The 57,671-nt window shown below is 45.1% G+C and carries 51 protein-coding genes (1 of these 51 running past the window's edge); 36 read left to right on the top strand and 15 right to left on the bottom strand.

Annotated elements, in window-relative coordinates:
• The 5 genes from hslU to A3739_RS15370 all read right to left on the bottom strand — a co-directional run.
• Positions 1-1,227, bottom strand: the 5' portion of a protein-coding gene (hslU, locus tag A3739_RS15390; RefSeq protein ID WP_068475338.1) for an ATP-dependent protease ATPase subunit HslU. Its footprint begins 111 nt before the window's first position; 1,227 of the gene's 1,338 nt are visible here — the first part of the coding sequence; the start codon lies at positions 1,225-1,227; the stop codon falls past the left edge of the window.
• A 12-nt stretch (positions 1,228-1,239) separates the two neighbouring features.
• Positions 1,240-1,761 carry an ATP-dependent protease subunit HslV gene (gene hslV / locus A3739_RS15385; protein WP_068501731.1) on the bottom strand — a complete coding sequence of 174 codons (522 nt, stop codon included), beginning with the start codon at positions 1,759-1,761 and terminating at the stop codon, positions 1,240-1,242.
• Positions 1,762-1,934: 173 nt separating this feature from the next.
• On the bottom strand, positions 1,935-2,561 hold the full coding sequence (locus A3739_RS15380) for an SPOR domain-containing protein (RefSeq protein ID WP_068475342.1): 627 nt from the start codon (positions 2,559-2,561) through the stop codon (positions 1,935-1,937).
• A gap of 20 nt (positions 2,562-2,581) precedes the next feature.
• On the bottom strand, positions 2,582-4,339 hold the full coding sequence (argS, locus tag A3739_RS15375; RefSeq protein ID WP_068475344.1) for an arginine--tRNA ligase: 1,758 nt from the start codon (positions 4,337-4,339) through the stop codon (positions 2,582-2,584).
• A gap of 118 nt (positions 4,340-4,457) precedes the next feature.
• Positions 4,458-6,668 (bottom strand): primosomal protein N', encoded by a 2,211-nt coding sequence (locus tag A3739_RS15370; protein ID WP_068475387.1) that lies wholly within the window; start codon positions 6,666-6,668, stop codon positions 4,458-4,460.
• A 259-nt stretch (positions 6,669-6,927) separates the two neighbouring features.
• On the opposite strand from A3739_RS15370, the gene rpmE reads away from it, so the two are divergent.
• Positions 6,928-7,140: a 50S ribosomal protein L31 gene (gene rpmE / locus A3739_RS15365; RefSeq protein WP_068475347.1), complete on the top strand. Its 213-nt coding sequence runs from the start codon at positions 6,928-6,930 to the stop codon at positions 7,138-7,140.
• 149 nt (positions 7,141-7,289) lie between these two features.
• Positions 7,290-8,555 carry a malic enzyme-like NAD(P)-binding protein gene (locus A3739_RS15360; protein ID WP_068475349.1) on the top strand — a complete coding sequence of 422 codons (1,266 nt, stop codon included), beginning with the start codon at positions 7,290-7,292 and terminating at the stop codon, positions 8,553-8,555.
• Between the two features lie 105 nt (positions 8,556-8,660).
• Here A3739_RS15360 and A3739_RS15355 read toward each other — a convergent pair whose 3' ends face one another.
• Complete coding sequence (locus A3739_RS15355) at positions 8,661-11,174, bottom strand: penicillin-binding protein 1A (RefSeq protein ID WP_068475351.1); 2,514 nt, start codon at positions 11,172-11,174, stop codon at positions 8,661-8,663.
• Between the two features lie 181 nt (positions 11,175-11,355).
• On the opposite strand from A3739_RS15355, the gene A3739_RS15350 reads away from it, so the two are divergent.
• From A3739_RS15350 to radA, 13 genes are all read left to right on the top strand, one after another.
• Entirely contained in the window at positions 11,356-12,420 is a 1,065-nt protein-coding gene (locus tag A3739_RS15350) for a pilus assembly protein PilM (RefSeq protein ID WP_068501971.1), read from the top strand.
• Positions 12,420-12,983 carry a PilN domain-containing protein gene (locus A3739_RS15345; RefSeq protein WP_068475355.1) on the top strand — a complete coding sequence of 188 codons (564 nt, stop codon included), beginning with the start codon at positions 12,420-12,422 and terminating at the stop codon, positions 12,981-12,983. Before A3739_RS15350 ends, A3739_RS15345 begins: the two co-directional genes overlap by 1 nt.
• A 2-nt stretch (positions 12,984-12,985) precedes the next feature.
• Positions 12,986-13,633, top strand: coding sequence for a type 4a pilus biogenesis protein PilO (locus A3739_RS15340; RefSeq protein ID WP_068475357.1), 648 nt, complete (start codon positions 12,986-12,988; stop codon positions 13,631-13,633).
• Positions 13,630-14,172, top strand: coding sequence for a pilus assembly protein PilP (locus tag A3739_RS15335; RefSeq protein ID WP_068475359.1), 543 nt, complete (start codon positions 13,630-13,632; stop codon positions 14,170-14,172). Before A3739_RS15340 ends, A3739_RS15335 begins: the two co-directional genes overlap by 4 nt.
• A gap of 20 nt (positions 14,173-14,192) precedes the next feature.
• Complete coding sequence (locus tag A3739_RS15330; RefSeq protein ID WP_231876585.1) at positions 14,193-16,298, top strand: type IV pilus secretin PilQ; 2,106 nt, start codon at positions 14,193-14,195, stop codon at positions 16,296-16,298.
• A 111-nt stretch (positions 16,299-16,409) separates the two neighbouring features.
• The gene (gene aroK, locus A3739_RS15325; protein WP_082878442.1) at positions 16,410-16,964 is read left to right on the top strand and encodes a shikimate kinase AroK; all 555 of its coding nucleotides are present in this window, start codon (positions 16,410-16,412) and stop codon (positions 16,962-16,964) included.
• Positions 16,965-18,047 (top strand): 3-dehydroquinate synthase, encoded by a 1,083-nt coding sequence (aroB, locus tag A3739_RS15320; protein WP_068475361.1) that lies wholly within the window; start codon positions 16,965-16,967, stop codon positions 18,045-18,047.
• Between the two features lie 22 nt (positions 18,048-18,069).
• Complete coding sequence (locus A3739_RS15315) at positions 18,070-19,650, top strand: AAA family ATPase (protein ID WP_068475363.1); 1,581 nt, start codon at positions 18,070-18,072, stop codon at positions 19,648-19,650.
• A 203-nt stretch (positions 19,651-19,853) separates the two neighbouring features.
• Positions 19,854-24,302 (top strand): glutamate synthase large subunit, encoded by a 4,449-nt coding sequence (gene gltB / locus A3739_RS15310; protein ID WP_068475365.1) that lies wholly within the window; start codon positions 19,854-19,856, stop codon positions 24,300-24,302.
• Positions 24,303-24,340: 38 nt separating this feature from the next.
• Positions 24,341-25,759 (top strand): FAD-dependent oxidoreductase, encoded by a 1,419-nt coding sequence (locus A3739_RS15305; RefSeq protein ID WP_068475367.1) that lies wholly within the window; start codon positions 24,341-24,343, stop codon positions 25,757-25,759.
• A gap of 79 nt (positions 25,760-25,838) precedes the next feature.
• The gene (gene hemE / locus A3739_RS15300) at positions 25,839-26,903 is read left to right on the top strand and encodes a uroporphyrinogen decarboxylase (RefSeq protein WP_068475369.1); all 1,065 of its coding nucleotides are present in this window, start codon (positions 25,839-25,841) and stop codon (positions 26,901-26,903) included.
• A gap of 105 nt (positions 26,904-27,008) precedes the next feature.
• Entirely contained in the window at positions 27,009-28,352 is a 1,344-nt protein-coding gene (locus tag A3739_RS15295) for a hypothetical protein (RefSeq protein WP_068501968.1), read from the top strand.
• A gap of 1 nt (position 28,353) precedes the next feature.
• The gene (gene radA, locus A3739_RS15290; protein ID WP_068475373.1) at positions 28,354-29,721 is read left to right on the top strand and encodes a DNA repair protein RadA; all 1,368 of its coding nucleotides are present in this window, start codon (positions 28,354-28,356) and stop codon (positions 29,719-29,721) included.
• An 8-nt stretch (positions 29,722-29,729) separates the two neighbouring features.
• Here radA and A3739_RS15285 read toward each other — a convergent pair whose 3' ends face one another.
• Both A3739_RS15285 and ettA read right to left on the bottom strand, forming a co-directional pair.
• A complete protein-coding gene (locus A3739_RS15285) occupies positions 29,730-30,110 on the bottom strand; it encodes a PilZ domain-containing protein (RefSeq protein WP_068475376.1) in 381 nt (126 codons plus the stop codon).
• Positions 30,111-30,192: 82 nt separating this feature from the next.
• Positions 30,193-31,854 carry an energy-dependent translational throttle protein EttA gene (ettA, locus tag A3739_RS15280; protein ID WP_068501965.1) on the bottom strand — a complete coding sequence of 554 codons (1,662 nt, stop codon included), beginning with the start codon at positions 31,852-31,854 and terminating at the stop codon, positions 30,193-30,195.
• A 266-nt stretch (positions 31,855-32,120) separates the two neighbouring features.
• Between ettA and glyA the strand changes: the two genes are divergently transcribed.
• Genes glyA through A3739_RS15230 form a run of 9 tightly spaced genes read left to right on the top strand, consistent with a single transcriptional unit; the run spans position 32,121 to position 39,273 of the window.
• Positions 32,121-33,386, top strand: coding sequence for a serine hydroxymethyltransferase (gene glyA, locus A3739_RS15270; protein WP_068478619.1), 1,266 nt, complete (start codon positions 32,121-32,123; stop codon positions 33,384-33,386).
• Positions 33,387-33,405: 19 nt separating this feature from the next.
• Entirely contained in the window at positions 33,406-33,879 is a 474-nt protein-coding gene (gene nrdR / locus A3739_RS15265) for a transcriptional regulator NrdR (protein ID WP_068478615.1), read from the top strand.
• Positions 33,880-33,900: 21 nt separating this feature from the next.
• Positions 33,901-35,016 (top strand): bifunctional diaminohydroxyphosphoribosylaminopyrimidine deaminase/5-amino-6-(5-phosphoribosylamino)uracil reductase RibD, encoded by a 1,116-nt coding sequence (gene ribD, locus A3739_RS15260; protein WP_068478614.1) that lies wholly within the window; start codon positions 33,901-33,903, stop codon positions 35,014-35,016.
• Positions 35,017-35,018: 2 nt separating this feature from the next.
• Entirely contained in the window at positions 35,019-35,678 is a 660-nt protein-coding gene (locus A3739_RS15255) for a riboflavin synthase (RefSeq protein WP_068478611.1), read from the top strand.
• A gap of 40 nt (positions 35,679-35,718) precedes the next feature.
• The gene (gene ribBA / locus A3739_RS15250) at positions 35,719-36,822 is read left to right on the top strand and encodes a bifunctional 3,4-dihydroxy-2-butanone-4-phosphate synthase/GTP cyclohydrolase II (protein ID WP_068478609.1); all 1,104 of its coding nucleotides are present in this window, start codon (positions 35,719-35,721) and stop codon (positions 36,820-36,822) included.
• 25 nt (positions 36,823-36,847) lie between these two features.
• Entirely contained in the window at positions 36,848-37,324 is a 477-nt protein-coding gene (gene ribE / locus A3739_RS15245) for a 6,7-dimethyl-8-ribityllumazine synthase (protein WP_068478606.1), read from the top strand.
• A complete protein-coding gene (nusB, locus tag A3739_RS15240; protein WP_068478603.1) occupies positions 37,324-37,791 on the top strand; it encodes a transcription antitermination factor NusB in 468 nt (155 codons plus the stop codon). Before ribE ends, nusB begins: the two co-directional genes overlap by 1 nt.
• A gap of 35 nt (positions 37,792-37,826) precedes the next feature.
• Positions 37,827-38,792, top strand: coding sequence for a thiamine-phosphate kinase (thiL, locus tag A3739_RS15235; RefSeq protein ID WP_068478599.1), 966 nt, complete (start codon positions 37,827-37,829; stop codon positions 38,790-38,792).
• Positions 38,785-39,273, top strand: coding sequence for a phosphatidylglycerophosphatase A (locus A3739_RS15230; protein ID WP_231876602.1), 489 nt, complete (start codon positions 38,785-38,787; stop codon positions 39,271-39,273). The genes thiL and A3739_RS15230 overlap by 8 nt, the downstream gene beginning before the upstream one ends.
• Here the strand turns inward: A3739_RS15230 and A3739_RS30905 are convergent.
• Positions 39,260-39,457, bottom strand: a complete 198-nt coding sequence (locus A3739_RS30905; protein ID WP_082868871.1) for a DUF6316 family protein — start codon at positions 39,455-39,457, stop codon at positions 39,260-39,262. The two genes, A3739_RS15230 and A3739_RS30905, sit on opposite strands and share 14 nt — an antisense overlap.
• 194 nt (positions 39,458-39,651) lie before the next feature.
• On the opposite strand from A3739_RS30905, the gene A3739_RS15225 reads away from it, so the two are divergent.
• Positions 39,652-40,302 (top strand): DUF2057 family protein, encoded by a 651-nt coding sequence (locus tag A3739_RS15225; RefSeq protein ID WP_068478596.1) that lies wholly within the window; start codon positions 39,652-39,654, stop codon positions 40,300-40,302.
• 3 nt (positions 40,303-40,305) lie between these two features.
• Here A3739_RS15225 and A3739_RS15220 read toward each other — a convergent pair whose 3' ends face one another.
• Together A3739_RS15220 and A3739_RS15215 are read right to left on the bottom strand one after the other, a co-directional pair.
• On the bottom strand, positions 40,306-41,829 hold the full coding sequence (locus A3739_RS15220) for a wax ester/triacylglycerol synthase domain-containing protein (protein ID WP_068478593.1): 1,524 nt from the start codon (positions 41,827-41,829) through the stop codon (positions 40,306-40,308).
• 31 nt (positions 41,830-41,860) lie between these two features.
• A complete protein-coding gene (locus A3739_RS15215; RefSeq protein ID WP_068478590.1) occupies positions 41,861-42,829 on the bottom strand; it encodes a polyprenyl synthetase family protein in 969 nt (322 codons plus the stop codon).
• 292 nt (positions 42,830-43,121) lie between these two features.
• On the opposite strand from A3739_RS15215, the gene rplU reads away from it, so the two are divergent.
• The 4 genes from rplU (at position 43,122) to proB (ending at position 46,210) form a co-directional block, all read left to right on the top strand.
• Entirely contained in the window at positions 43,122-43,433 is a 312-nt protein-coding gene (gene rplU / locus A3739_RS15210) for a 50S ribosomal protein L21 (protein ID WP_068458279.1), read from the top strand.
• Positions 43,434-43,482: 49 nt separating this feature from the next.
• Positions 43,483-43,743 carry a 50S ribosomal protein L27 gene (gene rpmA, locus A3739_RS15205; RefSeq protein ID WP_068478588.1) on the top strand — a complete coding sequence of 87 codons (261 nt, stop codon included), beginning with the start codon at positions 43,483-43,485 and terminating at the stop codon, positions 43,741-43,743.
• Positions 43,744-43,858: 115 nt separating this feature from the next.
• The gene (gene cgtA / locus A3739_RS15200) at positions 43,859-45,055 is read left to right on the top strand and encodes an Obg family GTPase CgtA (protein WP_068478586.1); all 1,197 of its coding nucleotides are present in this window, start codon (positions 43,859-43,861) and stop codon (positions 45,053-45,055) included.
• Between the two features lie 9 nt (positions 45,056-45,064).
• Positions 45,065-46,210, top strand: a complete 1,146-nt coding sequence (proB, locus tag A3739_RS15195) for a glutamate 5-kinase (RefSeq protein WP_231876601.1) — start codon at positions 45,065-45,067, stop codon at positions 46,208-46,210.
• Between the two features lie 68 nt (positions 46,211-46,278).
• On the opposite strand, the gene rpsT is transcribed toward proB, so the two are convergent.
• The 4 genes from rpsT to A3739_RS15175 form a co-directional block, all read right to left on the bottom strand.
• Positions 46,279-46,545, bottom strand: a complete 267-nt coding sequence (gene rpsT, locus A3739_RS15190; protein ID WP_068474025.1) for a 30S ribosomal protein S20 — start codon at positions 46,543-46,545, stop codon at positions 46,279-46,281.
• A 215-nt stretch (positions 46,546-46,760) separates the two neighbouring features.
• Positions 46,761-47,969, bottom strand: coding sequence for an iron-containing alcohol dehydrogenase (locus tag A3739_RS15185; protein WP_068478584.1), 1,209 nt, complete (start codon positions 47,967-47,969; stop codon positions 46,761-46,763).
• 385 nt (positions 47,970-48,354) lie between these two features.
• Entirely contained in the window at positions 48,355-49,275 is a 921-nt protein-coding gene (locus tag A3739_RS15180; protein WP_068478582.1) for a haloalkane dehalogenase, read from the bottom strand.
• 90 nt (positions 49,276-49,365) lie between these two features.
• Positions 49,366-49,686, bottom strand: a complete 321-nt coding sequence (locus A3739_RS15175; RefSeq protein ID WP_068478580.1) for a hypothetical protein — start codon at positions 49,684-49,686, stop codon at positions 49,366-49,368.
• Between the two features lie 102 nt (positions 49,687-49,788).
• Here A3739_RS15175 and murJ point away from each other — a divergent pair, with 102 nt between their 5' ends.
• The 7 genes from murJ to ispH form a co-directional block, all read left to right on the top strand.
• A complete protein-coding gene (murJ, locus tag A3739_RS15170) occupies positions 49,789-51,357 on the top strand; it encodes a murein biosynthesis integral membrane protein MurJ (RefSeq protein ID WP_082878440.1) in 1,569 nt (522 codons plus the stop codon).
• A gap of 174 nt (positions 51,358-51,531) precedes the next feature.
• Positions 51,532-51,840 (top strand): hypothetical protein, encoded by a 309-nt coding sequence (locus tag A3739_RS15165; protein WP_068478578.1) that lies wholly within the window; start codon positions 51,532-51,534, stop codon positions 51,838-51,840.
• A 118-nt stretch (positions 51,841-51,958) separates the two neighbouring features.
• Positions 51,959-52,933 (top strand): bifunctional riboflavin kinase/FAD synthetase, encoded by a 975-nt coding sequence (ribF, locus tag A3739_RS15160; RefSeq protein ID WP_068478576.1) that lies wholly within the window; start codon positions 51,959-51,961, stop codon positions 52,931-52,933.
• Positions 52,930-55,770 (top strand): isoleucine--tRNA ligase, encoded by a 2,841-nt coding sequence (ileS, locus tag A3739_RS15155; RefSeq protein WP_068478574.1) that lies wholly within the window; start codon positions 52,930-52,932, stop codon positions 55,768-55,770. The genes ribF and ileS overlap by 4 nt, the downstream gene beginning before the upstream one ends.
• Positions 55,771-55,804: 34 nt before the next feature.
• Positions 55,805-56,308: a signal peptidase II gene (gene lspA / locus A3739_RS15150; RefSeq protein WP_068478572.1), complete on the top strand. Its 504-nt coding sequence runs from the start codon at positions 55,805-55,807 to the stop codon at positions 56,306-56,308.
• 65 nt (positions 56,309-56,373) lie between these two features.
• A complete protein-coding gene (locus tag A3739_RS15145; RefSeq protein WP_068478570.1) occupies positions 56,374-56,811 on the top strand; it encodes a peptidylprolyl isomerase in 438 nt (145 codons plus the stop codon).
• Between the two features lie 17 nt (positions 56,812-56,828).
• Positions 56,829-57,671 (top strand): 4-hydroxy-3-methylbut-2-enyl diphosphate reductase (gene ispH / locus A3739_RS15140; RefSeq protein WP_068501962.1); only part of this gene is annotated, 843 nt, incomplete at its 3' end.

Raw genomic sequence — 57,671 nt, 5'->3', positions numbered from 1 at the left:
AGATATTTGCTCAAGAAGGCGCTCTAATACTGTGTGCAATCGTCGTGCTCCGATGTTCTCGGTGCTTTCGTTCACTTTCCAAGCAATGTGCGCGATACGTTCGATCGCATCATCATTGAAACTTAGTTTGACGCCTTCGGTTGCCATCAGAGCGACATATTGATCAATTAATGATGCATTTGGCTCAGTTAGGATGCGTTTAAAATCATCTGTGCTCAGTGCTTTAAGCTCGACACGAATCGGCAGGCGCCCTTGCAGTTCGGGGATAAGATCTGAAGGCTTCGATAGGTGGAAGGCGCCTGAAGCAATAAACAGAATGTGGTCTGTTTTGACTGGGCCTAGTTTAGTCGTGACAGTATTCCCCTCAATAAGCGGAAGTAGATCGCGCTGTACGCCCTCGCGTGAAACTTCGCCAGATCCACCACTGTCTGCGCGCTTAGCGACTTTGTCGATTTCGTCGAGAAATACAATGCCATTTTGTTCAACGGCTTTTATGGCTGTAGCTTTAATTTCTTCTTCATTAATTAGCTTGGCCGCTTCTTCTTGTTGCACAATTTTGAGAGCGTCCGACACTTTCATTTTTTTGCTCTTACGTTTGTCTCCGGCCATATTAGAGAACAAACTCTGTAGTTGATTGGTCATGTCTTCCATTCCTGGAGGAGCCATAATCTCAACACCAACTGTAGTAGAGCTCACTTCGATATCGATTTCTTTGTCATTTAGCTCGCCTTCACGGAGCTTTTTACGAAAGATTTGACGAGTGCTTGATTCTTCAGCGCTAGGCTCTTCTGAAAAAGAATTAGTGCTACGAGCAGGACGAAGTAGTGCGTCCAAAATTCGATCTTCTGCTAGATCAGCTGCACGCATTTCAACGCGTTTAATTTCTTTTTCACGGAAAAGTTTAAGCGCGTTTTCGGCAAGGTCGCGGATGATTGAATCAACATCTCTGCCTACATAGCCCACTTCAGTAAATTTGGTCGCTTCAATCTTAACAAAAGGTGCGTCTGCGAGTTTAGCGAGTCGTCGAGCGATTTCTGTTTTACCAACGCCTGTCGGGCCAATCATTAGGATATTCTTTGGCGAAACTTCGTCGCGTAGATCCTCGTTTAGTTGCATTCGGCGCCAGCGATTACGAAGAGCGATAGCAACGGCACGTTTTGCGTCGTCTTGGCCAATAATGTGTTGGTTGAGTTCATGTACGATCTCGCGCGGGGTCATGTTCGCCATAGTGCTAGCCTTTTACTTCAGTTCTTCGATAGTGCGGTTGTCGTTGGTAAATACGCAAATGCTTGCTGCAATGTCTAAGCCTTTCTCAACAATATCGCGTGCACCGAGCTCGGTGTTATCAAGTAGGGCGCGCGCACTTGCTTGCGCGAAAGGACCGCCTGAGCCAATGGCGATTAGACTGTCTTCAGGTTCAATGACATCGCCGTTGCCCGTAATAATGAGTGACGAGTCTTTGTCGGCAACAGCAAGTAATGCTTCGAGTTTTCGAAGATCTCTGTCAGTTCGCCAATCTTTTGCTAATTCTACGGCCGCTCGAACGAGGTGCCCTTGATGTTTTTCTAGCTGAGCTTCAAAGCGTTCAAATAGCGTGAAAGCATCTGCAGTGCCTCCAGCAAAGCCCGCGATGACTTGTCCATTGTAGAGACGGCGCACTTTCTTCGCATTGCCTTTCATGATGGTGTTGCCAAGAGAGACTTGGCCATCGCCGCCTAGTGCAACTTCGCCTTCTCTGCGGACAGATAAGATAGTGGTCATCGTTGAGCTCCTACTCGATGAATTTTTTTGTCTCGAACGAATATGGATGCGGAACTCAGAAATTCAAGGTTTCTGCGCGTAAAATAATGCGTACGCGCACGATGATGACTATGAGTGTCCAGGCTTTAAAAGAAGGGGAGAGTTAAGCGAAGCGAACAAGCGCCACTTTGAGCTTACTTTTTGCTTTTCTTCACGAGCGGCTGAATATTGATCGCATAGAGTTTATCTAAGGCCGCATTCATCTCACTACGAGAAGCAAAGGGGCCAGTTTGAACTCGGAACCATGTGCTGCCTTGGTCGTTGCTGGTCGCTTTGATTGAAGCTTTAAGTCCCTGAAATGCGATCGTAGCTTTCTGGCGTTCTGCGTCTTTGCGTTGACGGAAGGAGCCAGTTTGAAGCATGTACTGATATTCCTCCTGCACTCCTTTTTCTTTAAAGGTGTAAGCGGTTACTGCATCAGTTTCGACTTCGCTATTAGGAAGCATGTCATAAAACTGGAAGCGAGCTTCGGGCTTTTCAGTTTTTGTCGGCTCGACCTGCTTTGCTTGGCTTGGTTTTGTTGGTGTTGTAGGGTCTAGCGTGCGATCCGCCGGAAGTTGCGCAAGTTTGTACAGACCATAGACAAAACCGCCAAGAATGGCGGTAATGAGTGCGATGTGGAAAAACTTACTCTTGCCCGAGTTTGAGGGGGCTGGAGGCGCTGCTTTTGGAGCAGCAGCGCTCTTTTTTGCCGTTTTCTTTTTCGGTTTGCTTTTCGAGCTTGTTTTTGTTGTTGATGGTTTAGCGTAATCGCGTGTCATTCCATGAATCTCGTGTCTACTTACATACTGTCTGGCGCGCTAACACCTAGCAGATTCAGACCATTGCTCAGAACCTGTTGCACAGCAAGGCTCAAGGTGATGCGCGCATCACGTACATTATGATCTTCAACAAGCATCTTGTTCGCGTTGTAGTAAGTGTGGAATTCACTAGCTAGGTCACGTAGATAATGCGTCATAGTATGCGGCTCAAACTGCTCAGCAGAATTAATAAGCGTTTGCGGATATTGCGCCAAACGTTTTGCCAATTCAGTTTCAGCTTCGATGGCATTGCTAGTTAGTTGACTTAAACCATTTGCTTGATCAACGAGTGCGCCTTCTTCTTCCAGTTTGCGCAGCATACTTGCAATACGTGCATGTGCGTATTGGATGTAATACACCGGATTGTCTTTGCTTTGTGATTTCGCAAGATCGAGATCGAAGTCCATGTGCTGCTCAGCCTTACGCGTCACGTAGAAGAAACGTGCTGCATCGTTGCCAACTTCTTCGCGTAACTCACGTAGCGTCACAAATGAGCCGCTTCTTGTCGACATTTGAACGCGTTCGCCACCGCGATAAAGAATTGCGAATTGAACTAGTTTTACAGTGAGCTTTTCAGGGTCAATGCCCAGGGCTTGTAAGGACGCTTTTACGCGTGTGATGTAGCCGTGGTGGTCGGCGCCCCAAACATTGATAACGCGTTCAAAGCCGCGTTCGAATTTGTCGTAATGGTAGGCAATGTCCGATGCGAAGTATGTTGTTTCGCCATTGTCGCGCTTCACTACACGGTCTTTGTCATCGCCAAAGTCTGTTGAACGGAACCATGTAGCGCCATTTTTCTCGTATAGGAAACCATTCTCTTGAAGTTTTGCAAGCGCGACTTCAATGCTGTCTTTTAATGATGCCTCAGAGAACCAGCGTTGATAGTTCACACCGAACTCGCCTAAGTCCTCGCGTATTTCATCAACGATTGAATCAGCGCCGAGGTCGTAGACCGTTTTGAATCCGTCGCCAAGTAGTTCTCTAGCGCGAACGATGACCGCATCGATATACAGCTCTTTATCACCGCCTTCATCTTCATCTTTTGGAAGATCTTTATATACATCTTCGGCGTTTTGAGAGAACGCGTCGCCATGCTTGCTTTGCAGGTCTTTTGCGATATCAAAAATGTATTCGCCTTTGTAACCGTTCACTGGGAATTTAATGTCTTGGCCTAGCAGTTCTAAATAGCGCAGCCAAACACTCGCAGCGAGAATGTTCATTTGGCGGCCAGCGTCGTTAACGTAGTACTCTCGCTGCACTTGATAGCCTGCAGCTTCTAAGAAATCTGAAACAGTCGCACCATATGCAGCGCCGCGACCATGACCTACGTGAAGTGGGCCGGTTGGATTGGCTGAAACAAACTCAACTTGGATCGATGGTTTGCTGTTTGCGTCTGCGCGCCCGAAGTTCTCGCCTCGTGCGAAGATATCTTCGAGTACAGCGAATTGGCTGGCTGAGCTCACAAAAAAGTTAATGAAACCAGGGCCGGCTATTTCAAGTTTTTCAATTTGAGCATTGTTGCTGTTTTCGATTTTTGCGCAGATGTTTTCTGCTAAAGCTCGCGGTGCTGTGCCAGCTTGTTTGGCGAGCATTAATGCAATGTTGGTTGCGAAGTCGCCATGACTCTTATCTTTTGTAGTATCTACCATGACCCGAAACTTAAGATCACCGGGCAAGGTATTGTCTTGTTGAAGTTCCTGAATGGCTGATTCGATGAGTTGTGCAATGACGTCTTTCATGATGCTCCGAGAGATAGATGTTCGATAACACGAAATTTGGGGCGCGTATTATCTATAATTCTAGGCTCTAGTGAAAGAAGCTGCACACCGAAACTCGGCTTATTTTTCAAGATATTGCTTAGCTTGTTTCGATAGGGTCGATATCGATGCTTAGTCGGAGTTTGTGTTGTTTAACGCTCTGAATAAAATGCAGAGCATATTGTTGGGCGATATAGCGTTGTTTGTTGTCTTTGCCAAAGCAATGTAAGTAGTGTCGAAAGCTGTTTTGCTTGCGACTAATGCTTGCAGCTAAAGGGCCGGCAATGAATAAGTCAGCGAGTTCTTCTTGGTCGAGTAAATATTGTTTGAGGTGTGTGAGGTGCTGTTCGCCCGATACAGGATCCGGCGTTTCCGAGCGAATCGTCATAAGTTTACTAAATGGTGGCAGTGCGCAGAGCTGTCTTTCTCGCAACTCATTTTCCATAAAGCTGTGATAATCGTGTTGTTTTAAGGTCTCGAAGAGTGAGTGCTCGGGTTGGCGTGTTTGTATCGCTACATGCCCTGCTTTTTCTCCGCGGCCAGCCCTGCCCGCAACTTGCAATAATTGTTGAGCACCTTTTTCCATTGCCCGGAAGTCTGAGCTAAAAAATAGGCCGTCCGCATCGACGACAACAACGAGTGTGACGTCTGGAAAATCATGTCCTTTTGCAAGCATCTGTGTGCCTACAATTAAGCAAGGGGAGCCATCTCGAATCTCTGTGATGCATTCGTCCAATTGTGTTTGGTTTTTAATGTTGTCGCGATCGAGGCGCAGCGTTCGGGTATGCGGGAAATAATAATTAAGTATTTGTTCTATACGTTCTGTGCCTGCACCAACTGCATTCACATTTGTACCTTGGCACTCTGGACATTGGTGGCTGATCTGATGTTTGTGGTCGCAATGATGACAATGTAGATGCGCAGGAGTGTTGTGCACGGTCATTCGCGCGTCACAGTTAGGGCAGTGGCATATCCAGCCACAATCAAAGCACATTAAACTCGGCGCGAGACCTCGGCGGTTATGGAAAATAATGACCTGATTGTTTTGATCAATTTCTGATTTGATGCGTGCCAATGTTCGTGGGCTAAGAATGTCCTTAGACTTTAGCGCTCTCATATCTTCAAGGCTGACGCTGGGCAATACGCTTTTCTTGGCACGATGTTTCAGTGTTAAGTGTTTGAATCGTCCTTCCAAAATGTTGAGAGAGCTGTCTGATGAAGGGGTGGCGCTGCCAAGAATAACAGGGCATTGGTTGAGCTGCGCCCGTTTAACAGCGATGTCTCTAGCAGAATATTTAAACCCTTCGGTCTGTTTGTATGAGTTGTCGTGTTCTTCATCGATAGTTATCAGGCCTAGGTCTTGATATTCGAGAAATATTGCGGATCTTGTTCCGATGAGAACTTTGGCTTGCCCGCTGCTGCATAGTTGATGGGTGATCAGCTTTTCTTTATTGCTCATTTCTGAGTGGTAGACGGCCACGGGGATGCCAAGTTGGCTTTGGAAGCGTTTAAATGTTTGAGGTGTCAGGTTGATCTCTGGCACCAGAATCAGTGCTTGTTTATTTAAACTCAGGCAATGTTTTACGGCTGCAATGTATACTTCAGTTTTACCACTGCCGGTAATGCCCTCAAGCATGAACGGGGTGAATTGATCGAAGTTTCGAATGATGCCATCAACCGCTATTTGTTGCTCTTGATTAAGTCCGTATGAAATCGTGTCTTCGTGGACTTGCATTGCTTGGCTTTGCTGTTGGGATAATTGTTTCTCAATATATCCTTGTTGTTCGAGTGATTTAAATTGCGCGCCGGTAAAGCCAAGCATGCGCAGCGCATCTGCCCAAATTCCTGTTGGAGATTCTTCTAGCTGTTTAAGAAGTGCGATCTGCTTATGCGCGTTTCTTTTGCCAGAAAAAGGCTTGTTTGTTCGAATCCAAAGCGTGTTTTGATATATCGCCTGTGGTTTTGTGTTGCGCAGTGCGGTGGGCAGTGCGCTATATATCACTTCGCCGATCGGATGGCTGTAATAGGTAGAGGCCCATTTAAGAAGTTCTAGTGATTGCGCCTTGAGTATTGGGGCTGAATCAATACATCGCTCGATGTCTTTCAGTTTGCTGGGCTCTAGCAGTGTTTCCGATTTGATATCTGTAATAATTCCACAAATGACTCGATTGCCAAATGGCACAGCAACGCGCATTCCAGGTTGCAATGATCTGTTTTGCATCGTGATGGGTATGCAGTAGTCGAACTCTTTGTGCAAGGGAACAGGAAGTGCAATAGATGCAAAACGAAGGGGGGATGAAATAGCGCTCATGCTTTTTAGTTTACTTCGAGTCACTTTCTGGGTCATGTAATATTGTTTTGAAAGTTGAAGGATGAGCATGTTTGTATTTGCATTAGTCAAAATATAATCAATTCACGCTTGCACTCCGCAATTGTTTTGGTAATATTCTCGCCCCAATTTCGGCCCTTGCGCCCTTTCTTGGTGTAAATGGCTCGATGCCTTCCTTGCGGTGCCCAACGCTAGAGTGAATGACGATGGGTGGCGGCAAACAATGAAATAGGTAGTTAAGATGAAAAAAGATATCCATCCTCGTTACGAGGAAATCGAAGCAAAATGTAGCTGTGGTAACGTTATCAAAACGCGTTCTACGCTAGCTAAAGACATTCTTTTGGACGTGTGTTCAGCGTGTCACCCATTCTACACTGGTAAGCAGAAAGTGATGGATACAGGTGGTCGTATCGACAAGTTCAAGAAGCGTTTCGGCAGTCGTATTGCGAGCTAATCCGATACAAGAATTTAAAAAGAGCGCCATGCGCTCTTTTTTTGCACTTATGTCAGCAAATTGCTGAGTGTGAGTAAGCTCATAAGCGTTTCGCTTTTGAGAGAAACATAAAAAGGGCATTGCCCAAATTTTTAAAACGGTACACTGTAATGGCAGACGATTTAAAACAAGCAGCACTCGATTATCACGCGCAACCACGTGCAGGTAAGATCAGTGTTGAAATCACTAAACCAACACTAACTTCACGTGACCTTTCTTTAGCATACAGCCCAGGTGTTGCTGAGCCGGTACGTGCTATTGCTGAAAATCCAGAAAACGCATACAAGTACACAGCAAAGGGTAACCTTGTTGCTGTTATTTCTGACGGTTCTGCGATTCTTGGTTTAGGTAACCTTGGTCCATTGGCTTCTAAGCCTGTAATGGAAGGTAAAGGTGTATTGTTTAAGCGCTTCGCAGGTATTGATGTATTTGATATCGAAGTAGATTCAGAAAGCCCTCAAGCGTTTATTGATACAACAAAACGTATCGCAAACACTTTTGGTGGCATCAACCTGGAAGATATCAAAGCACCAGAGTGTTTTGAAATTGAGCGTATCCTTCAAGAGCAGTGCGAAATTCCAATTTTCCACGATGATCAGCACGGTACTGCAATCGTAACCGCTGCAGGTATGATCAACGCACTTGAGCTTCAAGGTAAGAACATTGAAGATGCTAAAGTTGTATGTCTAGGTGCGGGCGCTGCAGCAATCGCATGTATGAAAATTTTGATTTCTTGTGGTATGAAGCAAGAGAACATCTTCATGCTTGACCGTAAAGGTGTGATTCACACTGGTCGTGATGATTTGAACCAATACAAAGCGATGTTCGCAAACGATACTGACAAGCGTACGCTTTCAGATGCTTGTGATGGTGCTGACGTGTTCGTTGGTCTTTCTGGTCCAGACCTTCTTTCTGTTGAAGATTTGAATCGCATGGCTCCAAACCCAGTTATCTTTGCATGTTCAAACCCTGATCCAGAGATCCAGCCTGAAACAGCGCTTGCTGCACGTGATGATCTAATCATGGCGACTGGTCGTTCTGATTACCCGAACCAGGTGAACAATGTTCTTGGTTTCCCATTCATCTTCCGTGGAGCGTTAGACGTTCGTGCTAAAGCGATCAACGAAGAGATGAAAGTGGCAGCGGTTCACGCAATCAAAGATCTTGCTAAAGAGCCAGTTCCTCAAGACGTTATCGATGCTTACGGTGGTGAGGCGCTTGAGTACGGTAAGGACTACATCATTCCTAAGCCGCTTGACTCCCGTTTGCTTGGCGCTGTATCAGCAGCCGTAGCGAAAGCAGCTGTTGATTCTGGTGTTGCGCGTTTTGGTTACCCAGAGCACTATCCATTGAGCACTGTTGATGACATCAAGTAATCAATAGTCGTTTCAAAAAAGCCGCATCTAAGTATGCGGCTTTTTTTTGTTCAAGAATTGAGGACGAAGCCATGATGAGTAATTCGATCAGCTAAATCGAGGTGCTTAGAAAATATCCTCAGGGCGAGCAGTACTTTCGCTCGGAGTGGTGACGAACTGATCTAAGCTCGGCGGAGTTGCCCGCTCTTCTTCAGGTTTGTTTTCGTTTCTAAAGTATTCAAACAGTGTTTGTTCTGCATATGATGTCCGAAGGCCTGTCTTGGCGTTGATCTTAACGCTAATAATGCCTTCCGGTTGTGCTAAGTGTGCAGCAGGAGTGTCAGCCAATGCGTCTTTCATAAAATCCATCCAAATTGGTAGCGCGGCTCTAGAGCCGTACTCTCTGCGGCCAAGTGTCTCTGGATTGTCAAAACCTACCCATACACTCGTTGCGACCTCAGTGTTAAAGCCCGAGAACCAAGCATCTTTTTGATCGTTGGTCGTTCCTGTTTTGCCGCCAATGTCGGATCTTTTGAGCGCAGAAGCGCGTCGACCAGTACCTTTTTTAATTACGTCTTTCATCATTGAGTGAAGAATAAATACCGCGCGTGCATCTGCAATGCGAGGAGCGGGCTTGAAGCTTTCTTTAGTCAGCCCGTCTTCAGTGCTTGCGTCATTTTCTTCTTCCGCTGCGTTTTTCTCTACCATACAAATTTTATCGCAAACAACATAGGGATCAGATTTGTAAAGTGTTTCACCTTTGCTGTTCTCAATATGAGTAACCAAATATGGCTCGATATAATGACCGCCATTGGCGATCATTGCGTATCCGGCGGCTACATCGATAGGTGTAATACCTGCGCTACCTAGAGCGAGTGAGAGGTCTTTAGGCAGGTCTCGCTCGTTGAAGCCAAATTTTGTGATGTGCTTGAGTGTCGGCTTGATTCCCATGCTTTTGAGTAAGCGAATCGATACAAGGTTTCGAGAGCGATAAAACGCTTCTCTTAGTCTTGTGGGGCCGTAAAATTTGCCACTCGAGTTTTCTGGTCGCCACGATGTCTCTAAGTTTTTGTCATTAAAAACTAAGGGTGCATCATTGATGAGTGTTGCGGCTGTATTCCCTTCTTCAAGCGCGGCTAAATAGATAAATGCCTTAAAGTTTGAGCCAGGCTGACGTTTTGCTTGAATCGCACGGTTGTATTTGCTCATTCTAAAGTTGTAGCCACCACTGAGCGCGAGAATTGCACCATCTTCTGGGCGCAGAGATATAAGCGCAGATTGTGCTTCAGGGCTTTGCTCGAGTATATAAGGTAAGCGCGGAGCTTCAGCTATCTCACCTGAAACGTCAGCGTTTGCTTCTGTAGGGGTATCTTCTGATGGTGTTGCTTCAGCGCTAAGGGCGCTGACCTCGATAATGTCTCCAATTTTGAAGTGCTCGCTTAAGTCAGTTGGAGCTTTACCCACTCTATTAATGTTGATGAATGGCGCTGCACGCGATGCATTTGCTATATCGATAACACCTTCTTCGCCAGATAGCGTGAATAGTTCAATAGATTCTGGCTCTATTCCTGTAATGACTGCTGGAGTAAAGCGCGTTTTAGCAATGTAATTGCGTAGTATCTGTTTCTTTGTAACATCATTTTCTTCGCCTGTTAGTTCTACATGGTCCAGTGGCTCACGGTATCCATGACGTTTGTCGTAGTCATCAAGCCCTTTAACTACAGCATTTTGGGCGCTTGCTTGTAATTCGCTGTCTGTCGTGACGTAAACATTGAGCCCTAGTGTGTAAGCTTCAGAACCAAAGAGTTCAACTGCTTTTTGGCGTGCCATTTCTGCAACATATGGTGCGGCCAAATCAGGTTGAATGCCATGGTAGCCAGCGGTTAGTTCTGAGTTTTTTGCTTCTGAATAATCTAGGCTAGAGATCATTTTAAGCTCTAGCATGCGGCTTAAGATCCAATCTCGACGAATTTTGGCGCGATCTGGATTCACGATAGGATTGAATCGAGAAGGTGCTTTTGGCAAGCCTGCAATCATTGCACTTTCTGCCAAGCTAAGTTCATCGAGGTTTTTCCCGTAATACACTTGCGCAGCTGCTTTTACGCCGTAAGCGCGATTACCTAAATATATTTTATTGAGGTAGAGCTCTAGTATTTCGGGTTTTGTTAAAGCTTGTTCTATCTGAATCGCTAGGAATATTTCGTTGAATTTTCGAACAAAGGTGCGCTCGCGTGTTAGGAAGAAGTTTTTGGCAACCTGCATTGTGATTGTGCTGCCGCCAGTTTTAATTCGACCAGATTGAATTAGTTGAGCTGCCGCACGCCCTAAGCCAATAATATCGATGCCTCCGTGCTCATAAAATCGATTATCTTCAGCAGCAATAAATGCGGAGGTTAATGTGGTCGGAATTTCAGAAATATCGACCGGACTTCTTCGCTTTTCTCCGAATTCAGCAATCTTTTTATTGTCGCTGGTATACACCCGCATAGGGGTTTGTAATTGAGTGTGTTTTAGTTGTGCTGCATCAGGTAGCTGAGGCGCGAGATACAAATAAAACGCACTCAACAAAATTCCAGCGCCGCAAATCGCTGCGGCAGTACACCACGCAAAAAAGGTGGAAAGTCTCACAAAACGAGCCATGTTTTTCCTAGCAGTTTATGAATATAGGTCTATTATCTTAGAAATAGCTTTAATTTTAGGCGGTAACTATTATACGTCTATTTTGAGTGCTTTTAGTAAAGAATTGTACTGTGTGTGCTTGGTCAAGACTCTCCTATAACAAGTCGGCCACACTCATGTCGATTTAGATGGTAGGATTTCTGTGTTTGGATTATTCGGGAAAAAGAACGACATCGTTTTAGGTGTCGACATTAGCTCTTCTTCCGTTAAGCTTTTAGAGCTGTCAAAGAGCGGCGACAAGCTTAGGGTCGAGAGTTATGCTGTGGAGCCTTTGCCGGCAAATAGCGTCGTTGAGAAAACGATCAATGATGTTGAGCAGGTTGGTGAAACGGTTAAAAAGGTGCTCGCGAAGTCGCGTAGTAATGTGAAGTTTGGTGCTGTAGCGGTAGCAGGCTCTGCTGTTATTACAAAGACGATTCAAATGAGTGCAGAACTTAATGACCAAGAACTTGAGGATCAGATTTCGGTCGAAGCTGATCAATATGTTCCTTATCCGCTCGATGAAGTTTCGATTGATTTTGAAGTGATTGGCCCTTCCGAAGACAATGCAGATCAAGTCGATGTCTTGCTCGCTGCTTGCCGTAAAGAAAACGTTGAATTACGTGAAGATGCCCTCGAAATTGGTGGGCTTATCAGTCGAGTCGTTGATATTGAAGCGCATGCAGTTGAGCGTGCCTTCGGTCTTATCGCTTCCCAAATGGAAGATTCTCCAGAAGAGCAAACTGTGGCAGTTGTTGATGTTGGTTCAACCATGACAACGCTAAGTGTGCTCGCCGAAAATACTACCGTTTATACCCGTGAACAATTGTTTGGTGGACGTCAGCTGACGGAAGAAATTCAGCGTCGTTACGGTTTGTCGTATGAAGAAGCTGGCCTGACGAAAAAGCAAGGCGGTTTGCCGGATGACTACGAACGTGAGGTGCTTGAGCCGTTCAAAGAAGCTGTTGTTCAACAAGTGGCTCGCTCTTTGCAATTCTTCTTTGGGTCTAGTCAATACAACGAAGTTGATTATGTAGTACTTGCTGGCGGTGTTGCTTCCGTTCCAGATCTTGCTGAAATGATTCAAGAGAAGGTTGGGATCAAGACAGTCGTAGCAAATCCATTTTCAGATATGACGTTGAACTCAAAAGTAAATGCCTCAGCTCTGAGTAATGATGCGCCGGCATTAATGATTGCTTGCGGTTTAGCGATGAGGAGTTTTGACTGATGCCAAGTATTAACCTACGTCCGTGGCGCGAAGAACTCCGAGCCAAACGACAAAAAGAATTTATCGCAATGCTTGTTGCTGTGGCTGTTGCAGCTGGTGGCCTTTTCTTTCTTTGGAATACGCAAGTTAGTGGCATGATTGCAGAGCAAAAAGCACGCAATTCCTACATCAAAACATCGATGGCTGTGCTTGATAAGAAGACCAAAGAAATTGCGGAACTTAAGGAGAAACGTGAGCAGCTTCTAGCGCGTATGAAGGTCATTCAAGACTTACAAGGTACGCGTCCTGTTATAGTGCGCGTTTTTGACGAGTTAGTTAAAACTCTCCCAGAAGGGCTTTATTACACAAGTCTTGATCGCAAGTCTGCACAAGTAGATATTCAAGGTGTAGCTGAATCGAATAATCGAATTTCGGGCCTTATGCGAAACCTTGAAGGTTCTGAGTGGTTCTCTAATCCAAATCTAAGAGATGTGAAAGCGGCTAAAGGCGGAGCCCAAAGCGCCTTCGATATGACAGTTGCGCAGGTTACACCTGTCTCTGAGCAAGACGATAAAGGAGAGTAGTTGTGAGTTTTGCAGAACAGATGGAAAGCCTGAAAAATTTCGATATTAATGATCTCGACTTTAATAATGCAGGTTCTTGGCCGATACCAGTAAAAGCGATTGTATTGGCACTCGTATTTCTCCTTATTCTAGGTGGTGGATATTGGTTCATGATTAAAGACCAATATGCAGCATTGGAGCGTGTTGAGAATGAGGAAGTCACGCTTAAACAACAATATGAAAGCAAAGCTTTTAAAGTTGCTAATCTCGATGCATATCGTCAGCAGATGACCGAAATGGAAGAGTCTTTTGGTGCTTTGCTTAAGCAATTACCTGCAGACACTGAAGTTCCTGGCTTGCTTGAGGATATTACGAATACTGGTTTAGGTACTGGTCTAGAAATCAATAGTATTGGCTTAAAGCCGGAGGTTTCTAGAGAGTTTTATGTTGAGCTTCCGATCGATATTTCTGTGCGAGGCACTTACCACGATATGGCTGCGTTTGTCAGTGGTGTGGCTGCTTTGCCGCGAATTGTGACGCTACATGATTTTGATATTAAGCCAGCTGGAAAAGGTGGTGCGGGTGATTTGACGATGAACATTTCTGCTAAGACGTATCGTTACAACCCAGATCAAGGCGGTAAAAAGAATAAGAAGAGGAAGAAAAAATGAGTAGGGTATTAGTTTCTTCTATCTTGCTGGCAAGCGCTTCGTTACTCACTGCATGTGGCGGAAACGAAGGTTATGCAGATTTAGACTCTTTCATGAAGTCGGCTGATGAGAAGCCGGCTGGGCGTATTGACCCATTACCTGAAATGATTATTTATGAGTCATTCAAATATTCAGAAGCGGGCAGCCGTTCTCCTTTTGCGGCTCCCGTTGAAGAGGTTGATGTTGGTGTCGAAATCGCAGAAGACCAAAGCAACATCAAGCCAAATTTTGATCGTCCTAAAGAAATGTTGGAGTCATTCCAGCTTACTCAGTTGAGAATGGTTGGTACTTTGCAAAAGCAGGACTCAGCCACACTTTGGGCTCTGATTTCTGATAATTCTGGCGGAGTTCATCGGGTTCAGGAAGGTCAATATATGGGCAAAAACCATGGCCGTGTGGTAGCAATTCAAGAGGCTGGAATTAGTCTGATTGAGATTGTGCCGAACGGGAATGGTGGTTGGATTGAGCGTCCACGCTCTGTAACGCTGGAAGATATATAGTGATTGGGAGCGTGCGAATAGTGAAACAAATAAATGAAAAAGTTAAAACATCTAGAGTTTTTGGGGCAATGAAAATGTTTGGTCAGCCGAAATTAGCGTTATCTTTGTTCATGGCAATGTTCATGTCCGCGGCCAATGCGGCAGTATTACAGGATGTGAAATTTGCATCGATGCCGGGTGATACAGTTGAGATTGTTCTGAGCTTTGATGAGCCTCCTGCAGAACCAAAGATCTTTACGATTGGTCAGACTGCAGACATCTCAATTACAGTTGATGGCGCAACAAATGGTTTGGATAAGCGTTATCACGAGCTTGGTCTCGGCAACGCTCACCGTATGACGGTGATCGAAGCAAAAAATAATGCGGGCCAAGCTGTTACACGCTTTGTTGTTGATCTAAATTCCATGGCACCTTACACCAGTTCTGTTGAGGGTAATGATCTGATTTTGAAGATTGGCTCAGCCGCAGCTGAAAATTCATCAGCTGAAAGCGATGCGTCAGTTAGTCAGTCTGCTTCAGGGAATGGTATTACAGCGATTGATTTTCGTCGCGGTGAGAAAGGCGATGGTCAAGTCATTATTGGTCTAGCGAATCCATCTGCTGATATCGACATGAGTGAAGTAGGTGGCAACATCCAGCTGTTGATCTCTGATGCAGAGCTTCCGGAAAGCCTTCGTCAGCGTTTAGATGTTGTTGACTTCGCAACACCTGTTTCACGTATTGAGTCTTACATTGAAGATGGTAAGGCCAAAATCGTGATCAAGCCTACCGGCAATTATGATTACTTGGCGTATCAAGCTGACGATCAGTTTGTTGTAAGCGTTGAGAAAATTACTGAAGACGAAGTAGAAGAGCGTCGCAAAGAAAAATTTCCTTTCACAGGCGAAAAGCTCTCTCTTAACTTCCAGAACATTGAAGTTCGTGCAGTATTGCAGTTGATTGCTGACTTTACTGGGTTGAACTTGGTAGCGAGTGACACTGTTGGCGGTAGCATTACTTTGCGTCTGCAAAACGTGCCTTGGGATCAAGCGCTTGAGTTAGTGCTAAAAACTAAGGGTTTAGATAAGCGCATGACAGGTAATGTTATGCTTGTTGCGCCAGCTGAAGAGATTTCAGCGCGTGAAAAACTTGAAATTGAGACGAATAAGCAAGTTGCAGAGTTAGCTCCGGTTCGTTTGGAAATTATTCAAGTCAATTATGCAAAAGCATCAGATCTCGTTTCATTGTTGCAGCAGGATGAAGAGTTGATTTCTGGTCGAGGTTATATTTCATCAGATGAGCGTACTAACACGATTAGTGTGCGAGAAACTGCGGATAAATTGAATCAGATCCGTACTTTGATTGATACCTGGGATATTCCAGTGCGCCAAGTGCTGATCGAAGCACGTATCGTTCGTGCACGTTCAAATATTACTGAAGAAATGGGTATTACTTGGGGTGGCGGTGGCCGTGACCAAGATGGCGATACCTTCTGGCGTTTTGGTGGTTCTCAAAATACTCTTGGCGAGTTAACAACTACCAATACTGTTACATTCCCAGACGCATTGGCGGTTGATCTAGGTGTGACACGTACGAATGCTTCATCTATCGCCATTGGTATTGGCAATGGCGATTACTTGCTTGATTTAGAATTGTCGGCATTCGAGGCCGATGGCAAAGGCGAAATCGTTGCTCAACCAAAAATTGTAACGGCGGATCGCCAAACGGCAACGATTAAGTCTGGTGAAGAGATTCCTTACCAAGAAGCAACTTCTTCTGGGGCTGCCTCTATTGCATTTAAAGAGGCTGTATTGTCTCTTGAAGTAACGCCGCAAATTACTCCTGACGATAAAATCATTATGGATCTGAAAGTAAATCAGGATGATCGTGGCCAAGAGACTGCTGGTGTGCCAAGTATCGCGACTAATGAACTAATTACTCAGGTACTTGTTGGCAATGGTGAAACTATTGTCCTAGGCGGTATCTTCCAGTCGGAGGAATCTACGACAGTAACTAAGACACCGTTCCTGGGTGATATTCCTTACCTAGGTAACCTGTTTAAAAAGACGCAAAACATTAATGAGCGTAGTGAGTTGCTAGTGTTTATTACACCTAAATTGATCAAAGATGGTTTGATTGATCAATAATCGTGGCACACTGAAAAAGCCGAGCTAAATAGCTCGGCTTTTTTTTGTCTGAATGTATCGTTCCTTGTTATCAAACGGTGTTAAACTCAAACTTTTTAAGCAGTTTTTTCAATGGCATACAGAACAAAGAAGCCCTTAGTTGTATTGGTTGGGCCAATGGGGGCGGGAAAGACAACAATAGGTAAATTGTTAGCGACAGAGCTTTCCTACGAGTTTATTGATTCCGATAAAGAGATTGAGCAGCGATCTGGTGCAGATATTCCTTGGATCTTTGATGTTGAAGGAGAGGAAGGTTTCCGCAATCGGGAAGTGGCTGTTATTAAAGATTTAGCTCTAGAAAGTCAGGTGGTATTAGCAACAGGTGGTGGCGCGGTAATGCGTCAGGAGAATTGCGATCATTTGACCCGCAATGGTTTTATTGTGTACCTCAATACCTCTGTTGAGCAGCAGTTTTCGAGAACCCATAAGGATAAAAACCGACCTTTATTGCAAGGAGGAGAGGACCCTAAGCAAGTCTTAACGGACTTGATGGCTCTTCGTGATCCAATTTATCGTGAGGTAGCGGATTTTGTCGTGGAAACAAACAAAAAGTCGCTGCGTTTAATTGTTAAAAGTATTGTGCGTGCATTAGAGCAAAGTGACGGCATCGCAGCAGAGGAAGAATAAGTGTCAGATACGGTAGATATTTTAAACGTTGATCTTGGTGAAAGAAGTTACCCTATCTATGTTGGCGCGAACTTATTGAGTGACGCTTCGTATTTTACAAAGCATATACGTAGCAAGAAAGTCATGATCGTTAGTAATACGACAGTGGCTCCATTATATGAAGATAAGCTTCGTGCAGCTCTGACCGATTTTGATGTGGATAGCGTGATCTTGCCGGATGGAGAGCAGTATAAAAATTGGGATACCTTAAATCTAATCTTTGATGCATTACTTGAGAAGAAGCATTCCCGTAACACAACGTTAATTGCTTTGGGTGGCGGTGTTATCGGAGATATGACAGGTTTTGCAGCCGCGAGTTATCAGCGTGGAGTTGATTTTATTCAAGTTCCGACAACCTTATTGTCTCAGGTCGATTCATCGGTCGGGGGAAAGACGGCTATTAATCACCCGCTCGGTAAAAACATGATAGGTGCGTTTTATCAGCCAAAAGCCGTTGTAATCGATACTGCTAGTCTGTCCACCTTACCTGAGCGAGAAGTGTCTGCAGGCTTGGCAGAAGTAGTTAAATACGGATTGATTCGTGATTTGCCATTCTTTGAGTGGTTAGAAAAGCATGTGTCCGATATTCGAGCGCTTGATGAAGCAAGTCTGCGTTACGCTATTTTGACCTCCTGTGCATGCAAGGCGATTGTTGTTGAGGAAGATGAAACAGAAGGCGGTGTTCGTGCAATTTTGAATCTTGGGCATACCTTCGGCCATGCTATTGAGACGTTTTCAGGTTATGGAAATTGGTTGCACGGTGAGGCTGTTGGTGCAGGTATTGCAATGGCCGCGCATATGTCTAAGTTGCTGGGGTGCCTATCAGAAAGCGATGAAGAGCGGATTCTGAAAGTCTTGAATGATTGTGCTTTACCGATTCGAGGCCCAGAAGTCATGTCAGCTCAGGATTATCTCGAACTGATGTCTGTTGATAAGAAAGTGTTAGATGGTACTTTGCGTCTAGTGCTCATGGACCGCTTAGGGTTTGCGCGAGTGACAGATGATTTTGAGCATAGTACGTTGTTGAAAGTTCTTCCAAATTAGCCTTGTAGAAAAGGGATAATCAATGAGTCAGGCGCATTTTTTATCGATTGCCAAACGTCTCTGTGTAGATGATGCCGCCCTGTCGGCGCAATTGTCGGAAGGGCAAGGTTTTTTCTTTAAAGGTGCTCAACGCCAACATCAACTAGAAAGTGTTCGTCATTTAGCTTGCTTTGGTGACTTACTGCTTTGGCTTCATGCTCCTAAAGGTTCGGGTAAGACGCATTTGATTGATCAAATCCATGCTGAACTAAAATCTGAACTGAATTTGATTTCTATTTCCGCTGAGGCTGATATGACTCCGGCGGATATTGTTCAAGCTATTGCTGATCAAAGTGCCATTTTTGCCTCACCTTCTGAAAATGTTGAATCGTTGTTGGTTCGCTGTCGCGAGAGTTACAAGCAGCTTTATCGAGAGAAAGGTAATCGTACATTGATTACGATTGATGATGCTGAACATCTTTCTCAAGCCTTATTGAAAAGTTGTATTGACACATTGGAGTTGCCTCAATCAGATACCTCTGTTGTGCTGTTGTTGGCGTCTACTTCAGAACTTGCTTGGTTGTCCGCTAATTATGGTGATGAGTCGGTTCATGCATTTGGCTTGCCCCTTTTATCTGTTGAAGAGGTAAAAGCATTCATCGAGCAAGGTTTGTCTAGCGTAGGTTTTAGCTCGACTCTTTCTATTCCTGAAGCATCGGTAGAGCGTTTGCATATAAAAACCCAAGGTCTAGTTTCTGAGGTTCAAAGGCATATGGGGGCAGTGTTATTTAACTCGACTGATGACGCAGTCGTGGTTGAGTCACAACGTTCCCAGCCGAGACTACCTGCGTTTGCACTAGTTACTATTGTGTTGATCTTGATGGCTTCATTTTTATTTGTCGCGCAGCAGCACAATTTATTCTCGGGTATGGCGCAGCAAGAGTTTGCTAGTGAAAGCGTTGTGATAGATGAAGAAGCTCAGCGTGAGCGTTTAGCTCGATTGGATGAAGCGTTGCGACAAAGTGAGAAGTTTGATGTGGTGCAAGAAGCGGTAGTTGTTGAGAATGAATCTTCGCTAGCTGTTAATGAGACCTTGGCGGCTGAAAATGTAGCGAGTGATGATTTGCTAGAGACAAAAGAGTCTGCCAAAGAGGACTCTGATTTAGTCGGGTCGAAAGGTGCGCAGTCTGACGATCCAGTCCTAGCGAATGAAAAGAATAACGATGCAGCTGATACTGATTCAGGCGTCACTGCATTAGAGTCGAGCGTGAAGCCTGAGTCTGAGGTTGTTCGGACAAGCACGGAAAATCTTGGTACTGATATGCCTGAAGATAAAGTCATAAAGGTATCGGTGAAAAAAAGCCAAGAAGATTCTTCAGTATTTGGTGGCGCTAATTACACGCTTCAGGTATTGGGTTCTTATAATGAGTCAACAGCGCAGCGTTTTGTAGAGTCGAACCAACTTCCAGATTTATATTATGTGCGGTCGACATACAAAGGTAAGGCGTGGTTTGTGGTGCTTTATGGTCGTTTTGAATCTGCTTTCGATGCGCGATCGGCAGATTTGCCAGATGTTGTAGCGTCACAAAAACCTTGGGTTCGCAGTGTAGACGGGCTGCGCTAATCTTTTTGAGTTCTATAAGCTTCTGTTTGCTTGTATAAATATTGAGCAGTTAGCTTCCTTTCTTCGAAAATCTCTTGTTATAAAATTTGTTAAGACGCATTGCTGTGTGTAAAATGTCCGACCCCAATTTTCTTAGTCGTACATTTTAGGCAGAGTTGTTGGTCTAAGTGTATGAAATTACTAGATGTTTTAGAGAGAATGCTATGGCAGCAGGTTTGTTCCGCCCAGAAGAGTTTCGTGATAACTGTGGTTTTGGGCTCATTGCGCACACAGAAGGTGCGCCTAGCCATGCTTTGTTGGAAACAGCAATTGAGTCGCTCACATGTATGACCCACCGCGGTGGTATCGCGGCAGATGGCAAAACAGGTGACGGTTGTGGTTTGTTATTACAAAAGCCAGATTCATTTTTACGCAAAGTCGCACAAGAAGAATTGTCACTGACTTTAGGTGATCAATACGGCGTAGGCATGATTTTCTTGCAGCTAGATGATGAGCGTGCAGCGCAGGCGCGAGCGACATTTGAAGCTGCCTGTGCAGACGAAGGTTTAAACGTTAAAGCATGGCGTGTTGTGCCAACTGATAATGCTTGTTTAGGTCGAATGGCTCTAGATTGCTTGCCACAGATAGAGCAAGTTTTTGTTGAAGCGAACGATGATATTGATGAGCAAGCGTTTGGCTTAAAGTTATTTGTCGCCCGTAAAAAGATTGAGCGTGCGTTAAGTCAGGAAGAAGACTTTTACGTTTGTAGTTTGTCAGATCAGGTTATTTCGTACAAAGGCTTGATGATGCCTGTCGATTTGCCGAACTTTTACCTTGATCTTGGTAACGAAGCGTTAGAGACGGCGATTTGTGTTTTCCACCAACGCTTCTCTACCAACACAATGCCAAAGTGGCCATTGGCTCAGCCTTTCAGATTTTTAGCGCATAACGGTGAGATCAATACAATTGAAGGTAACCGTAATTGGGCTCTAGCACGTACGAGTAAGTTCGAAAGCGACAGACTTCCTGACTTAGCTTCTATTGCGCCGTTGGTTAACCGCACAGGTTCTGACTCATCAAGCATGGACAACATGCTCGAGCTATTACTGACGGGTGGCATGGATCTTTTCCGTGCGATTCGAATGATGATTCCACCGGCTTGGCAAAATGTCGACACGATGGATGCAGATCTGCGTGCTTTCTATGAATTTAACTCCATGCACATGGAGCCGTGGGATGGCCCTGCAGGCCTAGTTACGACAGACGGTCGTTATGCTGTGTGTTTGCTAGATCGTAACGGTCTACGTCCGAGTCGTTGGGTTGTTACTAAAGATGGTTTTATTACAGTAGCATCGGAAATCGGTACCTATGCTTATAAGCCTGAAGATGTTGTTGCGAAGGGTCGAATTGGTCCTGGACAAATCTTAGCGATCGATACGAAGACCGGCGATGTATTGCATACAGACGACATTGATCAGCGTCTTAAAGAAGCCAAGCCTTACAAGAAGTGGTTGCGTGAAAACGCTCAGCGTCTTGAAACGCGCTTGAAGAGCTCTTCGCCTGCGTTTGAACCAATGCCTTCGGATGAGTTGAAAACGCAAATGAAGATGTTCCAAGTGAGCTTCGAAGAGCGTGATCAAGTTTTACGTCCACTAGGTGAGGCGGGACAAGAAGCAGTAGGTTCGATGGGTGATGATACGCCAATGGCTGTTTTGTCACAGCGCGTTCGCTCCGTTGCCGATTATTTCCGTCAAAAATTTGCACAGGTTACGAATCCTCCAATCGATCCTTTGCGTGAAGCGATTGTTATGTCGCTTGAAACCTGCATCGGTTCGGAACGAAATGTATTTGAAGAGTCTCCTGAGCACGCTAAGCGTATTATTTTAACTACGCCTGTTTTGAGTCCAGCTAAGTTTGCTGCGATTTTAGACAATTCTTTAGGTTTTGGTTCAGCGACTGTTTCATTGCAATTTGATCCTGAACAAGGCCTGAAAGCAGCGATTCAAGATGTGTGTGAAAAAGCGGCACAAGCTGTTCGTGATGGCTCAGTGATTGTTGTCTTGTCGGATCGAGACATTGAAAAAGGTAAGTTGCCAATCAATGCATTCATGGCTACAGGTGCAGTGCACCACTACCTGGTTGAGAATGGCTTGCGTTGTGATGCCAACATCGTTGTTGAAACTGGTTTTGCACGCGATTCACACCACTTCGCGGTATTGTTTGGCTTTGGTGCAACCGCGGTGTATCCATACCTTTCTTATCAAGTGTTGAATGACTTGATCGAGAGCGGCGAGATGTTGATGGATCCAATCGAGGCGAAAAACAACTATCGTAAAGGGATTGGTAAAGGCCTTCTTAAGATTCTTTCTAAAATGGGAATCTCAACGATTGCGTCTTACCGTGGTGCTCAATTGTTTGAAGCAGTTGGTCTTTCTGACGATGTGGTTGATCTTTGTTTCAAAGGTGTGGCGAGCCGAATTCAAGGTGCGAGTTTTGCGAATTTACAAGCTGAGCAGTCATTGCTTGCGAATGAGGCTTGGAAAGCGCGTAAATCAATCGAGCCGGGTGGTCTTCTCAAATATGTACATGGCCAAGAGTATCATGCCTTCAATCCTGATGTTGTAAACACGGTTCAGCGTGCGGTTGAGAGCGGCGATTATGGTGTTTACAAAGAATACGCAGACTTAGTGAATAATCGTCCTGCTGCTACATTGCGTGATATGTTTGGTTTGAAGCAAGGTATTTCTCCTATCTCCTTGGACGAGGTAGAGCCAGTTGAAAATATCTTCCCGCGTTTTGACTCTGCAGCGATGTCTTTGGGGGCGTTGTCTCCTGAAGCACACGAAGCATTAGCTGTTGCGATGAACACTCTAGGTGGCCGTTCTAACTCTGGTGAGGGTGGCGAAGATGTCGCGCGTTATGGAACTGTTAAACGTTCTAAGATCAAGCAGGTTGCTTCGGGTCGTTTTGGTGTTACACCGCATTATCTAAGCAGTGCTGAAGTTATTCAGATTAAAGTTGCTCAGGGTGCAAAACCTGGTGAAGGTGGTCAGTTGCCTGGCGGTAAAGTCAACGACTTGATCGCAGAGCTTCGTTATTCTGTACCTGGTGTGACGTTGATTTCTCCTCCGCCTCATCATGATATTTATTCTATCGAGGATCTGGCTCAATTGATCTTCGACTTGAAGCAGGTTAATCCCGATGCGCTTGTCTCTGTGAAACTTGTTTCTGAGCCAGGTGTCGGGACGATTGCTGCTGGTGTTGCAAAAGCTTACGCTGACTTAATCACTATTTCGGGTTACGACGGTGGTACTGCTGCTAGTCCATTGACCTCTATTCGTTATGCAGGCTCTCCTTGGGAGCTAGGCTTGAGCGAAGCACATCAAACGCTTCGCGGTAACGACTTACGTGGTAGCGTTCGTTTACAAACAGATGGTGGTCTTAAAACGGGACTTGATGTTGTAAAAGCTGCGATGTTGGGTGCTGAGAGCTACGGTTTCGGTACAACGCCGATGGTGGCTCTAGGTTGTAAATACCTCCGTATTTGTCACTTGAATAACTGTGCAACAGGTGTTGCTACGCAGAACGAAAAACTGCGAGAAGAGCACTTTAAAGGCACTGTCGAAATGGCGATGAATTTCTTCCGCTTTGTGGCTGAAGAAACGCGTGAATGGATGGCTAAGTTAGGTGTTCGTAGTCTTGAAGAGCTCGTAGGCCGCACAGATCTTCTCGAAGCATTAGAAGGCTCGACTGACAAGCAGAAGCAACTCGATCTTAGCGCTATTTTATCGGATGGTGGGGTAGCAGAAGATAAGCCGCACACCTGCGAAGTCGTGCGTAATGAGCCTTTCGATCAAGGCTTGTTAGCGGAGCGTATGGTTGAGGAATTGCTTCCAAGTATTGAAGGTAAAAAGGGCGGTGAATTTAGTTTCAACGTGACTAACTGTGACCGTTCAGTTGGTGCTCGTCTGTCTGGCGAAATCGCTAAACGTCACGGTAACCAAGGTATGAGCGAACAAGCAATTACGCTCAAGCTTAATGGTACTGCAGGCCAGAGTTTTGGTGTGTGGAATGCTGGCGGCCTGAACATGGATCTAGAAGGTGATGCAAACGATTATGTCGGTAAAGGCATGACCGGCGGTCGTCTTGTGATTCGTCCGCCAGTAGGAAGTGTATTTAAGACTCAAGAAACGTCTATTGTCGGTAACACCTGTTTATACGGTGCAACCGGTGGTGAGATGTTTGCTGCAGGTACTGCTGGTGAGCGATTTGGTGTACGTAACTCCGGTGCTGTAGCAGTAGTCGAAGGTGCTGGTGACCACTGCTGTGAATATATGACTGGCGGTCAAATTACCGTGTTGGGTAATACTGGCTACAACTTTGGTGCTGGTATGACGGGCGGTTTTGCGTACGTTCTAGATCAGGACAATAGTTTCGTTGATAAGTACAACCGCGAGTTGGTTGAGATCCAGCGAGTTTCATCTGAAACAATGGAGCCTTATCGCAATCACTTGCGTGGCGTCATTCAGGAACATGTTGCTGCAACAAACAGCGCATGGGGTCAGGAAATTTTAGATAACTTCGATGATTTTATTACGCGTTTCTGGTTAGTAAAACCAAAAGCAGCAAGCTTGCAAACGCTTCTAAATAACGTCAGAACACGCCCTGAGTAAGGGCGTATCGTCGAAGATTATGCTTAAAGAGGTAAGAAATGGCTAAGCGTTTAGATAATAACTTCCAATTTATTGAAGTTGGCCGTTGTGACCCCAAGAAGGTTCCAATGGTTGATCGAACGGAAGGTTTTGGCGAAATTTACGAGACATTCCAGTCAGAAGAAGCTGCTGAGCAATCACATCGTTGTTTGTCATGTGGTAACCCATACTGTGAATGGAAATGTCCGGTACACAACTTTATTCCAAACTGGTTGAAGTTGGTGTCAGAAGGCAACATTTTAGAAGCGGCTGAATTGAGTCATCAAACGAACTCACTTCCTGAAGTATGTGGTCGCGTATGTCCTCAAGATCGTCTTTGTGAAGGTGCTTGTACTCTGAATGATGGCTTTGGTGCCGTCACGATTGGTTCCGCGGAAAAATACATCACAGACACTGCATTTGCGATGGGATGGCGTCCTGACATGTCTAAAGTTGTCTGGACTGACAAAAAGGTCGCGATTATTGGTGCCGGTCCAGCGGGTTTGGGCTGTGCTGATATTCTAGTGCGTAATGGTGTTAAGCCTGTTGTGTTTGATCGTAACCCAGAAATTGGCGGCTTGCTGACGTTTGGTATTCCTGAGTTCAAACTAGAAAAGAACGTGATGTCTTTGCGTCGCGAAGTGTTCACTGAGATGGGCGTAGAGTTCCGTTTGAACGTAAGTGTTGGCGAAGACGTGACTATCGATGAGCTGTTAGCTGAATACGATGCGGTATTTATGGGAATGGGCACCTATTCATATATGAAAGGTGGTTTCCCTGGTGAAGATTTGCCAGGTGTTCATGATGCCCTTCCGTTTTTGATCTCGAACGTAAATCGTCGCCTTGGTTTTGAGAAAGCGCCAGAAGATTTCATTGATATGAAAGGCAAGCGTGTTGTCGTCTTAGGTGGTGGTGATACCGCAATGGATTGTAACCGTACCTCTATTCGTCAACAAGCTGAGAACGTAACGTGTGCGTATCGTCGTGACGAAGAAAATATGCCTGGCTCTCGTAAAGAAGTTCAAAATGCGAAAGAAGAGGGTGTGCAGTTCTTATTTAATCGTCAGCCAGTCGCTATTGTGGGCGAAGATAAGGTTGAAGGTGTTAAGGTTGTTGAAACCAAACTAGGTGAGCCTGATGAAAATGGTCGCCGTCGCCCTGTGGTAATTGAGGGTAGTGAAGAAATTTTGCCTGCAGATGCTGTTTTGATTGCATTTGGCTTCCGCCCAAGTCCTCCAGACTGGTTGAAGGGTGTTAGTGTTGACGTGAATAGCTGGGGTGGTGTTGAGGCGCCGGAAGCCGGTGAATTTGCGTTCCAAACAACTAATCCTAAGATCTTTGCTGGCGGTGACATGGTGCGCGGATCAGACTTAGTTGTAACAGCGATTGCTGAAGGTCGAAAAGCGGCAGAAGGTATCTTGGACTACTTGGACGTCTGATATCCGTTGCTGGTTGAAAAGGCACGGCATTTTGCTGTGCCTTTTTTGTTTAGAATCAATTTAGAGAACTATCAAAAAGATGACGCAACTTAAGAACGATCGATTTTTAAAAGCCCTTTTAAGAGAGCCTGTTGATGCAACGCCAGTGTGGATGATGCGTCAAGCTGGTCGTTATTTGCCTGAATATCGTGAGACGCGCGCACAAGCGGGTGATTTTTTGAGTTTGTGCAAGAACAAAGAGCTAGCGTGCGAGGTGACTATTCAGCCTCTAGAGCGCTATGACTTAGATGCGGCAATCTTGTTTTCAGACATTTTGACGATTCCTGATGCGATGGGCTTGGGACTATATTTTGAAACTGGCGAAGGGCCGCGGTTTAAGAAAGTCATTCGTACAGAGCAAGACGTGGCATCGCTTAAGGTTGTTAATACCGCTTCAGACTTGTCGTATGTCACCGATGCAGTGACTGAAATTCACGGTGCGTTATCTGGGCGTGTTCCTTTGATCGGCTTTTCCGGATCGCCTTGGACCTTGGCGACCTATATGGTTGAGGGTGGTTCTTCGAAAGATTTCCGACATATTAAAGCGATGATGTATCGCGAACCTGAAACTCTTCATGTTCTATTAGATGTGCTTGCAGACTCTGTCATTGACTATTTGAATGCGCAAATCGATGCAGGTGCTCAAGCTGTTCAGATTTTCGATACATGGGGCGGGAATTTAAGTGATCAAGCCTACCTCGATTTCTCTCTTGCTTACATGCAAAAGATTGTGGCGGGTTTGAAGGCGGAAGCGCGTGGTTTGCGTGTACCATCGATCGTATTTACGAAGGGTGGTGGTCTGTGGTTGGATCAAATCGCTGACTGCGGTGCGAATGCGCTAGGGCTTGATTGGACGATGAATATTGGGCGAGCTCGCGCTATGGTGGGTGATCGCGTCGCGTTACAAGGTAATATGGATCCTAGTGTTTTATATGCTAAGCCAGAGCAAATTAAGGCTGAAGTTGCCCGGATATTAGGGGACTTTGGTGCGGGCAATGGACATGTGTTTAACCTCGGACACGGTATTCATCAGTTTGTAGACCCCGCGGCGCCGAAAGTCTTTGTTGATGCGGTGCATGAATTGAGTGCGCAGTACCACGTTTAAGCGTCTTGAGCGTTTGCTGCGTCACAAATGTGGTGGCGCAGCGTTTATCCTACCTCACGCATATCTTACAATTTTGTCTCACATTAAGAATAACTAGGAAAGTTCATGAGTCGTCTTGCACGAGCCTTTTTATATTCTTTGACTGTTCTCGTTGTAGGATGCGGGGAGTTTATCGTTGATGATCAGGATTTTAGCGATAATCGAAGAACGCTCGACATAACCAATGATAATGCAGAAGCTTACCTGTGGTCTTCTTACCAAATTATCTTTTCACCACTTTATTTTGCGCGTTTACATGAAATGCTTGATGCGCGTGACTTCAATGATGTTCAGTCTGGCTCTGTTGCATGCCCAGGAGGAGGAAGTGCAGTTGTTAATTTCCCTAATGCTTCTGGGGGGCGATATGAAGAGAGCGATGATTTCTCGATAAACTACACCGCTTGCTTTAATGCGACTGGTGCACAGTTGAATGGTGAGGTTTCAGGAAAGTATAAAGAAACCGAAGGCTACAATAAAACGTTCGCGACCGACCTGACTGTTGCTCAATGCATTACTAACTTAGAACTAGATGAAAAAATCGATGCTGATCGATATGAGTTAATTGATGATCAAGCATCTGGCTTAATTTTTGATAAGCAAGGCGCACGTTTATTTGTGCGTTACATGGAACAAGACCCTCAAGACGATCAGTTAGCAATCGAGAAGAGAGTTGAAGAGCTCTCACTTGATCAGATTGCAGTAGTGGTTAATCGTTCAGCGACAGATTTTGATTCTAGTTTTGAAGAAGACGGTGCACGAGTTTTTGTTGTCGAAGATGGTGTTCAAGAGCAAATTGATTGTGCTTATTTTAATCGCTTTGTCGACATTACACTTAAAGACTTGACTGTTGATGCACAAGGGATTACCCATAGCTTGTCGGGCAAATTAGAGCTCTCAAATTCTATGGGGGTCAAAGGCAATATCAATGATGAAAGGCCTGAATTAACGACGCGAGATGACCTTTTTTACGCTCTTAAAGGTGATATTTCTAGCGAGATTGATTTAGTAAATCTTAATGAGAGTTATTCAATCGACGGCTTGGACTGGGGGATGAGATTCGGCTCAGCTGATGATTCTTCGTGGTCTGCAACATTTAATACTGAAGTTGTTAGTTTGATTGATGGAGCGATCTTTGAGGTTGCAGTTACAACTAGGTCGCCTTTTGGCGGAGTGTTAGGTCAAGATAATCCGACTGAGCAAGGTGGCATTATTACTCTAGAGGGAGTTGATGATGAAGCAGCTGCTATTCGTATTTTAGGAGCTTCTGCAATTTCGGTCGTTATTGAGGCAGAGGGAGATCAGAATGGTGATGGTCGTTCTGATCAGACATCGCCAATTTTCAACGTTACATGGAATGACTTTTTAGATCGTAACTTCGTGCGTCCTCCTGTGGAAAATATTATTCGTTAGTATGCCTAAATCTAAAACGGCTTATGTTTGTACTGAGTGTGGTGCAGACTTTTCAAAGTGGCAGGGACAATGCCCAGAATGTGGTGAATGGAATACCGTTCAAGAAATTAAGCTCTCATCAGCCAAAACTTCCCGCTCTTCAGCTAAAAGTGTGGGGTATGCAGGCGCTGCTGCAGAAATTAAATCTCTCAGTGCGATTGATCTGAAAGAGCAGCCTAGATTTAGCTCGGGTATCGGAGAGTTTGATCGTGTTTTGGGTGGTGGTTTAGTTCCGGGTTCTGCAATTTTAGTTGGTGGTCATCCTGGTGCAGGGAAGAGCACGTTACTTCTGCAGACGATGTGTTATCTAGCAAATCGTTTACCCGCACTATATATCACCGGTGAAGAATCTCTTCAGCAAGTTGCGATGCGTGCTAAGCGCTTGGAGCTGCAGGCAGATGATCTCAAAATGTTTTCAGAAACAAGCATTGAGAGTATTGAAGCGACGGTACAAAGCGTTCAGCCTAAGGTCTTAGTGGTTGATAGTATTCAGGTGATGTTTAGTGAATCACTGGATTCTGCTCCGGGAAGCGTCTCTCAAGTCCGCGAATGTGCTGCGCGTCTAACACGTTTAGCTAAGCAAACGGGTATGGTGCTTTTTTTAGTTGGTCACGTCACCAAAGAGGGAGCGATTGCTGGTCCAAAAGTATTGGAGCATATGATCGATTGTTCGATCATGTTGGAAGGCTCGAGTGATACACGCTACAGGACTTTGCGCGGAATTAAGAATCGTTTTGGTGCAGTGAATGAATTAGGCGTGTTTGCCATGCAGGAAAAAGGCTTGGCTGAAGTTAAAAATCCAAGTGCCATTTTTCTAAATAGGGGTGAAGAAGCGTCCCCTGGTAGTGCTGTTACGGTTCTTTGGGAAGGTACGCGTCCTCTGCTTGTAGAATTGCAGGCCTTGGTTGATGAGAGTCAAGGTTCTTACCCGAAACGCGTTGCTCTGGGCTTGGATCAAAATAGGGTCTCCATGTTATTAGCGGTGTTGCATCGCCATGGCGGTCTTCATTGTGGTGATCAAGATGTTTTTGTCAGTCTCGTAGGCGGCGTGAAAACATCTGAAACGAGCACTGATTTAGCATCGCTCGCATCTATCGTCTCAAGTTTTCGTGGTGTGAATTTAGCGCGTGATGTCATCATGTTTGGCGAGGTAGGGCTTTCTGGAGAAGTACGCCCTGTCGCAAGTGGCCAAGAGCGTATCCATGAGGCGGCGAAACATGGCTTTAAATTAGCTTATGTTCCGTGGGGTAATCGCCCCAGAGAGGATGTGCCTGGAATGAAGGTCGTACCTGTCAAAACGCTTGATGAGTTTCTTAAAAACGTCTTTTAGTTTGCTCGTTAGTGCGTTTCGCTTAACGCGCTCAGTTCGCGGTGCAGAAGATCTTCGTCTGCTAAGTTGAGCTCTACGAGTCTTTTTAAATGCGTCATGCTGTCGATATCGATATGGTCGCAGGCAAAACCTAAGGCGTTGTCGTGCTCATTTGAAAACGAAAGTATCATGTTAATGCACTGCTCGTTTCCAGCGAGTTTGATGCTAGCTTCAAAGGTATTGTCTTTGTTCATCAAAAAACCCTCTGGCTTTCGAATCAATACGCCCTTCAGTGAAATGTCTTGCACACCGCTCGTCCATTCCAAACCTTCTTGACTCAAGGTGCATTCGGCATTGAATAAAATTCGGCTGAATTGACGACGTTCTTGCTGTTCTTGTAATTGTGACATGCCTTTTCCTAGGATGAGTGCGAGGACTAATGCGCACTTACTTTAGATTTAAGTTTAAATCCTAGCAAGTGCGCAGCACTTATTATGCGAGTTTCTTATAGTTGAGGCGTGTCGGCGTTTTCGCAAGCTCACCTTTTCTATCTTTGAAGTCTGCTTCGTATTCTGTGTAATTGCCTTCAAACCAGACAACCTCACTATCACCTTCATATGCAAGAATGTGTGTTGCAATACGATCTAGGAACCAGCGATCGTGCGATATGACAATCGCACAACCTGGGAAGGCCAGCACAGCTTCCTCTAGTGCGCGCAAGGTCTCAACATCTAAGTCGTTGGTAGGTTCGTCAAGCAAAAGAACATTCGCGCCTTGCTTTAAGGTGTTTGCCAAGTGTAGTCGATTGCGTTCACCGCCAGATAATTCACTCACGCGTTTTTGCTGGTCATTGCCGCGGAAATTAAAACGGCTGATGTAGGCGCGTGATGGCGTTTGGTAGTTGCCGATCGTGATCATATCGTTGCCGTCGCTTACTTCTTCCCAAACAGTTTTGTTATTGTTTAGGTCGCGAGTCTGCTCGACATATCCGAGTTCAACTGTTTCACCAAGACGAATCGATCCTTCATCTGGCTCTTCAATGCCGGAAAGTAGTTTGAATAGTGAAGACTTACCCGCGCCGTTGCCGCCAACGACACCTACGATACTGCCGGGAGGAACTGAGAAGCTTAGATCTTTAAATAATAGTTTGTCGCGATATTGCTTGCAGACACCATCAAGTTCGATAACAACGTCGCCCAAGCGTGGCCCAGGTGGAATATATATTTCCATGGTCTCGTTGCGTTTTTGTGAGTCTTGCGAATTAAGCTCTTCAAAGCGCTGAAGACGAGCTTTGCTTTTTGCATGGCGGCCTTTTGCGTTGCTTCTAACCCATTCGAGTTCAGACTTAATGCTGCGTTGGCGAGCGTCTTCTTGTTTCTGCTCAATTTCGAGACGTTTCTCTTTTGCTTCAAGCCATTGTGAATAGTTGCCTTCAAATGGAATGCCGTGGCCGCGGTCTAATTCAAGAATCCAGCCTGCGACGTTATCAAGGAAGTAACGGTCGTGAGTGATGGCGACGACGGTGCCAGGGTAATCGTGTAAGAATCGTTCAAGCCAAGCCACACTTTCGGCATCAAGGTGGTTAGTTGGTTCATCAAGCAGCAGCATGTCTGGTTTCGAGAGAAGAAGGCGGCAAAGCGCTACACGACGTTTTTCACCCCCAGAAAGCGTTGCAACATCCGCATCCCATGGCGGTAAACGCAAAGCATCCGCAGCAACTTCTAAGGTGCGTTCGAGATTATGGCCATCTCCTGTTTCGATAATAGCTTCAAGCTTGGCCTGCTCCGCTGCCAGTGCGTCGAAATCAGCATCTGGTTCGGCATACTCGGCATAGACTTGGTCGAGACGCTCTAGAGCATCTTTTATTTCACGTAAACCGTCTTCTACATTTCCGCGTACATCTTTTGATTCGTCAAGTTGCGGTTCCTGCGGTAGATAGCCAACGTTGATGCCAGGTTGAGGACGAGCTTCCCCCGTGTAGTCTTGATCGACACCTGCCATGATTTTAAGGAGCGTTGATTTACCTGCGCCATTCAGGCCAAGAACACCGATTTTTGCGCCGGGAAAGAATGAAAGAGAAATGTCTTTTAGGATCTCTCGTTTAGGAGGGACAACTTTCCCTACTCGGTTCATGGTAAACACATATTGTGCCATGCAATTGCTCCTAGATTTTGTTCAGTATCGTGGGCTGGGCTGCCTCGAAGAATATGACGCGCACACTAGCGAAAAACCTGAAATAACGCAACGAAAGTGCATTTTTGACATCGAGATACGACCGCGGCCTATTTTAGACGCTTTCAAGCGATTAGGTCTCATAAATATCGTGATGTTGCAGGGAAAATCATTTAAACTGCGCGCTTTTTAAACTAACCCGAATTTGTTCAGGGTTTGCCGTAGTTAAGAAGACCAAGAGGCATAGTATGTTCAAGCAAGAAATGACCATCGCTGGATTTGATGATGAACTGTTGTCGGCAATGGATGCAGAAGCAAAAAGACAGGAAGATCATATTGAATTGATTGCTTCAGAAAATTACACCAGCCCTCGTGTAATGGAAGCGCAAGGATCTTACCTTACTAATAAATACGCCGAAGGCTACCCAAGTAAACGTTACTACGGTGGTTGTGAGCATGTTGACGTAGTCGAGCAGCTAGCAATCGATCGTGCAAAGGCATTGTTTGGTGCGAAGTACGCGAACGTTCAGCCTCATTCAGGTTCACAAGCAAACGCAGCGGTATTTATGGCTCTTTGTCAGCCAGGTGACACAATCCTTGGTATGAGCTTGGCGCATGGTGGTCACTTAACGCATGGCGCGGCGGTTAGTTTTTCAGGCCGAATCTACAATGCAGTTCAATATGGCTTAAACGAAGCAACTGGTGAGATTGATTACGATCAAGTTGAGGCTCTTGCGCGTGAGCACAAGCCTAAAATGATTATCGCTGGTTTTTCAGCCTATTCTCTTGTTGTTGACTGGAAGCGTTTCAGAGCAATTGCAGACGAAGTGGGTGCGTACTTGTTTGTTGATATGGCGCATATAGCGGGTCTTGTTGCTGGCGGTGTTTACCCAAGTCCTGTTGGTATTGCAGATGTCGTGACTACAACGACGCATAAAACGCTACGAGGCCCTCGTGGTGGTTTGATTTTGGCAAATGATGACGAAGAGCTGAACAAAAAGCTGAACTTTGCCGTCTTCCCTGAAAGTCAGGGTGGACCATTGATGCACGTGATTGCTGCGAAAGCAGTGTGCTTCAAAGAAGCGATGTCAGAAGAGTTTAAAACATATCAGCAGCAAGTCGTTAAAAATGCACAAGCGATGGTTTCTGTATTTTTAGAGCGTGGCTACAAAATTGTGTCTGGCGGTACTGATGACCACCTCTTCTTGCTTGATTTGATTGATAAAGATGTAACGGGCAAAGACGCTGACGCAGCATTAGGTCGTGCTCACATTACAGTAAACAAGAACTCGGTTCCAAACGATCCTCGTTCTCCATTTGTAACGAGTGGATTGCGTATTGGTACGCCAGCTATTACAAGTCGAGGTTTTCAGTCGAAAGATTGTTCTGAATTAGCTTCATGGATTTGTGATGTGATTGACGCGTTAGTTGCCAATCCAGAGGACGACTCTGTCATCAACGCAACACGCGAAAAAGTGCAAGCAATTTGCTCGCGTTTGCCAGTTTACGCATAACTGTCAGGGTTGATTCCTCATGCATTGTCCGTTTTGTAAGGCGACTGACACGAAGGTTTACGACTCTCGTTTGGTTTCTGACGGCAATCAAGTACGTCGTCGACGCGAGTGCTTGACCTGCCAAGAACGCTTTACCACATTTGAAACGGCTGAGCTTGTGATGCCGCGGGTTGTTAAACAAGACGGCTCGCGCCAACCCTTCGATGAAGAAAAGCTGAATCGTGGTGTTCAGCGAGCTTTAGAAAAGCGTCCTGTGAGTATTGAGTCTATTGAACAAGCGATAGACAACATCAAGTATCGTCTGCGAGCGACTGGTGAGCGAGAACTATCTTCATTGCAAGTGGGTGAAGAAGTGATGCGAGAACTTCGAAGTTTAGATGAAGTTGCATATGTTCGATTTGCCTCGGTATATCGCAGTTTCCAAGACATCAATGAGTTTAAAGAAGAGATTGATCGCTTAGCCAAGCGTGATCGCTCTTCTGATAACGCATAAGCACTAAGAGTTTTGCTCCATATGCATGACTGGTCGGCTGATGATCATCGTTATATGGCTCGTGCTATCGAGTTAGCCTGGCTTGGTGAATTAAGTTGCCAGCCTAATCCACGTGTTGGTTGTGTCATAGTGCGCGATGGTCAGATTGTTGGAGAGGGCTTTCATGAACGAGCAGGTGAAGGCCATGCTGAGGTTAACGCATTAGCTCAAGCCGGAGAGTTGGCCAAAGGTGCTACGGCATATGTAACCCTAGAGCCTTGCAGTCATTACGGTAGAACTCCACCTTGTGCAAGAGCCTTAGTCGATGCGGGATTGGCACGCGTTATTAGTGCGATGCAAGATCCGAATCCCTTGGTTGCAGGTAAGGGCGTAAGCATATTGAGTGATGCTGGTATTCAGGTTGAACTAGGATTGCTCGAAGAGCAATCGAAGCAGCTAAATATTGGTTTTATTTCAAGAATGACGCGTAAGCGACCCTTTGTACGTCTAAAGATGGCAGCGAGTGTTGATGGGCGAACAGCAATGGCTTCTGGCGAAAGTCAGTGGATTACCGGTGCTGCTGCGAGAGAAGATGTACAAGCGTGGCGCGCAAAGTCTTCTGCTATTTTAACTGGCGTAGGAACCGTTCTATACGACAATGCCAAGTTAACGGTGCGAACTGATCATCTACTCGATAAACGAGGGTTTCAGCCGATGCGCGTGGTTCTTGATGCGCACGCACGTTTAACCGGGCAAGAAGCGGTTTTTGAGAACAATGCTGCGGTGCAGTATGTCGTATCGGAAGAGGCTAAGGTTTCTCCCGAAATTGTGGGTTCGCAACATGTCAATGTCGTACGTTTAGCATTGGACGCGAAAGGATATTTTGATTTATCTGCGCTTCTCCATGCTCTGGCCGAACAAGAAGTCAATGATCTTTTTGTGGAGGCTGGAGAGAGTCTTTCTGGCAGTTTTATAGATCAAAATTGCGTAGATGAATTACTGCTGTATGTTGCGCCTAAGTTGATGGGGCATCAGGCAAAAGCTCTGGCGAATCTGCCATTTGATCGTATGGGGCAGGCCATAGATTTAGATCTTAAGGATGTTCGACAAGTAGGGGCCGATCTACGATTTCAGTATCAATTTAAGGGCGCTCTTTAGAAATGTTTACAGGTATTATTGAGGCGGTTGGCACCATAGCTGCCATTGAAAGTGCTCGTTCAGGCGCTCAACTTCGTATCAATGTCCAAGCCCTTGATATGAGTGATGTTCAATTGGGAGACAGCATTGCTGTAAACGGAGTTTGTCTGACTGTCACCGCTTTCTCTCCTAATGATTTTTGTGCGGATATCTCCGCAGAGTCATTGCGTTACACACGATTCGCAACGATGCGAGTCGGTGATCGAGTTAATCTTGAAAAAGCGCTTACGCTTTCGCGCCGTTTAGGTGGCCACTTAGTCAGTGGGCATGTTGATGGAATAGGGTCTATAGTTGCTGTCAGCTCAGAAGGTGACTCATTACGTTATACCATTCACTGTTCATCGGAACTTTCGCGCTATATCGCGAATAAAGGCTCAATTACCGTGGATGGAGTTAGTCTTACAGTGACTGGTTTGGTGGATGAAGGATTTACTCTCAATATTGTTCCTCATACCGCTCAGAATACGATTATCCCTGAGTACTCAACTGGCCGAGATGTGCACTTAGAGGTAGATCTTATGGCTCGCTATGCAGAGCGGTTATTGAGTTTTTCAGATGAAAAGCAATCGCCGAAGTCGGTGATTGATGAAGCGTTTTTAGCAAAGAACGGTTACAAGATATAGAAACATACCTAGCTTAATTTGCTGGGTCTTTGGAGGTTGAATGAAGCTCAACACTGTTGAAGAGCTAGTTGAAGATATCCGTCAAGGTAAAATGGTTATTCTGATGGATGACGAGGACCGAGAGAACGAAGGTGATCTCGTTATTGCGGCAGAGCAAGTGCGTCCTGAAGATATTAATTTCATGGCGACACATGCGCGTGGTCTCATTTGTATGACGATGACGAGAGATCGTGCGGATTATTTTGGCTTGCCTCCGATGGCGCATGCAAATAACGCACAATTTTCAACTAATTTTACTGTTTCGATTGAAGCGGCAGAAGGTGTAACGACGGGCATCTCTGCTGCGGATCGTGCTCATACTATTCGGACTGCTGTGGGTCGAAATAGCAAACCCCAAGATATCGTCCAGCCGGGTCATGTTTTCCCAATTGTTGCTCAGCCTGGTGGCGTATTAACGCGTGCGGGTCATACAGAAGCTGGTTGCGATTTGGCGAGAATGGCTGGCTTTGAAGCGGCTTCGGTCATTGTTGAAATTATGAATGATGATGGCACGATGGCACGTCGCCCTGATCTTGAAGAATTTGCGAAAAAACACGATCTAAAAATTGGCACAATCGCCGATATGATTCATTATCGTGCTCTGAATGAGCAGACGGTTACTCGTCAGGAAGAGCACGGCGTTCAAACTGAGCATGGTGATTTTCAGCTGATTACCTACAAAGATACTTTGCAAGGCGATGTGCATATGGCTTTCGTGTTGGGTGATGTAGATCAGGTTGATGCGCCAATAGTACGTGTTCAATACCCTGACATACTGCGTGACACAATTGGTGTACGAAAAGAAGGTTCTCAATCTTGGTCGGTGCAAAACTCGCTAGCAAAAATTGCTGAAGCAGGCGCTGGTGTATTGGTGCTGTTAGGTGATTCATACGAAGCCTCAATGGAAGACCGCTTGGTTGAGTTTTTTAACTCATCTTCTCCCCAATCAGGTGGGCAAGGTGCGTATTTGACGGTTGGCACAGGCTCGCAAATATTGCGTGATTTGGGCGTTCATAAAATGCGCTTGCTCGCGCCAGAGATGAAGTTTTCGGCGCTGTCGGGCTTTGATCTTGAAGTAACAGAATTCATTCCGTACAACGGATAAAACAGCTAATTAAAGAGTAAAAAAGATGCGAAATATCAAAATTCATGAAGGTGACTTTAAAGAAGTTTCAGGTAAGTTTGCCTTAGTAGTTGGTCGTTTTAATGCTTTCGTTGTGGAAAGTTTGGTAGAAGGTGCGATTGACGCGCTTGTACGTCAAGGTATTGCGGAAGAAGATATTGAAATCTTCCGTGTTCCTGGTGCGTTTGAGCTTCCGCTAGCAGTTCAGCGTGTGGCTAAAACGGGTCAATTTGACGCTATTGTCGCGCTTGGAGCAGTGATTCGCGGTGGTACACCACACTTTGAGTACGTGGCAGGTGAATGTACAAAAGGAATTAGCGCTGTTTCATTAGAGACTAATCTACCTATTGCCTTTGGCGTATTGACTGTCGATAGCATCGAACAAGCGATTGAGCGTTCAGGCACGAAAGCTGGCAACAAAGGTGCGGAAGCAGCGATGTCAGCATTAGAAATGCTTACCTTGTTTAAAAACGCAGGTATTTAATGAGCGAATTTGATTCTAGTGTGCCTAAGAAGGTCACTACATCTCAGCGTAAGAGAGCGCGAACACTAGTGCTCCAAGCGCTTTATCAATGGCAGTTGGGCCATTCTAGTACGTCTCAGATAGAAGCGGAGTTTCGTACTGATAATGACTTCGGAAAGATCGATCAAGCTTATTTCGAGCAAGTGTTTCGAACGATTCCAAGTTCTACCAATGAACTAGATCAACAATATGAAGTGTTGCTAGACCGTGCCTTAGAAGAGGTCGACCCAATTGAGCTGGCTATTTTACGTATTGGTACGTTTGAGCTAATGCATCGCATCGATATTCCTTTGGGGGTTGTGATCAACGAAGCGATTGAACTCGCAAAAGAGTTTGGCGGTACAGATGGTCACAAGTATGTGAATAGCATATTGGACAAGTTAGGTAATAAGCTGCGTTCTGCTGAAGCCAGTGCGCAACGCAAATAGCAATTTAATGCTGGGGTGGTTAGGACAATCTACACATGAACTCTCGTTTAAGGAAAAGCCGCGAGTTTGATCTAATCACTTCTTTGTTTTCTAAAAGTCGCGCTCCGTCGTTTGATCTTGGGATAGGCGATGATGCTGCGGTGTTTTCACCTCCTTCAAACCAGTCTCTCGTGTTGTCGATAGATACCTCGGTTGAGGGACGGCATTTTCCAGCTGGTTTCCCTCCCGAATTCATTGCTAAACGAGCACTGGGTTCTGCGCTCAGCGACATAGCCGCAATGGGAGCCCAGCCACATCATTTTACTATAGCTTTAACACTGCCAGAGTTCGATACGGTTTGGTGCGAGCGATTTTCTACAGGCTTATATGATCTGGCCGAGCAATTTAATATTTCGCTAGTTGGTGGCGATACGACTAAAGGGCCTCTGACAATTAGTATTCAGGTGCATGGCTTAGTCGATAAAGGTAACTATTTAACTCGATCCTCCGCATCGCCCGCGGATTTAATTTTTGTATCAGGTTGCTTGGGTGATGCGCATGCGGGTCTGCTATTAGCGTTAGAAGGCAAAGAGTTAACTGAGCCATACCAACAAGCATTATTTGAAAGCTTTGCTTCGCCAACGCCTCAGATAGCGCTTGGCATGGCAGTTAATGGGCTAGCGAGTTCAGCGCTTGATGTTTCAGATGGTCTACTGGCTGACTTAGAGCATTTGTGCTGTGCCTCGGGCTTGTCGGCCGAACTAGAGTTAAGTGCGGTGCCATTGTCAGATGATTTGCTGAAATATAGAGATTATGACTTTGCAATGCAGGCAGCATTAAATGGCGGTGATGACTATCAGTTACTCATCACGGCTTCTTCAGATAAGCGTCAACGACTGTTAGAGCTAGGGTTTATTGAAATCGGCGCGATGTTAGCGGATGAGGGCAGCGTGTTGTCAGCAAAGTTAAATGGGGAGTCTGTGGCTCTGCCGGAAAAACGAGGCTTTGATCATTTTGAGTGATAAAAAAATTCCCTTACGCCTTTTGAAAGACCCCCGTTGCTTATTGGCATTTGGTTTTGGCAGTGGCTGCGCATCGAAAGCACCTGGGACTTTTGGTACATTGGCAGCTATCCCCTTTTATCTACTAATTTCAGACTTAGCGCCATTGCATTATCTTTTAGTTTGCCTTGGTTCTTTTGTTGTAGGTTGTTATCTCTGTGATATTGCGAGCCAGAAATTGCAGGTGCATGACCACGGAGGCATTGTCTGGGACGAATTTGTCGGCTACTGGATTGCTATGTTTGCTGCGCCGTCTGGCTGGCAGTGGATTCTGATAGGTTTTGTACTATTCCGCCTTTTTGATATTTGGAAGCCGTGGCCAATTCGAATACTGGACAAGCACGTACATGGCGGGTTTGGCATCATGATTGATGATGTTGTTGCAGGTCTTTATGCCCTTGGCTGTGTACACCTAATAGCTGTCGCTGTTAGTGGGTTTTAGGAAGTTTCTGAACGACGCTGAGAAATCTTGCTAGGCTAGCTTCCGCTCTCTCTTTTGATGCGTATGGGCCGCTATCAAACCCCTCTCGTGTTGAAAAATACCAACGATCTCCTGCGCAAAAGAACCGTTCGCTTCTGAAAGGAATGTTTCCTGACTCGCCTTTTCTGTGACTCTGTGTGGTCATGGCTAATCCTGCTTTTCTAAGTTAGTCCCCTAATTTAGTATCAATTGTATAAAAAACAATCTATCTGTTTGGGTGTCTAGATCTTGTTTTATGAAATTAGAGTTAGCATTGTTTAGTTAGGTCTTTGGTATGTTGAAAGCTACACATACTGCGTTCAGAATGGCACACTGAGTTTTAAATTTCCTAGGACCATCATGAATACATTAAAAATAACTGTAGTATGCCTCGTGTTGCTATTTTTGGCAGGTTGTTCAACAAAGCCAGTACAAGTATATGAAGGAGAAGCCCTAGCTGCAGATCAGCAAGCGATGATCACGGCGGGTGAAAATATTGAGATTACGCGTATTAATGGGAAGAAAATGAAAGAATATTTGCTTTCAAATATCGATACGCATTACGCACTCAAGCCTGGGAAGAAAAAGGTTGTCTTTAATTACACGAGTGTTTGGGCGGTATCTAAAGTAGGTCCAGATGGAGAGCGTTCAGAGCTAGTTGAATCCGGCCCGCAGTTTGTTGAATTTGATGCTTCGGCTGGACAAGCCTTATCGTTTGATTTTAAAGATGTTGCTAACGTTAGAGAAGCGCGTGACTTTGCGCTAGCCTTTGTAGCTTCTGTTGTTGATCAAAATGGCAATATCGTAGCGATGTCAGAGCCATATGATGCTGAGAATCATAGTCCAGTGTCGGCAGCTGTTGTTGCGGATGCTCCTGCTAACGTAGCTGTGACCGCGACACCATCTGCGCCAATAGATCAGGGTTTACTGACTATTGATGCGCTTAAAGTGCTTTGGGATCAAGCATCAAGCGAAGAGAAAAAAGAATTTCTAAAATGGGCGTTTAAGTAAGTTTTATTCGCCTTGCTTCGAGCTTGTAGTGGATGAGAATAGTCCGCTTACAAGCTCACTTGCATCGTCAATAATGCCGCTTACAAATGACCGGCTCTCATCCTCTTTTTCTTCAAGTGCTGTATGTTTCAATTGATCTATACGTTCCAGCGCTTCTTCCAAGTAACGAGAAAATGGCTTCTCTCCGTTGAAGCGATCTGGACAATATGTGCAGTTGATATTGTATTCGCCGTTATAACTGATGATGGTGATCGTTAAGCCAATTCCATCAAACAATGGGCTGCTGCATGACAAAGAAACTAGTTCGTTTTCTTCTAAATACAGAGGGAATTGTGGGCCTGGAATATTGATGATTGGGAGGTTGAACATCGGCTTAAACTTTTGAGCCAATAAAAATTCTGAGTATACGCGAGCAGAAAGTGAGGCCATATTGCTAGGTACAAGCTCGGTTAGTCTGTTCGCAGATATAGCGTCGTCATAATGATTTGAACTTGTGGCCATCGAATGAATCTGGCGAATTCGACGAATAGGGTTTGATTCATTGGTGATTAACGAAAACAAACTAGCAGTGAGTTGTTTTCCAGATTTATACGTAAGGCTTGTTGAGCGCACTGAGATTGGAGAAAGTGCAATCAGCGGAGCCTTCGGAAGAGCGTTATTATCTTTTAGGTAGCTATGAAGTGCCTCAGCACAGACTCCAATAAGAATGTCGTTGGTCGTGACATTATTTAGCTCTTGTCGGAGTGTGCGAATAGAAGAGAACGACAAGCGTAAGTTGTCGCTGACGCGCTTGCTTGAGACTTTCTTATTTAGCGGGGTGCTCGCTACGCTTAATAGTGCTGAGGGAAGATTTAAACGCTGCAGTTTTTCGTACAGAACGCTGTAAAACGCTGAAGATGCAGTATCTTTGAGCAAGTTTGCAATGCTCGATGGAATGGAAAGAGCTGTGTTATAGGCCGCCTCAATCAAAGATGCTGTTTCAGGTAGTTCAGTGGGCACCCATGGCTCTGGTGTTGTTAGCTTTTGAACATGCGGAGAGACATCTAATAGCTGGCTGAGAATGTCTTCACCAGTTGAATGGTCAAGTGCTGAGATGTGTGTAACGAGGATAAGCGCAAAGTGTTGCTTGGAGTATCCTGACTCGCTATCTAAACCGTCAACATAATAAACTTGCCACAAAGGTTGGTGGCGCTCGAGCGGTGTATTGAGTATTTTGGCGGATAGTTCTTCAAGGCTGCATGGGCTTTTAAGGGTGTTAAGTTGGATGTGGTGTACATGATTCTCCAAATCAAAATTTGGGTCGTCACACCAGATCGGAAATTCGTTGTTTAATGGCGCCTCAACAAGTTTCTGACGCAAGAAAATTTCATTACCAAGCTTGTTTGCGATAAGGGCTTTGATTCGCTCGAAGTTAAATTTCGAGCGCGTGCTCTTTTTCTTGAATATATAAGTACCGCCAACTTGCAATGGTGCTCGGCTACTTTCCAAAAATAGAAACGAAGCATCAAGCTCGGATAAAGTTCGCATACATTTAAGCCTTGGTTATTATAGTTTGCGCTTATTTATTTCTATTTACGCTAATTTCCGCTAAGTGAATGAGACAATCACAATAGATATTGTTGCCTAATTGTTTGGCAGCCTTGATTGCGTCGTTTTTGCATCGCTCTGCAGCTTCTTGAGTATATGCGAGAGCGCCAGTGCTTTGAACAATGTTGATGACTTCTTCAATCATATTGCCATCGCCTTTGCGGATAGCTGTTCTGATTGTGGTGGTTTGTTCTTCGCTGCCGATTTGCATGGCTTGTATCAGCGGCAATGTTGGCTTTCCTTCGGCTAGATCATCACCAATATTTTTTCCCATTTCTTGAGCGTTGCCGGTGTAATCCAGGATGTCATCGATGAGTTGAAATGCGAGTCCTAGTTTTAATCCGTATTCTTTTGCTGCGTTGATTGTTTGTTCGTCGCAATCTGCCAAGGTAGCGATGCCCTGTGAAGCAGCAATGAAGAGCATTGCAGTCTTACTCTCGATAACGTCGTAATATTGCTGCTCAGAGATATTTGGGTTTTTTGCATTCATTAACTGAAAGACTTCGCCTTCAGCGATAATGTTTGTTGTGTTAGCAAGAATGCCCATTAGCTCAACACTACCGATATCTACCATCATTTGAAAAGCGCGTGAATAAAGGAAGTCGCCAACCAATACGCTCGGGGCGTTTCCCCAGTTTGCGTTCGCAGTGGCTTTGCCTCGACGCAATTCTGATGTATCGACTACGTCGTCGTGAAGTAAGGTTGCGGTATGCAAAAACTCAATGATTGTTGCGAGCTTTACCGCATTATCGTTATTGTAGTTGAGTGCTTTTGCGGTCAAGAGCGTGATAAGTGGGCGCATGCGTTTACCACCGCTCTCAATAATATATTGTGCGATTTTTTCAACTAAAGGAACGCGAGATGATAGTTGATCGAAAATCAGGGCGTTGACTGCGTCGAACTCTTGCTCAACGCTCTGGTAGATGTCTTTTAAGTGCATTTAATCGTTCAAATTTTTGTAGAGTTTTGCTGCTTATCTATCGATGCGGTGCAAATGCTATGGTTCGGTGTGTCGAGTGTCAAGATAAGTTCTTATTAGATTGGCTTCAGTGTTGCATTTGCTTTCTTGTTTTATTAAAATCACGCGCCCCTCAAATACGAGGTTGTTCTCTGTTATAGGGTTGCCGAAGAGCTTCCTTTAGAAACAGATGTTAAAAAGCAGTGCTTTAAGAAACAACGGCAGGGTAGATTCAGATCTATAAGTTGAGGGTTATTAAAATTGGAGAACATAAATGTACGCAGTTATCGTAAGCGGTGGTAAGCAGCACCGTGTTACAGAAGGCGAAGTACTTAAGCTTGAAAAAATTGAGCTTGAGACAGGCGCTAAAGTAGATTTTGATCGAGTATTGCTTGTAGCGAATGGTGACGATGTAAAAATTGGTGAGCCAAACGTGAAAGGCGCTAAAGTGACAGCAGAAATCGTTAGTCACGGCCGTCATGACAAAGTAAAAATCATGAAGTTCAAGCGTCGTAAGCATCACATGAAGCAAATGGGTCACCGTCAGTGGTACACTGAGGTGAAAATCACTGGTATTAAAGGCTAAGCTAAGCGTTTGCACTTAGTGCGAATCAGATAGCGAAAGGAGTAATCTAATGGCTCACAAGAAAGCGGGTGGTAGTACCCGGAACGGTCGCGATTCCGAGAGTAAACGCTTAGGCGTTAAGCGCTTCGGCGGCCAAGTTGTTTCAGCAGGTAGCATTATTGTTCGTCAACGTGGTACACGTTTCCACGCTGGTACTAACGTTGGTTGTGGTAAAGACCACACTTTGTTTGCAACTGCAGACGGCGTTGTTCAGTTTGTTACAAAAGGCCCTCAAAACCGCAAATACGTAGAGATCGTAGCAGCGGAATAAGCTTGGTCTTATCAAAAAAAGCTCCGCATTGCGGGGCTTTTTTTTTGCGTTTTTGTAGCGCATGAAAAACTAGCAGTTAAACTGAGTCAGTGGCTTGTAGATAGAGCGGAAAAATATGAAATTTGTAGATGAAGCAACGATATCTGTTGAGGCAGGAAAAGGTGGAAATGGGTGTTTAAGTTTTCGTCGCGAAAAGTATATCCCTAAGGGTGGCCCAGATGGCGGTGATGGCGGTGACGGCGGATCCGTGATTCTCGAGGCTGGGGAAGGTATTAATACGCTTATTGATTATCGCTATGTTCGGCAATATCGAGCTCAGTCTGGTGAAGGTGGTAAAGGGCGAAATTGTACCGGCGCGAAAGGTGAAGACTTGGTATTAAGTGTGCCTGTCGGTACGAGTGTCTTTGATGTTGATACTGAGGAAGTGCTCGGCGATTTGACTGAAATAGGTCAGCAGTTAGTTGTTGCGCAAGGTGGCTGGCATGGTTTGGGAAATACTCGCTTTAAATCAAGTACTAATCGCGCTCCTCGACAAACATCGCCGGGTAAGCCGGGTGAGAAGCGCAACCTCCGTCTTGAATTGAAAGTACTTGCTGATGTTGGTTTGTTGGGTCTGCCTAATGCAGGCAAATCTACATTGATTCGTTCGGTATCTGCCGCGAAGCCGAAGGTCGCGAACTATCCCTTTACAACGCTTGTTCCTAATTTGGGTGTCGTGCGTGTTGAGTCTCACCGAAGTTTTGTGATGGCCGATATACCAGGTTTGATTAAAGGTGCCTCGGAAGGTGCGGGTCTTGGTATACGTTTTCTGAAGCACTTAGTTCGTACCCGTTTGCTGCTTCATGTTGTCGACATGGCTCCATTTGATGGGAAAGAGCCTCTAGAGGCGATTAATGAGATCGTTGGTGAATTAGAGGGGTTTAGTCCGACCTTAGCCTCAAGAGAGCGTTGGTTGGTCTTGAATAAGCTCGATATGGTTCCAGAAGATGAGCGAGATCAGCGTTGTGATGAGTTGATAAAAGCGTTGAATTGGACTGGTCCAGTTTACAAAGCGTCAGCTTTGAATAATGAGGGCTTAGAGCCTCTAGTATGGGATATCATGCGTTGGATTGAAGAGCGAGCTGAGGCAGAGTCGAATGATGAAGAGTTGGCTCAGATGGAAGCTGGTCTGAAAGAGGCGATGCAGAAAGAAGCGCGTCAGCGTCTTGAGGAATATAAGGTCGCTCGAAAAGCGTCGCGTGCTAGCGAAGATGATGAAGATGACGACTTTGACGATGATGATTACGACGTTGAAGTTGAGTATGCGCCATAAGAGGTTGTCGTGCTAGATAGTAAGAGTATCGATGCGGCTCGTAGTAAGTTGCCTGCCGCAAAGCGAATAGTAGTTAAGATTGGTAGTGCGCTGTTAACGGACGATGGTCGAGGTCTCGATAGGGCGTCCATCAAAAAGTGGGTTGCTCAGATGGCGGCTTGTCGTCAGTCTGGAATCGAGCTTGTTTTGGTGTCCTCTGGTTCGGTGGCAGAGGGTATGGTGCGGCTTGGTTTGGATGCTAGACCTGAGCAACTTAATTTATTGCAGGCTGCTGCAGCGGTTGGTCAAACAGGGTTGGTCAATGCTTATGAGGAGTTCTTTCGCTCTCATGGATTAGCGACTGCGCAGATTCTACTGACTCATGAAGATTTGTCAGATCGTAAGCGTTATTTGAATGCTCGAAGCACGATCACAACCTTACTTGAAATGTGTGCGGTGCCTATCATCAATGAAAACGACACGGTTGTGACTGATGAAATTCGTTTTGGCGATAATGATACTTTAGGTGCTTTGGTTGCTAACTTAGTAGATGCTGACGGCCTGATTATCCTGACTGATCAGGATGGTATGTTTGATAAAGATCCTCGTGTTAATTCTGATGCTAAGCTCCTGAATGTTGTCCGTGCACAAGATAAGGCGCTTGATGCTATGGCGGGTGGGCGCTCTGGGGCTCTTGGTCGAGGTGGTATGGCAACCAAGTTGCGGGCTGCTAGATTAGCTGCGCGTTCAGGTGCATATACAGTTGTTGCTGGTGGGAAGATCGATGAAATCATCTCTCGCTTATTACAAGGTGAGCATCTGGGTACTTTGTTTGAGTCGAATACCGATCGGCAATTAGCGCGTAAACAATGGCTTGCAGGCCATTTGCAGACAAAGGGAAGTTTTACGCTTGATGATGGTGCGGTAAAGGCGCTTAGTGCTGGTGGAAATAGCTTGCTTGCTGTCGGTGTTGTTGAGCTTTCTGGTGATTTTAGGCGAGGCGAGATGGTGCGTTGTATTGATGTTGCTGGCAGAGAGGTAGCTCGGGGGCTGAGTAATTATAGCGCGCAAGAGGCGGTGAGGATTTTGGGTAAAGCGAGTTCTGTAATTGCTTCAGAGTTAGGTTATTGCCATGAGCCAGAGCTTATTCATGCTGATAATTTAGTTCTAACTTAAGAGTAAGCAAATAATTTAGACATAAAAAAAACCGAGCAAAGCTCGGTTTTTTTTATGTCTGCGTCGAATTAAGCTTTAAGCGCTTTAACTCGTGCGTTGAGACGGCTCTTGATACGAGCAGCTTTGTTTTTAGGGAACAAGTTCTTGTTCACCATGCCGTCGATAAGAGGTACAGCAGTTACATATGCTGCTTGAGCGTCATCGTAGTTGCCGCCAGCAATCTGTGCGTCAACTTTCTTGATGTAAGTGCGAACCATAGATCGTTGGCTTGCGTTGCGTTGGCGGCGTACTTCTTGTTGACGCGCGCGTTTCTTTGAAGATGGGGAGTTAGCCACCGTAATGCTCCTAAAATTTCGCGAAAATATTCAAACTAGCTGACTCAAAACTGCGAAATCGCTTACTTTTTGAGCCTGCGTTAAAAAAGGACGCGAGACTATGCCGTTTTAATTACTTAATGTCAAGGCTTCAGTTGGCCTTGAATGTTAAGTGTTGTTGCCTTGTTGAAGAGGAAGGGCTTTGCCTCTCCCGTCAACTTATTAAGTGAACTTCTTTACGCCACCATTTTTCCAATTAATGCCTCGCAAGTGCCCTTATCCATATACTTTGGTACCGGGTAATTTGCATGTGCTTCTTCCAGAGCAAGCTTCGCAATGCGCGGGATGTCTTCTTTTTTAAGGCTATCAAGTGTCTCTGGGATTTCGAACGACTGCAACATGCTACGTACTCTAGCTATAAATTTATCAGCGAGTTGTTTGTTGCTTTCTCTGCCTGTTTTTAAAGCACTAGCTTTTGCAAGTTCAGCAAGCTGAGGAATGATGTCGCTTTTCGAATAGTCCAAGATGTGTGGTAAGACGATCGAATTGGCGAGACCGTGAGGCGTTGAGTATAGAGCGCCAAAGTTATGCGCAATAGCGTGTACATAACCAACACCTGCTTTTGTAAATGCTAGTCCTGCATAATATGACGCCATGGCCATATTTTGGCGTGCCTCAAAGTTTTTTCCGTCATGTACTGCTGTTTCTAAATTTTCCATGATGAGTTTGGTCGCTGCTAATGCGTAACCACGTGTCTCATCCGTAGCATTAGTGGAAATGAACGACTCGATTGCATGAGTTAAAGCATCCATACCTGTTGCCGCAGTGACAGCAGGCGGAAGGCCAAGCATTAATTTACCGTCTAATGCCGCCATGGCTGGTACAAGCTTTGGATCAACGATTGGCGATTTTTGATGTGTATCTGGATCTGAAACGACCGAAACAATTGTGACTTCAGAACCTGTGCCTGCGGTTGTTGGCACAACGAATAACGGTAAAGGTGCTTTTCGGATTTTAAATAGCCCAGCCATTTTTTCGAGAGACTTATCGTTTGTAGCTCTTGCAGCAATGGCTTTACTTGCATCAATAGGTGAGCCTCCACCAACAGCTAAAATCCCTTCGCATTTGTTTTTCTTGAGAATACTCAAGCCTTTTTCGACTTGATCATAAGTAGGGTCTGGAAGAATGCCGTCGTAAATAGTGACATTGATACCTTGTTCTTCTAGTTTTGCTTGAATTTTGTTGAGCAGTCCTATTTCTACAAGCACTTTGTCTGTGACAAGCAATAGCTTTTTGATGCCTAGGTGGTGAATGGCTTCACAAAGTTCTAGTGATGAGTCCGCGCCGGAAAAAAGAGTAGGCTTTGGCATTGGGATAACGGCGGCCGCTACTTTAAGAGCTTTGGTTAGGCCTTTGTAGTATTGAACTTTTACTGGAAATAGCATGGATTTACTCGTCTAAATGAAATAATACAAAACGCGTGATTATGCGTATCACTTAAAATTAGAGTATATACTCTAATTTTAAGAATGGAAGAAAAGCCTGTTGATGAAACTTCTCTCGCCTTGATCAATTCGGCAGATTTTGTGCGATATGACTGGAGTGAAAGCGTTGTGGTAACTGTGTCACGGTTTTTGAAATAAAACGTTACACATTGCAAATTATTTGCAACATACAAATAGACGGTGGGGGCTTATAGTAAAAGCATACCGAATGTGTTGCGATTCAGGCCCGCAACGTGATCGGCCAAGTTTTTAGTGATTTCGTTTCCAAGCCCGCTTTTTAGCGGGCTTTTTTTTGCTTTGAAAAGAGTGTTGGTGATAGCAAATATTAGGCGCTGGCGCTCACGGAACTTTTAAGGTCGATATCTTCAAGCAGTTTATTTATCGCTGCAGCAAATTCTGCCCCAGCGTCTTCTTGTAAAAAGTGCCCGCCCTTGAGTGTAATGTGCTCTTGACCGTGAGCCCCCGGAATACGCTTCTGCATGTATCTATCGCCTCCGCGCGTAATTGGGTCGCCATTGCTGAATGTGGTTAGGAATGGTTTTTCCCATTTCTCGAGGACTTTCCAAGCTTCTTTATTTGCGCTAGATGCTGGATTATCAGGGGAGATTGGGACGAGTGCAGGAAAAGCTCTTGTTCCAGCTTTGTATTTTGAGCTAGGAAACGGCGCATCGTAAGCACGTATTTCATCAGGACTAAGCGTTTTAAAACAGCCAGTGTTTATGATTTTCGCGATGGGAAACCAGGGGCTGTTTAATGCAAATGCGCGCCAAATTTTAAATGCTTTTGGAACTGTCTCATCACCCGTGGGCAACATGCCGTTGCCAACTACGATGGCTTTAAATCTGTCTGAGTTCTCTGCGGCTAAGCGTAAGCCAAGTAGTGATCCCCAGTCTTGGCATACAAGAGTGATGTTGTTGAGCTCGAGTTGATCAATGAAATTAAGAAGCCAGTCAACATGTGTTTCGTAGCTATAGTCGTTTTTATTGGTTGGTTTATCTGATTTTCCGAAGCCAATGAGATCTGGCGCAATCACTCTATGTCCAGCAGCTGCGCAAATAGGAATCATGTGTCGATATAAATACGACCATGTTGGTTCGCCATGGAGCATGAGAACGGGATCTGCATTTTTAGAACCTTCGTCAACATAGTGCATCCGCAAGCCATCAATATCTTTATAGTTGGGCTTGAAAGGGTAATTAGATAGGCGAGCAAAGCGAGAGTCTGGCGTGCGAATGAATGGAATCATGTATAGCCTCTATATGTTTTTATTTTTTATCTCGGTAATGCTAGCGGGATGATCAAAAAAACACCAGAGGCAAAAGATTTCGCGATGCGCTTAGTCTTTTAGATCTAGATATCCACGCTGAATCGATGTTTCAAATGCTTTAGAACCCTCCGCCAACTCCTCAAAGCGTAAACGGTGAGCACGAAGTTTTTGCATTTCGTCGTTGCTAGGGAAATTCTCAGTTCCCTCATACTGCTTACATAGCGTGTATAGATGCTCTAAATATTCTGCGCGACTGCGTGCTACTAGTTCGACAATAGGCTGGAGATCGCTGATGCAAAGCTCATCAATTTTAGGGTTGATTTGCTCCTTGTTTGTCGTTTTTAAAAGCTGCTCAAATTGCATAAGTAAGCGATTAATGCTCTTGTCCATAATTCACCTCAGTTCTTCTTTATTCTCTAAGCATAGTGAAAGTCTCGCGATAGTCGAGTAGCATGGCGAGCATATTAATTGTTCAGAAAAATAAGACCTTGTATGGATTCCGAGGCAAGCCAAAGTCCCGCTAAAAAAAATTTATTTCGTTCTTCCGCAATTGTTGGATTGATGACAATGGTGTCTCGCTTTCTAGGCTTAGCGAGAGACGTTGTTGTCGCTAATTTCTTTGGTGCCAGTGCCGGCGCAGATGCATTTTTTGTTGCTTTCAAAATCCCTAACTTTTTTCGACGCTTATTTGCCGAGGGAGCATTTTCGCAAGCCTTTATTCCCGTATTGGCAGATTACAAAGATGGGCAGGATAGAGATGCGGTCAGAACATTACTGGGTTCTGTTTTAGGTGTGCTCGGCGCAGTTCTATTTGTATTTAGTTTATTAGCTGTGCTCGGTGCTCCTTGGGTGACAGCACTGTTTGCTCCTGGCTTTTTGGATGAGCCTACTAAGTACGAGCTTGCTAGCACTATGCTACAAATTACGTTCCCTTATCTTTTCTTGATATCGCTGACTGCGTTTGCCGGCGCGGTCTTAAATAGTTATGGAAACTTTGCTGTTCCAGCATTTACACCAGTACTGCTGAATTTGAGTTTGATTGCATCGGCGGTTTTTTTAACCCCTTTATTTGCTCAGCCGGTTATTGCGCTTGCGTGGGGTGTTTTTATCGCTGGTGTATTGCAGCTGTTTTTTCAATTGCCGTTTTTACTGCGATTGGGTTTGCTACCTAGGCCAATATTAGATTATCGGCATGAGGGCGTACGCAAAATCGGTGCATTAATGTTGCCAGCAATGTTTGGGGTTTCGGTGAGCCAGATTAATTTATTGCTCGATACAATTCTCGCATCCTTGCTGCAAACAGGAAGCGTGTCTTGGCTGTATTACTCGGATAGATTGGTTGAGCTGCCGCTTGGAGTCTTTGGTATTGCGATTGCGACGGTGATTTTGCCGGCGCTTTCAGCAAATAATGCCGCAAAGTCGGAAGAGGCTTTTTCAGCCACTATCGATTGGGCTTTGAAAATGGTTCTTTTAATTGGCTTGCCTGCAGCACTTGCTTTAATCGTTTTGGCAGAACCATTAATCGCCGTGTTGTTTCATTATGGAGCTTTGAACGATACTGATGTGCTGCAGTCTGCTCACAGTTTGCGAGCATATGCTTTAGGCTTGTTGGCGTTTATGTTCGTCAAAGTCCTAGCGCCGGGTTTTTTCGCGCGAAAGGATATGCGTACACCGGTCAAAATTGGCATCTATGCCATGATCGCCAACATGGTATTTAATCTCGCGCTTATCTGGCCTTTACAGCACGCAGGGCTTGCGCTGGCTACTGCAATGTCGGCTTGGTTAAATGCAATTTGTTTATTGGTGGTTTTGAAGCGACAAGGCGTTTACAAGTCAGGTAATGGCTGGTTTGTATTTGTAATACGTTTGCTGGGTGCTGTCGTCGCTATGGTGTTAGTGGTTTCATATTTGAATTCACCAACTCAAGAATGGTTGGTTTGGGATGTTTGGCAGCGTATCTCGACGATTGGTTTGCTTGTCATCTGTGGAATCTTTAGTTACTTCATTGTTTTGCTTTGCTTGGGTTTAAACTTGAAAAATATGCTTAAGCAAAAGGTGTAGTGATACCTAGTGAACTGTACGCTATTCTCTTAGTTTGTTAATTCATTAAACAAAGCTGTGATCTAAGTCGAAAAACCTAGTGGTGTTGTCTTTATTTTGTTCAGTTAACAGGATTTAATAAGCGATAACTTAAGTTTACACAGTGTTTTGGCAAGCGAATTTCGCGGAGATCTCATGAAACTTTTTATATCAGCGTTCACAGTTTTTGTGCTCATTTTTGTATCTGCTGCTTCGTATGCCAATGATGATGAGTTTAAGCCTGCCTACCAGAATATCGATTCTTATGATTTAGATGACTCCGATAAATTATTTGTTCGTCACAAGGGGCGTAACTACTACACATCAGGCAAAGATGCTGGTGATAACACTATTCGAGTGAATGAGAATAATGAAGAGTCGACTGATGAGACGGTCGGTATTTTAACGTTTTTGATTGCTCCAGCGGCTATTGTTTACATGAACTTGACCGGGTGGTGGGAATAAAACATCGCTTGACGAATAAAATTTTCCTTTCTTTCACCTAAACCATGGGCGCTTGATTGAATAAGTGCCTCCTCAACATTTATAATCCCCAGCTATTTTTTGCAGTGATGTAGGGCAAATGAAGCTCCTTCGAGGCTTATACAACAACCCTCTTCCAGAGGAAGGGTGTGTCGCAACGATTGGAAATTTCGATGGTGTTCATCTGGGGCACCAAGAAATTGTACGTCGTGTTGTTGAGCGGGCTAGTGATCTTAATCTCCCCTCGGTTGTCGTCGTGTTCGAACCTCAACCGCAAGAGTATTTTAAAGGCGAGCAGGCACCCGCGCGTTTAATGCGATTTCGTGACAAGTACGAATGTCTGCAAAATTACGGCTTAGATTATATTTGCGTACTTCAATTTAATGAGAAGTTTCGTGCCCTCACTGCCAAAGCATTTATTGATCAAGTTTTGGTGAATCACTTAAAAGTGAAACACTTGGTCGTTGGAGATGACTTTCGTTTTGGCGGAGATCGCCAAGGTGATTTTCAAGCCTTGTTAAATGCTGGTGAGGAATTTGGCTTTACGGTTGAAAATTCCGATACCTACAAAGTTGAGGGTACAGAGAGCCAAGCTCGCGTCAGCTCTACATTGGTCCGCGTTAAGTTAGCAGACGGTGAGTTTGATACGGTTGAAAGATTGCTCGGTCGTCCTTATACCTTGTCGGGACGCGTGATGTATGGGCAACAGCTTGGCAGAACGATTGGCTTTCCCACGGCCAACATTGCATTGCGTCGAAAGAGCAACCCACTAAAGGGTGTGTTTGCATTACAAGTCGATGTAATGAGCGGTGATCATGCCGGTTCATATTACGGCGTGGCTAATTTGGGTAAGAAACCTAGTGTTGGTGAATTTGACGCCAACTTAGAAATACATATTTTTGACTTCTCTGGCGATATATATGGTCAGAGAGTACAGGTAGAGTTCCTGAAAAAAATTCGCAATGAGCAGAAGTTTGAGAGCCTTCAAGCACTGCAAGAACAAATAGAACGCGATAACGTCGCTGCGAGAGAGTTCGTAGCACAACTTAATGAGAATGAAGCGAAAAGACTATGAGTGATTATAAGCACACCTTGAATTTGCCGGATACCGAATTTCCGATGCGCGGCAACCTCGCTCAGCGTGAGCCAGGTATGTTGAAGCAATGGCAAGATCAGGATCTTTATCAAAAGATTCGCGATGCGCGCCAAGGTGCTGAAAAGTTTATTTTGCATGATGGCCCTCCATACGCGAACGGCAACATCCACATTGGTCACTCTGTTAATAAAATTCTTAAAGACATTATCGTGAAATCGAAAACCATGAGTGGTTTCGATGCGCCATATATCCCGGGTTGGGACTGCCACGGTTTGCCAATCGAACACAATGTTGAAAAGAAAATTGGTAAAGCAGGCGTTAAGGTTGAGTTCTCGGCGTTCCGTAAAGCATGTCGTGAATATGCAGCAAAGCAAGTAGCTGGTCAGAAAGAAGACTTCATTCGTTTAGGTGTCTTTGGTGATTGGGACAAGCCTTATCTCACCATGGACTTCAAGTTCGAGGCCGATATTATTCGTGCATTAGGCAAGATCATTGATAACGGCCACTTAGTAAAAGGCTTCAAGCCAGTTTACTGGAGTGTGGTGGGTGGTTCTGCGTTGGCTGAAGCTGAAGTTGAATATCAAGACAAAGAAAGTACAGCTATTGATGCCCGTTACGATGTTGTCGATCGAGCTTCTGTGTTTGGTAAATTTGATGCCGCCGATAATGGCCAAAATCTTTCTATCGTAATTTGGACAACAACGGCTTGGACGCTTCCATCTAGCCAAGCGGTTTCTTTGAATCCTGATCTTGATTATTCCTTAGTGAAAGTCGATCTAGGATTGGGCGAAGAACTTGTGGTTCTTGCGCAAGCACTCGTTGATGACGCTATGGAGCGTTATGGTGCTGAAAACTTTGAAGTCGTTGGCTCGGCGAAAGGTTCTGATCTTGAAGGTGAGTTGTTGGTTCATCCTTTTTACCGCGACAAGCAGCTTCCTGTACTAGTTGGTGATCACGTAACAACAGATGCCGGTACGGGTGCAGTACATACAGCGCCTGACCATGGTGTTGATGACTTCAATGTTGGCAATAAGTACGGCTTAAAAACACTTAACTATGTCGACGATAACGGTGTTTATCGCGATATCGTTCCGATGTTTGCAGGTCAGCACGTTTATAAAGCCGACGGTCCGGTTCTTGAAGCGTTAACTAACGAAGGCAAGTTAGTTCTTAGCAAAAAGTTCTCGCACAGCTACCCGCATTGCTGGCGTACAAAAACGCCACTAATCTTCCGTGCAACGCCTCAGTGGTTTGTGAGCATGACGGAAAATGGCTTGAAAGATAAAGCGCTAGAAGCTGTGAAAGGCGTTAAATGGGTGCCATCTTGGGGTCAAAATCGTATTGAAGCGATGCTTGAGCAAAGCCCTGATTGGTGTATCTCACGTCAGCGTACTTGGGGTGTTCCGATTGCCTTGTTCGTGCACAAAGAAACTCAAGAACTTCATCCAAAAACGTCAGAGCTGATTGAACAAGTGGCTCAGCGTGTCGAAGGCACTGGCATGGATGCATGGTTCGATTTAGATGCTTCAGAGCTACTTGGCGATGATGCAGACAACTGGAACAAAGTAACCGATACCTTAGATGTATGGTTCGACTCTGGTGTGACACATGCAGCGGTACTTGAACAGCGCGCAGAGCTTGGTCAATACCCGGCAGATCTTTACTTAGAAGGTTCGGATCAGCACCGTGGTTGGTTCCAGTCATCTTTGAAAACTGGTATTGCGATCAAGGGTGAAGCGCCATACAAGCAAGTGCTTACACATGGCTTTACCGTGGATGGTGAAGGCCGCAAGATGTCTAAGTCCATTGGTAACGTGGTTTCGCCGCAAGAAGTGATGAACAAGCTTGGTGCAGATATCCTACGTTTGTGGGTTGCTGCGACGGACTACAGCGGTGACATGACGGTATCGGATGAAATCCTCAAGCGTACAGCAGATTCATATCGCCGTATTCGTAATACCGCGCGATTCTTGTTAAGTAATATCAATGGTTTTGATCCAAAAGCGGACTTAGTACCGAATGATCAAATGATTGCACTAGATCGTTGGGCTGTAGATCAGGCACTTCAACTGCAAGCAGAGCTTCAAGAAGCGTATGACAACTACAACTTCTTAGGCGTGTTCCAGAAGTTGGTTCAGTTCTGTGTTGGTGAGTTGGGTGGTTTCTACTTAGATATCATCAAAGACCGTCAGTACACCACGCAAGCGAATAGCTTGGCTCGTCGTTCTTGTCAGACTGCGATGTATCATATTCTAGAAGCAATGACGCGCTGGATGGCGCCAATCTTAAGCTTCACGGCTGATGAGATCTGGGCTGTTATGCCGCAGCCAGTATCAGGTGAGCGAGATGAGAGCGTATTCTTGGCTGAGTGGTATACCGACTTAGTTGCACTTTCAGATGATGAGCCGCAAGGTCGTGACTTCTGGAATAAAGTGATGGCGGCAAAAGAAGCTGTTAATAAGTGTATCGAAGAAGAGCGTAATGCCGGCAATGTAAAAGGCTCACTAACGACTGTAGTTAGTTTGTACTGTGAAGGTGATTTGGCTGACACCCTGAGCACCTTAGGCGAAGAGTTGCGTTTCGTATTGATTACCTCTGGCGCACGCGTGCTTGGCTTGAGTGATGATGGCCATGCCGATGCGAAGCCTTCTGACTTAGAAGGTTTGCTTGTGAAGGTTCAACCTAGCTCTGATGTGAAGTGTGATCGTTGCTGGCACCACCGTCCGGAAGTCGGCACGATTGAAGCGCACAAGGATCTGTGTCAGCGCTGTGTTGATAATATCGATGGCGAAGGTGAATCGCGTCAGTATGCTTAATCAATAGCAATTAAATAGAGCAGGGTTACTAAGTATGTTGAAGTATTTGTGGTTGTCGTTGAGTGTTGTGGTGTTAGATCTTTACACCAAATACTTAGCGAGCACGCAGTTGGAATATGCGATTCCTGTGCCCGTGATGCCGCACTTCAACTTTACTCTGCTCCACAACACTGGAGCGGCGTTTAGTTTTCTCGCGAATGAAGGTGGCTGGCAACGTTGGTTCTTTATTGTCTTAGCTCTGGGCGTCAGTATCGCGCTTGTTCGTTGGGTTTACACGCTCAAAAATGACCGTTGGTTAGCGATTGCTTTATGTCTCGTTTTAGGTGGGGCACTAGGTAACCTGTATGACCGGATAATGCTGGGATATGTTGTCGATTTCCTTCATTTTTACTGGAACGATTATCACTTTCCAGCCTTCAACATTGCAGATAGCGCTATCTCGGTTGGTGCCGCAATGTTGGTATTAGATATGTTCCGTAGCAAGGACGAAGACGGTAACCCAAAACCAAAGAGTCGTTCTGAGTCTCGGGCAATATAGTCTCGAGTCATATACTAGAGAGCGATTTCGTTTCTGTTTAACGTTCCATTTAGGTAGTTAAAAACGTGAGTTTAGTTGTTTCTGCGGACACACGTGTCACGCTTTATTTTTCTTTGAGCCTGCAAGATGGCTCAGTCGTCGATTCTAATTTTGACGCTAACCCAGCGACATTTGAGTATGGTGATGGTCAATTACCCGATGGCTTCTTGTCCTGCCTTGATGGCATGAAAGAAGGTGAGGAGGGGGCTTGGCTCGTGACTCCAGAAAAAGCGTTTGGGATGCCAAATCCAAATAATGTTCAAACCTTTAAACGTTCCGACTTCGCAGCAGATATGCAACTTGAAAAAGGCCTAGTCATTTCTTTTGCTGATGCGAGTCAGTCTGAGTTGCCTGGCGTTATAAAGCAGTTTGACGACGAAGAAGTGGTGGTCGATTTCAACCATCCGCTAGCTGGCGATACATTAACGTTCAAGGTTAAGATCGTTTCGATAGAAACTATTTAGGGATCATAGTTCAACTCATGCAAATTCAACTTGCTAACCCCCGAGGATTTTGTGCTGGTGTCGATCGCGCGATTGAGATCGTTAATCGTGCATTAGAGGTATTCGGAGCGCCAGTGTATGTGCGTCACGAAGTTGTTCATAACCGTTTTGTTGTGGATGACCTAAAGAATCGTGGCGCTATATTCGTTGATGAGTTGCATGAAGTACCTGATGATGCTTTGGTGATTTTCAGTGCGCATGGCGTGTCTAAAGCTGTGCAAAATGAAGCGCAAGATCGAGGCTTGAAAGTCTTCGATGCGACCTGTCCTCTTGTCACGAAAGTACATCTTGAAGTGACCAAATTCTCGCGTGATGGAATGGAGTGCGTCTTGATTGGCCACGAAGGCCACCCTGAGGTCGAAGGTACGATGGGACAGTACGATGATTCTAATGGCGGAGTTATCTATCTTGTTGAAGACGCAAGCGATGTTGCTCAGTTATCTGTCAAAGATCCTGAAAACCTAGCGTATGTAACGCAGACAACTTTATCTGTGGACGATACTTCAGTGGTGATTGATGCTTTACGAGAGAAGTTCCCGAAAATTCAAGGCCCGAGAAAAGACGATATTTGTTATGCCACGCAAAATCGCCAAGATGCTGTAAAACAAATGGCTCCTTCTTCTGATTTGATGTTAGTGGTTGGTTCTCCAAATAGCTCTAACTCAAATCGTCTACGTGAGCTTTCAGAGCGTATGGGAACAAAAGCTTATTTGATTGATGATCAGTCTCAGATCGAAGACGCTTGGCTTGATGGTGTTAATAATGTCGCGGTCACAGCTGGTGCTTCAGCGCCAGAAGTCTTAGTACAAGCAGTTATTGAT

Source organism: Oleiphilus sp. HI0067, assembly GCF_001635735.1.
This window is presented reverse-complemented; position numbering and strand designations above follow the sequence as displayed.

What these genes read in the sequence shown, in the direction of transcription:
- hslV (WP_068501731.1), bottom strand. Translation starts at nt 1,761, where the DNA reads ATGACCACTATCTTATCTGTCCGCAGAGAAGGCGAAGTTGCACTAGGC.
- A3739_RS15380 (WP_068475342.1), bottom strand. Translation starts at nt 2,561, where the DNA reads ATGACACGCGATTACGCTAAACCATCAACAACAAAAACAAGCTCGAAA.
- argS (WP_068475344.1), bottom strand. Translation starts at nt 4,339, where the DNA reads ATGAAAGACGTCATTGCACAACTCATCGAATCAGCCATTCAGGAACTT.
- A3739_RS15370 (WP_068475387.1), bottom strand. Translation starts at nt 6,668, where the DNA reads ATGAGCGCTATTTCATCCCCCCTTCGTTTTGCATCTATTGCACTTCCT.
- rpmE (WP_068475347.1), top strand. Translation starts at nt 6,928, where the DNA reads ATGAAAAAAGATATCCATCCTCGTTACGAGGAAATCGAAGCAAAATGT.
- A3739_RS15360 (WP_068475349.1), top strand. Translation starts at nt 7,290, where the DNA reads ATGGCAGACGATTTAAAACAAGCAGCACTCGATTATCACGCGCAACCA.
- A3739_RS15355 (WP_068475351.1), bottom strand. Translation starts at nt 11,174, where the DNA reads ATGGCTCGTTTTGTGAGACTTTCCACCTTTTTTGCGTGGTGTACTGCC.
- A3739_RS15345 (WP_068475355.1), top strand. Translation starts at nt 12,420, where the DNA reads ATGCCAAGTATTAACCTACGTCCGTGGCGCGAAGAACTCCGAGCCAAA.
- A3739_RS15335 (WP_068475359.1), top strand. Translation starts at nt 13,630, where the DNA reads ATGAGTAGGGTATTAGTTTCTTCTATCTTGCTGGCAAGCGCTTCGTTA.
- aroK (WP_082878442.1), top strand. Translation starts at nt 16,410, where the DNA reads ATGGCATACAGAACAAAGAAGCCCTTAGTTGTATTGGTTGGGCCAATG.
- A3739_RS15315 (WP_068475363.1), top strand. Translation starts at nt 18,070, where the DNA reads ATGAGTCAGGCGCATTTTTTATCGATTGCCAAACGTCTCTGTGTAGAT.
- gltB (WP_068475365.1), top strand. Translation starts at nt 19,854, where the DNA reads ATGGCAGCAGGTTTGTTCCGCCCAGAAGAGTTTCGTGATAACTGTGGT.
- A3739_RS15305 (WP_068475367.1), top strand. Translation starts at nt 24,341, where the DNA reads ATGGCTAAGCGTTTAGATAATAACTTCCAATTTATTGAAGTTGGCCGT.
- hemE (WP_068475369.1), top strand. Translation starts at nt 25,839, where the DNA reads ATGACGCAACTTAAGAACGATCGATTTTTAAAAGCCCTTTTAAGAGAG.
- A3739_RS15295 (WP_068501968.1), top strand. Translation starts at nt 27,009, where the DNA reads ATGAGTCGTCTTGCACGAGCCTTTTTATATTCTTTGACTGTTCTCGTT.
- radA (WP_068475373.1), top strand. Translation starts at nt 28,354, where the DNA reads ATGCCTAAATCTAAAACGGCTTATGTTTGTACTGAGTGTGGTGCAGAC.
- A3739_RS15285 (WP_068475376.1), bottom strand. Translation starts at nt 30,110, where the DNA reads ATGTCACAATTACAAGAACAGCAAGAACGTCGTCAATTCAGCCGAATT.
- ettA (WP_068501965.1), bottom strand. Translation starts at nt 31,854, where the DNA reads ATGGCACAATATGTGTTTACCATGAACCGAGTAGGGAAAGTTGTCCCT.
- glyA (WP_068478619.1), top strand. Translation starts at nt 32,121, where the DNA reads ATGTTCAAGCAAGAAATGACCATCGCTGGATTTGATGATGAACTGTTG.
- nrdR (WP_068478615.1), top strand. Translation starts at nt 33,406, where the DNA reads ATGCATTGTCCGTTTTGTAAGGCGACTGACACGAAGGTTTACGACTCT.
- ribD (WP_068478614.1), top strand. Translation starts at nt 33,901, where the DNA reads ATGCATGACTGGTCGGCTGATGATCATCGTTATATGGCTCGTGCTATC.
- A3739_RS15255 (WP_068478611.1), top strand. Translation starts at nt 35,019, where the DNA reads ATGTTTACAGGTATTATTGAGGCGGTTGGCACCATAGCTGCCATTGAA.
- ribBA (WP_068478609.1), top strand. Translation starts at nt 35,719, where the DNA reads ATGAAGCTCAACACTGTTGAAGAGCTAGTTGAAGATATCCGTCAAGGT.
- ribE (WP_068478606.1), top strand. Translation starts at nt 36,848, where the DNA reads ATGCGAAATATCAAAATTCATGAAGGTGACTTTAAAGAAGTTTCAGGT.
- nusB (WP_068478603.1), top strand. Translation starts at nt 37,324, where the DNA reads ATGAGCGAATTTGATTCTAGTGTGCCTAAGAAGGTCACTACATCTCAG.
- thiL (WP_068478599.1), top strand. Translation starts at nt 37,827, where the DNA reads ATGAACTCTCGTTTAAGGAAAAGCCGCGAGTTTGATCTAATCACTTCT.
- A3739_RS30905 (WP_082868871.1), bottom strand. Translation starts at nt 39,457, where the DNA reads ATGACCACACAGAGTCACAGAAAAGGCGAGTCAGGAAACATTCCTTTC.
- A3739_RS15225 (WP_068478596.1), top strand. Translation starts at nt 39,652, where the DNA reads ATGAATACATTAAAAATAACTGTAGTATGCCTCGTGTTGCTATTTTTG.
- A3739_RS15220 (WP_068478593.1), bottom strand. Translation starts at nt 41,829, where the DNA reads ATGCGAACTTTATCCGAGCTTGATGCTTCGTTTCTATTTTTGGAAAGT.
- A3739_RS15215 (WP_068478590.1), bottom strand. Translation starts at nt 42,829, where the DNA reads ATGCACTTAAAAGACATCTACCAGAGCGTTGAGCAAGAGTTCGACGCA.
- rplU (WP_068458279.1), top strand. Translation starts at nt 43,122, where the DNA reads ATGTACGCAGTTATCGTAAGCGGTGGTAAGCAGCACCGTGTTACAGAA.
- rpmA (WP_068478588.1), top strand. Translation starts at nt 43,483, where the DNA reads ATGGCTCACAAGAAAGCGGGTGGTAGTACCCGGAACGGTCGCGATTCC.
- cgtA (WP_068478586.1), top strand. Translation starts at nt 43,859, where the DNA reads ATGAAATTTGTAGATGAAGCAACGATATCTGTTGAGGCAGGAAAAGGT.
- A3739_RS15185 (WP_068478584.1), bottom strand. Translation starts at nt 47,969, where the DNA reads ATGCTATTTCCAGTAAAAGTTCAATACTACAAAGGCCTAACCAAAGCT.
- A3739_RS15180 (WP_068478582.1), bottom strand. Translation starts at nt 49,275, where the DNA reads ATGATTCCATTCATTCGCACGCCAGACTCTCGCTTTGCTCGCCTATCT.
- A3739_RS15175 (WP_068478580.1), bottom strand. Translation starts at nt 49,686, where the DNA reads ATGGACAAGAGCATTAATCGCTTACTTATGCAATTTGAGCAGCTTTTA.
- murJ (WP_082878440.1), top strand. Translation starts at nt 49,789, where the DNA reads ATGGATTCCGAGGCAAGCCAAAGTCCCGCTAAAAAAAATTTATTTCGT.
- A3739_RS15165 (WP_068478578.1), top strand. Translation starts at nt 51,532, where the DNA reads ATGAAACTTTTTATATCAGCGTTCACAGTTTTTGTGCTCATTTTTGTA.
- ribF (WP_068478576.1), top strand. Translation starts at nt 51,959, where the DNA reads ATGAAGCTCCTTCGAGGCTTATACAACAACCCTCTTCCAGAGGAAGGG.
- ileS (WP_068478574.1), top strand. Translation starts at nt 52,930, where the DNA reads ATGAGTGATTATAAGCACACCTTGAATTTGCCGGATACCGAATTTCCG.
- lspA (WP_068478572.1), top strand. Translation starts at nt 55,805, where the DNA reads ATGTTGAAGTATTTGTGGTTGTCGTTGAGTGTTGTGGTGTTAGATCTT.